The organism is Paenarthrobacter sp. PPS72, from assembly GCF_048537125.1.
In the GTDB taxonomy this organism is placed as follows: domain Bacteria; phylum Actinomycetota; class Actinomycetes; order Actinomycetales; family Micrococcaceae; genus Arthrobacter; species Arthrobacter nitroguajacolicus_E.
In genome coordinates this window covers 1-42,962 of sequence record NZ_JBLYIE010000068.1, presented here as the reverse complement: position 1 = coordinate 42,962, position 42,962 = coordinate 1, and the positions used below count along the sequence as shown (strand labels likewise).

Below are 42,962 nucleotides of genomic sequence, written 5' to 3'. Positions count from 1 at the left end.
CCTAAGAAGCAAGAAGACCCCCCAGATCAGTATCAATGTCTCGTGGGCTCGGAGATGTGTATAAGAGACAGCTACCGGATGATCGGAAGGCCCGCCGTCGGGAAGACGCTGGGGAAGATCGACGGCGGTGGGACGGGCACGGTGTCCAGCGGCACCGTAACAGTGTCCGTTCCGACAGTGACGTCGTAGCCCCGCACATCGATCAGCAGCGGCTCGTCGCTGTAATCCTCACCTGGCACGAGGGTCAAAGCGATGGAACCCTGCGAGAGTTCCACGGCCAGCAGACGTCCCTGCACCTTGAGCCGGAAGGACAGCCCTTCCCACTCCGAGGGCAGCCGTGGATCAAAGCGCAGCACCTCGCCTTGGTCACGCATGCCTGCGAAACCGCATACCAAGGAGCTCCAGATACCACCGGTGGAGGCGATATGGACGCCGTCGATGGTGTTGCCGTGTGAGTTGTCGAGGTCGATGAAGAGCGCCTCGGTGAAGTGCTTCAGCGCGACGTCGCCGTACCCGACCTCGGCCGCCATGATGCCCTGCACGCACGCCGACAGGGTGGAGTCCCCGGTGGTGATGGGATCGTAGAAGTCGAAAGCGCGCTGCTTTTCCTCAGCTGTGAAGTCCTGCCACTGCAGGAACATCGCCAGCACGGTATCGGCCTGTTTGAGGACCTGGTGCCGGTAGATCACCAACGGGTGGAAGTTCAGCAGCAAGGGGTACTTGGACTTGGGCGTGTTCCAGTCCCACGGTTCCAGGGTCATGAAGTCGTTGTCCTGGCTGAAGACCTCCAAATGGGGATCGTACGGAAGCGACATCCGCTCGGCCGCCTGCCGCCACACCATACGCTCGGTTTCGGCAATGCCCTCATGCTCCAGCGCCGCTGCGGCCCGCAGGTTAAAGCGCGCCATGACGTTGGTGTAGAGGTTGTCATTGACCACGGCCGTGTACTCATCCGGGCCTGTGACGCCGTGGATGTGGAACATTCCGTCCTTGCCGAAGAAGCCCAGCGAGGCCCACATACGGGCTGTCTCGATCAGCAGGTCGGCACCCAGTTCGCCGCGGAAGGTGTCATCGCCGCTGGCCCACTGGTATCGGTTGGCTGCGAAGGCGATGGCAGCGGCGATGTGGAACTGGGCAGTACCGGCCGCGTAGTAGGCACTGGCTTCGAGGCCATTAATGGTCCGCCACGGGAACAGGGCCCCGTCAACGCTGAGCTCCTTGGCGCGGACGCGCGCATCCGGCAGCATCGCGTGCCGTGACTCCAGCACCTTCCTGGCACCGGAAGGGTTCGTGTAGGTCAGGTACGGAAGGAGGTAGACCTCCTGGTCCCAGAAGTAGTGGCCCTCGTAACCGGAACCGCTGACGCCCTTGGCCGGGATGCCCGCAACCCCTGCGCGGGCAGTGGCTTGCGCCAGCTGGAACAAGCCCCAACGCACAGCCTGTTGCATCTCCGGCTGACCGCCGATGGAGATGTCTGCGGTGGTCCAGTATTCGTCGTAGTGTGCTTTGCTCTGGGCGAAGATGTCGGAAACGGATACCAGGTTCGCTTCGGCTTCGGCCGCGAGGGTTTCGCCGCGATCCTCGGCGTCAGAGGAGCCGGCCACCACATAGCTGACCGACTTCTCCAAACGGAAAGTGTCGCCGTCGTGAATGGCCAAAACGTAGCGGACGGACGACTCGTCTTCCGCCACCAAAGTCTCGAACGGCTGGCCTTCGGCGGAGATCCAGTGGTCCACGGCCATGGCGACGCGCTGGCGTGACTCGGCGGTTTCCCATGCGAGACGAAGCGAACCGTCGGTACCTTGGAGGTGCAGCGGCAGCAGGACGCGGCCGGCGTGCCGGCCGGAGCGGCGCGGATCGTGGACCGAGTGGTCATCCACAGGCTGGTCCTGCCGGTTGACGACGCCGGAGGTGATGTCCGCGGATACGTCGCGGTCGGCTGTCAACGACAACTCCAGGCCAAGGCATCCGCGGGAATCGAACCCCACCGCACGGCGCTCCACCGTGGTGACGGTGGCGCCGGAACGGCAGGCCCACGTGATGCTTTCCTCGTAGACGCCTGTGGAAAAGTCCACGCTGCGGTGATAGTCCAGCACCGTGGATTCGGCCAGGCTCAGGGCCTCGCCATCAATGGAAACAGTGAAGTTATTGGCATCCGGCACATACACGATCCGCTGGCCTGTCCGGGCAAAACCGTAGGCATTTTCAGCGTGCTTGATGTCCCAAATCTCATGGAACCCGTTGACGAACGTGCCGGGAAGTTCACCGTCCCCGGCAGTCGAATGCGAGCCACGAATACCAAGGTGGCCGTTCCCAAGTGCGAACAGCGTTTCCAGCGTTCCCTCGTCACCGGGGACGTGGATATTCTCCACGAGCTTCCAGGGCTCGCAGGGGAAGCGAAGCCGATCGGAGCTGATGAGTGCCATGGGCTGTTGAAGTCCTTCGAAAAAAGTAGGGTCAGAGAAGATCGTTGAGGTCGTCGACCACCAGCGTGGCGCCGGCGTCGAGCAGGGTCTGCCGGCCTGCTCCGCGGTCCACGCCGATCACGGCGTAAAAATTGGCACCTGCACCGGCCTGAACACCGGACACTGCATCCTCAATCACGATGCATTCCTCCACAGGCACGCCCAGCAGGCTGGCCCCATAGACGTAGGTGGCCGGGTCCGGTTTACCGGGAAGTCCGACGCCGGCAGCAACCTGGCCGTCGACGACTACCTCAAAGTGGTGGTCGAGCCCGGCGGCCTTCAGTACCGCAGGCGCGTTGCGCGAGGAGGACACCACAGCCACCTTGAGACCCAGTTCCACTGCGGCGTTGATGAACTTGACCGAGCCTTCAAAAGGCTCAACGCCGCGGGAGTTCACGATCTCGTTGAAAATCGCGTTTTTGCGGTTGCCCAGGCCTTGCACGGTCTGGTTGTCCGGGTGGTCGTGGACCGGGCCTTCGGGCAGGGTGATGCCGCGGGACGTCAGGAAATCACGGACGCCGTCGAAACGGGGCTTGCCGTCGATGTGATCGAAGTAGTCGCTCTCCTGGTAGCCCTGCGGGTGGCCGGTAGTGGCCAGGTAGCCGTCGAAAAGTTCCTGCCACGCCTGCTCATGCACCACGGCAGTGGGCGTCAGCACGCCGTCGAGGTCGAACAACAGCGCCGAGGCGCCAGTCCAGGCATTACGAAGATCAGTCATGTGCATTGTTCCGTTCAGCGCTTGTGGCGCGTGGTCTTGCGTTCGATGAGCTTGGTATCGAGCAGGTGGTTGGAGGGTTGATGGGGGGATTCAGTATTCAGCAGGCGTTCACACAGCAGGTTTGCTGCGAAGGCGCCTTGGTCGGCAACGGGTTGCGCCACGGTGCTCAGGCCAAGGAACCAGCTCATGGGGTGATCGTCGATGCCGATCACGGACGCGTTCTTGGGCACGGAAAGACCATGTTCACGCAGCGCCATGAGGGCACCGAACGCGGCCTCGTCACAGTGGGCGAACACTGCAGTGGGCCTCCGGCCGCGGGCCATGAGTTCAGTCATTGCCCGCCTACCGTCGTCGATGCTTGGCCCGGCTCCCACCACAAAGTCCGGGTGGACTGTGAGGTGGTGATCATCCAGCGCACGCCTGAAGCCGCGGAACCGTGGAGTCTCAGTCACAACGGAGTGTTCATTGCTCGAGAGGACGGCCAAGTCCCAATGGCCCAGCCCCAGCAGGTGTTGGGTAGCCTGCCAGGCTGCGTGTTCGTCATCGATACCTACATTGTCCCACGGAACATTTCGCATGCCCACGCTGGGCTTTCTCAGAAACGTTGGGGAGATTCCTCAGGGCCCGCGACACCGTGCAAATGGACAACCCGGAGAGAACGGTCACGTCCTGGATTGTCACTCTGTGGGACCTAACCATGCAACACGGCCTCAACCCTTTCCATCCTCGTCCGACGCCTTGGCGTGAGTCCCGAAGCGGGACATCAGCCAAAAGTGTAAGCGCTTACAATTTTGTCATTCAATAGAGTGCGGTCGAATGCGATATTGTGACGCGAATCTCGCTGAAAGCTTGATTCCGAGGCCGTGATGCCGTCTAATCCGGTCTTCTAATCCTGGGCTTAACCCAGGACGTAGTACTTAAGGAAGGCGCTCACATCCACCAGTTCGGGCGGCTCGATCCGGTGTCCCATCCCCGGATACGTCCGCGCCGTCAAAGCGACGTTGGCGTTCAGCCACTCCTCGGTGTGGGCTATGGCGTCCTCGTTGATCACTGGATCGGCCTTGTCCCGGCCCCAAAAGAAGGGTGGCGGAGCGTCAAAGGATTCACTCAAGGCCAGGAGATCGTTGTCCAGGACGAATCCGGACAGACCCACCGTAGCTTTGAACGCATTCGGCCGCAGACGGAGGAGCGTGCTGGCCATGGCCATGCCCTGCGAATAGCCCAGCAGGCTGACGCTGCTGTGGTTGTCTTTGACGGAGTTTATCCAGTTGAACACGGAGTTGGTGGAAGCAATGACGTCCGCGAAGTCGTTGGTCAGGAAATAGTCCAGCAGGAACCAGCCGTAGTGGTCGCCGATGATCTTGGGGCCGCGGAGCGCCGCGCAGGTGAACTCGCCCGGAAGGTGCGGGAAGAGGTCAACCATGCGCTGCTCGCTGGTGCCATACCCGTGCATCATCACCAGCAACGGTGTGCCCTTGCGCTGGTTTTCGGGCTTCGACCACACCACTGATTCCATGGGCACGAGCCTAGTAGACCGTGACCCACCTAGTAGACTGTGCCCATGACTCCGCAGGAACTGGCCAACCTGGCCCTTCTGCGGCGCGCCCGCGACTTCATAGACCGCGAATATGCGCGTCCTTTGGACGTGCCCACCATGGCAGCCGGCGCTTTGATGTCCCCCGCGCATTTCTCCCGCCAGTTCAAGGCTGCGTACGGCGAATCACCGTACAACTACCTCATGACCAGGCGCATCGAGCGGGCCATGGCCCTGCTCCGCGCGGGCACCAGCGTGACCGATGCCTGCATGGAAGTCGGATGTACTTCGCTGGGATCTTTCAGCAGCCGCTTCACGGAGATCGTGGGCATCAACCCCAGCGAATACCGCGCCAGGGAGCACCATGCTGTGAAGGCCATGCCAAATTGCATCGCAAAACAGCACACGCGCCCTGACAGAACCGGCAATAAGAATCTGAGCACGATCGAAGAAGCGCCCGCGCCATAGCTGCAATAGCGTGTGATTCATGAACATTTCATTGAAGTACGCACATGTCACTGTCAACGATGTCGATGAGTCGCTCGCCTTTTATCGCGACGCCCTGGGTTTTGACGTCCGGAACGACGTCGGCTCCGACGGCCAGCGCTGGGTCACCATCGGCAGCGATGCCCAGCCCAATCTTGAGTTGGTCCTTTCTCCCCCGCACGCAGGCCGCTCGCAGGCCGATGGCGACGCCATCCAGGAACTCCTCACCAAGGGCGTCATGCCCATGCTCGTGTTCACCACGGATGATCTCGACGCCACGTTCGAAAAGCTCCGCGCCGCCGGCGCCGAGGTACTCCAGGAACCGATCGACCAACCGTGGGGCCCCCGCGACTGCGCCTTCCGCGACCCCTCGGGCAACATGATCCGCATCAACCAGGGCTAAGGTGAACGCCGCCGTCGTCGTACTGCTGTAACCGGGCGGTTTTTGCCGGGCGCTGGCCTCAGCGGCTAATGAGGTCGGCGTCCGACCGCTCGCCGTGGTTGTGGGTGGACGCGATGGCGGCTGTCACCACATCCGACAACTGCAGCCTCTTGCTGAAGGCCTGCCGCTGCAGCCGCTCGCCGGTTCCGCGCCGGAGGATGTTGGCCACCCCTGTCCGCGCCAGCGCGAGGTCCCCTGATTCCGTCAGTACCCGGTGGACGTGGCGGAGCAAGGCACCCGCCACGTCAGCGGCAGCATAAGGCGCCTGCTCCAGCGGATGCAGCAGTTGGTTGTTGACTCCGAAACGACTGGCCTTCCAGTTGGCCATGCGGATCACCGGGGTCGAGGTGCTCGACGGCGGTTCCCCCTTGCGCCATTGACGCGCCGACGTTTCCACAAGGGCGCGTGCGAGGACTGCAATGGTGAGTGCGTCTTCGGCATAGAGGCAGACGTCGGAAATCCGGAGTTCCACGGTTGGATGCCCCCTGGACAGCCGGGCGTCGAAGTAGATCATGCCCTCGTCCAGTGGAACTCCGGTGCCCAGAAGCTCCGCCAACACTGCCCGGTAGCCATCAGCCGAGCCGAAAACATCCATGGGACCCGCCGTGGGCCACCTGTTCCAAATCTGGGTCCGATAACTGGCGAACCCCGTGTCGGCGCCCATCCAGAACGGCGAGTTGGCGCTCAAGGCCAAGAGGACCGGCAGCCAGTGACGCATTCGGTCCAGTACAGCTACGCCTTCCTCCGGCGACTCGATGGACACATGAACGTGGAAGCCGCAGGTGAGTTGCTCGCGTGAAATCAGGCCAAATTCCGTGCCCATGGCGGCGTAGCGCTGGTTGCCCCTGGTGGGCGTGGCATGGAAAACCGGCGGGGTGGCCAAGGCGGCCACCCGGGCACCCACAGCCCGGGCGGCAGAGTCGGCCAGTGCCCGTCCGGCGCGGATCTCGGCCCTCAGTTCCTTGGCGGTCCGGCAGGGCAGCGAATTGACCTCAATCTGCTCCTGCTTGAACTCCGATTTCAGAGATGGTCCGTTCGCGTTGGAGTCCTCGCCTTTGGGGGAAGCCACGTCCAGAACCCCGGCGGCCAAGGCCAGGGGGATGCCGTCCACTGGATCGGCAATAAGCAGTTCCTCCTCGACACCAAACGTACGCATAGCCACCCCTCCCCACCATGAGTTATCTAGAGACGGCGATTATCCAATGTGGCGAGGAACCTCCATTTGGAAACCGCAGCGGCAATGGAGTACCTGCGTTTGCAGGTACACCTCAAGGAGGCTGGGACTGTCCGGATCGTCGGTGGTCCGGGGCGCCTCGATGACGCGTTCCGTGGGGCGTCCCAAGGTCATGGGATCTCCGCAGTGGGTGCAGCTGAACCAGAGTCCGGCGGCAGAAGTGGAAAGAAATTCTCTTTGGATCTCCGGAACCAGCGCATCCAGGCGGACGGCGTGGGCATAGAACGTATCGCACTCGCTGCAGGTGTAGCTGACCTCGACTATTTCGGACCTGTGTGGTTCTGCTTCTACTACCGTCTCCACAAAAATGTAGGAATCCGTCTCGCACAGCGTGCACCAGGGGCGTACTTCACCAGCGGTTGTTGCAGGTGCCGCCCCGCGTGCAGGTTTCGGGGCGGGAAGTGGGGATCCAAGCGTCATTGCCATTCTCCTTTTGCTACTACAAGGAGCCTGCATGGACGCACGCAGCGAGCCGGCCGATAGAGGCCACAGCTAAAAGGTGCAGTTCTTGGACCATCCCTGATGGTTCCACGTCATGAGGCTCCAAGGGCTATCTGCTTAACCCAAGTATGAATGTAGTTCACCAGTGGCGGCCGTCACAAGTGATGAAGCTGCTGCCTAGCCCTTGTGCGCGCGTTTCTAGGCTTCGAAATGGGCCACGGGAGCTTCCTTGGCCACACTCTTGACGAGGGTCTCCGCGACATCCCTCAGCTTTTGATTTCTGGTGCTCGACGCCTTCTTGAGGATCTGGAACGCCTGTTCCTGGGTACAGCGGTTTTGGCCCATGATGATTCCGCTGGCCAGGTCGATCACCGTCCGGGTCTGCATGGCGTCCTGGAGGTCGTCAGCGTGCTGTTGCTTCACGCCAATCCGTACGGCCAGCCGCAATGACCGCTCGGCCTGGCTTGCGTAGAGTTCGCAATTGCGGATGGTGGCATCGTCGTAAGCGTTGGCTTGGGGGGCAAAGAAGTTGAGGGCTGCCGTGGCTCCCTCATCCAATTCCAGCGGCACGCAGAGCGCCGAAAGATGTCCCCGCTCGGCGATGACCGTGCAGTACTCGGACCATCTGTCCTCAGTCGATGTGTCCGGAACATGCTGGGTGGCGTGGCTGCGCATGGCCTCCAGGCACGGGCCATCCCCGTACGCCTGCTGAACCTCATCGATCAGCCTGGCTTCATGGGTGCTTCCGGCTACCGTGGCGGTGCGTCGGCGCCTGCTAAGAGTGATGCCGCAGAGCACATCCATGCCAACGGCCTGCGACACGGCCGAAGCCGAAAAGACCGCGAGCTCATGGAGAAATCCGCCCACATCTTCGCTGTCTATCACCAGGTCCTGCAGCTGCTCAGGCACCGAAACATCGTCGGGCGCAGAGACAGCATCAGGCGCCGCAAAATCAACGTTCATTTCGTCCATGCCTCATTTTACGGTCGCCCGACGCTAACTCGTCACCCGATCAGCGGTGGAATCGAAATCCTTGCATCTGAAGTGCACCTATGTGCACAATCGACCTATAGTCCACATCACAGGACCCAGGCTTTCAGCTCATGCAGACGGGCATCCCGCATTTTTTCTGATGCAGAGGTACAGACCCATGCCGGCTCAGCCAGCGTCCAGAGTCCCGGACGAAGCACATCAACCACCCGATGAACCGCTTTGGTGCTCGCGCTGCAATACAGACCAGCACCTCCTGGTGAACTCCATTCAGTCGCACTATCCGCCCGCGCCAAACATGGTGGAGGTGGCGTACGAGTGCCATGTTTGCAGGTACTCCTACGAACATGTCGCCTCCGTGCGGCGCGTGGCCGCAGTCCTGAACCGCCCCGGCGTCCCCCAAGGCGTGCTGCAGTTCGGCGGCCAGTACCTGCACTGCGGTGAACCGATGAAGACCAAAAGCTGCGAGCTTCGCAGGGTGCAGGCTCCCTTGGTACTGACGCCGGGCGCCCAGCTGCGGATGTACGAGGTACTCATCAATACACGCATCCTCGGGTGTCATTGTGGCTTCCACATGGAAATCCCGGATTGAGATTGGGAAGCCATGAAGATCGACGACACGAGGAGCCACACCAACAGTTCCGGGATTACTGGAAGGGATAGCATGCACACCGAACCGCAACGAAAAGAACCTTCGGCCACAGGTGGAAAGCCGGGGCAAGCCAGCAAGCGCAGCCTTCCGGATCCGCCGGACCCGGACAACCTGCCCATCGACTATCCCGGCGCGGGGTGGGACTCCGGCAGGTATCCGTCCACTGTTCCCGGAAGCCTACGGCCGCAACACTCCTCCCATCGACGGAGCGCCTGATCATGAGTGAATTCCCGCCGGACCCCTCGCATCCTGACCCCACCCGCGAACCAGGCCCCACGCCTGAGCCCGTTCCGTTGCCGGAACCAGGACCGCCACCGGTGCCGGAGCCCACACCCGGACCTACAGTGCCCTCCCCGCCAACGCCGGGGCCACCGACGCCGGGAGAACCACCCGGGCTTCTGACATAGGGAAATAGTAGGCCCACTCCATGGACCGGATCCCAGATATCCCCCAGTTGGGATCCGAACGAGGGCATGTCGCGCTACAGGGAGCGCGGCATGCCCTTTTCGTGTGCTTGGGTCCTCCTCCGAGCTCCCACCCTGCCCAGTCCACATCTTTGTTTATGTTGCTTTCTATTGACTTACCAACATAAACAAAGATAGAGTCAAGCAATTCCACATCGTTGTGACAGCAGTCACTGATGTGGCTGCACTGAGAAGCAGCTTGACCAATGGAGGGTAAGTGTTCGCCGAAGAACGCCAGCAACTGATCTCCGCACTCGTCGCAGAGCGCGGACGGGTGAGCGTCACTGACCTCGCCGACCGTTTCAGCATCACCACTGAGACGGTCCGCCGCGACCTCGCGGCTCTTGAGGTCTCCGGAAACCTGAGGCGTGTTCATGGCGGTGCCGTCCCCTCGGACCGCCTGAGCACCCGCGAAGAGAGCATCCTTGAGCGGGCCGTCCAGCGTCAGGTGGAAAAACTTCGCATCGCCAACGCAGCACTTGCCCTCATCCCCCAACTCACCACGGGCAGCGTCCTGCTGGACGCGGGTTCCACCACGGAAACGCTCGCCGATCTGCTGGCCCAGCGGACGCCATCGGCCAACGGCAATGATGAGCTCGTGGTTATCACCCACGCCATCCCCATCGCCGGCAAGCTCTCCTCCACGCAGGGAATAGCTCTCCAGATCCTGGGCGGCCGTGTCCGCGGACTGACGCAGGCCGCCGTCGGACAGTCCACGGTGGAAGCGGCCTACAGGCTTCGCCCTGACATCGCCTTCGTTGGCGCCAACGGCGTCCACGCAACCTTCGGGCTCAGCACCCCGGATCCCGAAGAAGCCGCAGTCAAGGCCGCCTTCGTCACGTCAGCCCGCCGCGTTGTGGCATTGGCCGACTCTTCCAAGCTGGACGCCGAGACACTGGTCCAGTTCGCCACCCTGAAGGATGTTGACACTTTGATCACAGACAGCGAACCGTCCGCGGAACTCGCAGCAGCCTTGGCCGATGCCGGCGTCGACGTGGTGATCGCATGATTGTCACCTTGACCGCCAATCCCAGCCTGGACCGCACTGTCGAGCTTCCTGGCGCCTTGGCCCGCGGCGAAGTTCAGCGTGCAGTGGCCGTCCACCAGGAATCCGGCGGAAAGGGCGTCAACGTTTCACGGGCGCTGGTGGCCTCCGGCCTGGACACGCTTGCAGTCCTTCCGGGCGCCGATTCGGATCCTGTACTTTCAGGGCTGCACGACGGCGGTGTACCGTTCGCTGCGCTGCCCATCGGTCAAGCGTTGCGCAGCAATGTCACGCTCACCGAACCGGACGGCGTCACCACCAAGATCAACGAACCCGGCCCGGAGCTGAGCGGTGAACAGCAGGAAGCCCTGATCGGGCTGCTGCTGGACCGCTCCCGTGGGGCCAGCTGGGTGGTTCTCGCAGGATCACTCCCACCAGGAGTGCCCTCGGATTTCTACGCCACCATCGCTCGTCGACTCCGGTCGAACGCGGACGGAACGGCCGCCCCAAGCATCGCCATTGACTCCTCCGGGGCGCCCCTCGCGGCCGCCTTGGTGGGTGATGCCGCAGGAAAGCCGGACCTCCTCAAGCCGAACGCGGAAGAGCTCGCAGAGCTCGCCGCCGCCGCCGGTTTCACCAACGTCTCCACTGCTGACGAACTGGAAGCGGACCCGGCCAAAGCCGCTGAAGCCGCTGCCGCCGTCGTCGCCAGCGGTGTAGGTGCCGTTCTCGCAACACTCGGGTCCAAAGGAGCAGTCCTGGTGACGGCGGACGGAGCATGGTTCGCCACGCATCCGCCCATTAAAGCCGTCAGCACGGTGGGCGCCGGGGACTCTTCATTGGCCGGCTACTTGCTGGCTGCAACCCAAGGTGGCTCTACGCAGGACTGCCTTCGTCAAGCCGTGGCACATGGTGCCGCTGCTGCTTCGCTGCCGGGCTCCACTGTCCCGGCAGTCCACCAGACAACCCCCAATGCCGTAACCATCACGGCCCTCCAGAAGGACTCACAGTGACCCAGCTGATCACACCCCAATTGGTCACCCTCGACCAAAACCTGGGCGACTCCCCTGCCGACGTCATCCGCGTCCTGGCCGGCAAAGTTGCCGCCTCCGGCCGTGCTTCCGAGGTTGAAGGCCTCTTCGCCGACGCCTTCGCCCGCGAGCAGAAAACCGCCACCGGCGTCCCCGGCGGAATCGCAATTCCGCACTGCCGCTCGGCCGCGGTCCAGGAGCCTGCCCTGGCCATGGCACGGCTGTCACACAAGGTGGACTTTGGCGCCAAGGACGGCCCCGCTGACCTCATCTTCTTCATCGCAGCCCCGGATGGCGCGGACCAGGAGCACCTGAAGTTGCTCTCCAAGCTGGCCCGTTCACTGATCAAGAAGGACTTCACGGCAGCGCTGCGTGCGGCTGCCACCGAACAGGACATCGTGGATCTGGTGGACGGCGCACTGGCCGACAAGCCTGCAGCTGCCACTGCTGCTGAACCCGCCGCCCCAAGCACGACGGCGACTGCCGCACCCAAGCGCATTGTGGCCGTGACCGCTTGCCCCACCGGTATTGCGCACACGTACATGGCCGCCGACTCGCTGGTAGCCGCCGCCAAGGAGATGGGCGTGGACCTCAAGGTCGAGACCCAGGGTTCCTCCGGCGCCAAACCCCTTGACCCCGCAGTGATCGCAGCAGCTGACGCAGTGATCTTCGCCGTGGATGTGGACGTTCGCGGTAAGGAGCGCTTCGCCGGTAAGCCGGTCATCAACGCTCCGGTCAAGCGTGGCATCGATGAGCCGGACAAGATGGTGCGGGAAGCCCTTGCGGCTGCCGACGACCCCCGGGCTCGCCGCGTACCCCATGCCGGTGCTGAAGAGCAGGCCGAGCGCGATGAGGAGGAGAAGGGCGAGCACATCGGCCAGAAGCTGAAGCGAGCACTCCTCACTGGCGTGAGTTACATGATCCCGTTCGTGGCCGGTGGCGGGCTGCTGATTGCCCTTGGCTTCCTGTTGGGCGGTTATGACATCACTGAGGTGGCGGACAAGGTGGTGCTGGAGAATAACTTCGGCAACCTGCCCGAAGGTGGCCTTGCCACCTACCTGGGTGCAGTGGCGTTCAAGATCGGAGCCCTGTCCATGGGCTTCCTCGTCCCGGCACTGGCCGGTTACATCGCCTACGCAATCGCCGACCGGCCAGGTATTGCGCCCGGCTTCGTGGCGGGCGCCGTAGCCAGCTTCATGGACGCAGGATTCCTGGGCGGCATCATCGGCGGTCTGCTGGCAGGTTACATCGCTTACCTGATCGGCACGTGGCAGGTACCGCGCTGGCTCCGTGGCTTGATGCCCGTTGTCATCATCCCGCTGCTTGCCTCAATTGTTGCTTCAGGTGCAATGTTCCTTGTTCTCGGTGGCCCCATTGCCGGCCTTACCGCAGCTTTGAACGGCTGGCTCACAGGCATGAGTGGCGCGTCCGCCGTGGTTCTCGGCATCATCCTTGGCCTCATGATGTGCTTTGACCTTGGTGGTCCCGTCAACAAGGTTGCCTATGCCTTCGCGGTGGCCGGTTTGAGTGCGGGCAGCGCTGACAACCAGGCTCCTTGGCTGATCATGGGCACCGTAATGGCCGCGGGCATGGTTCCGCCGCTGGCCATGGCCCTCGCCACAGCCCTGAACAAGAAGCTCTTCACACTCAACGAACGCGAGAACGGCAAGGCAGCCTGGCTGCTCGGCGCATCCTTCATCTCTGAAGGTGCCATCCCCTTCGCCGCAGCAGACCCCCTGCGCGTCATCCCGGCCAGCATGCTGGGCGGGGCCCTGACAGGCGCGCTCTGCATGGCTACAGGGGTCACCTCCCAGGCTCCCCACGGAGGGCTCTTCGTCTTCTTTGCCATTGGCAACCTGCCAATGTTCATCATCGCCATCGTGGCCGGAATGGTAGTCAGCGCGCTGGCGGTCATCGCCCTCAAGCGCTTTGCGGTCAAGAAGCCGGTAGAAGCGGAAGCCGCTCCGGCAACCGTAAGCGTCTAGGCACCCCCCGGTCTAGACTTCCCACAAAGCCACCACACACCACAGCCACCCTTCACAAAGAGGAGCACCAATGCCAGAACGTACAGCCACCATCGCGAGCCGCGTCGGCCTCCACGCCCGCCCGGCAGCCATTTTCGCCGAAGCAGCCGGCGACCTGGACATCGATGTGACCATTGCACGTCAAGGAGAGCCCGCAGACGACGCCTTGGACGCCGCCAGCATCCTGTCCCTCATGAGCCTGGGCGCTTCCCATGGGGACGTTGTAGTGCTGCGGGCCGAAGGGGACGGCGCGGATGCCGCGCTGGACAGCCTGGTGAAGATCCTCGAAACGGACCACGACGCCTAAAGCAGGGATAACCCCTCGGCCCCACGGATAGAGCCTGCCAACGCCCGGATAAGGGAGTCGGCAGGCTCTCTCCGTGTCTGCGGGCGTCCTTCAGCGGCTAGGTGTTCCCGCCATTCAAGAAGGCCGCAACCGACGCCTCCGTGGGTTTCACTTCCTTGAGTTTGCCCGAGAGGTAGGCCTCGATGATCCTCGGATCGACGTAGGAAGAGCGCGCCACGGAAGGGGTGTTGCCCAGCAACTCCGAGGCTTCTTTGATGGCCCGCACTATCGCCTGGCGCGGTGTGCCCTTGTGGCCTGACTTGATCAGGCATAGCGCCGCAGCCGCAGTGCCCTTCCACGTCCGGAAATCCTTGGACATGTAAGCCTCGCCGGCGATGCCGCGCAAATATTCATTGATCATGGACCCATCCACCGAAACCCAGGAACCGTTCGCTTGGTAGGCCAACAGCCGCTCTTTGCCGGGTCGCTGAGCGAGGGGATCCAGGAAGGCTGCCAGGCCGGGGTCGTGAATGGAGGTGTCCCATAGCTGCCCACTCTTACCGGGGAACTTCAGGAAGACACCCTGCCCTTCCACCCGTGCATGCCGGCAGCGGAGCGTGGTGAGTCCGTAGGAGCCGTTCTGCTTCATGTAAATTTCGGACCCAACGCGAAGCGCACCAAGATCCATCAGCCGTACTGCAGCGGCAAGAGTCTGCTGCTTGGGGTCATCGGTGTTCTGCAAGTGGACGGTGACGTTGCGTCGAATTGCCGGCAGAACCAAGCCCAGTTTTGCGGCCCGAAGGAACTTCTCAGTGTCCTTTCGTTCCCGCCATCGGGGATGGTAGACGTACTGGCTGCGTCCTGCACCGTCCACTCCCGTGGCGAGGATGTGGCCATGCTCATAGGGGCTGATCCACACATCGGTCCACGCAGGCGGGATCGCCAGCGCATTGATGCGCTGGCGATCTTCCTTGCTGACCAGGGTTCCGTCAGGATGCCGGTAGCTGAACCCTTTTCCTACCTTGCGGCGGACGATGCCGGGCTTGGACAGGTCACTGCGCTTAAGCCTGGGCATGGTTCTTACGCCCTACTCATGATCCAGCCGGTCCGGTGAAGTCTAGGCCTCGTCCGGATCCGTGACGGCAGCACCGGCATTCATGATTTCGGCATTGATCATCCACACCAGCTGCTCAAGGCGGGAGATAAACGCGTGGAGCAGGTCCGCCGTCGTGGGGTCTTCCTCGTCAACCTCGTCGTGGACATCGCGCATGGTCTGGACCGCACGCTCCACACGGTCGGTGACCAGCTTGACGGCGTTCTTGGTGTTGACCAGGCCAGCCGGGAACTCCTCCAGGCGGGTGCCCTTTGCGATGGTGGCGCTGCGACCGTCGGGCAGGGCGTGGAGCGCACGCATACGCTCGGCTGTGTCGTCAGCGAACTGCCGCGTGGCGAGGACCAGCTCGTCCAGCTGGAGATGGAGGTCCCGGAAGTTCGGACCCACAATGTTCCAGTGCGCCTGCTTCCCCTGGAGCTGCAGCTCGATGAGGTCGGTCAGGACGATTTGAAGGTTGTCTGCAAGCTGCTGTGACGCTTTCATTGTGTTCCTCTCATGGACGTTCATGTGAGCCAAAAACGTGCCGCAAATATCTGCGGCAACTGCCCAATCATCGGATGACGACTGCAATAAGCCTTTCATAAGGTTGCTTAGTAGTACAATGAGGAGTGTTACTGTTCACAGCTGGCGAACTCGCCTCACCACGACGGCCGGCATGTGACGCATGAAAAGGCACTTTGAGGCCGTGGAACGCCTCCAAGTACCGGCATAACTCAATCGAAGTAAATCGGAATGCATAGTTGGGGATCGGCGATTCATCAAAGATTCCCCCAGAAAGGAAGGTGCTGACCATGAATACGCTTCTGATCATTGCTGGTGTAGTAGCAATTGTTCTTCTGTTGGTGGGCGGCTTCACCGAAGCCCTGAGCTGGTTGCTGTGGGTAGGCGTTATCCTCCTCGTCATTGCTGCGATCGGCTGGTTGCTGAGCTTCATGTCGGGTCGCAGGGGCCACACGGTATAAGCGGGGGCTTACGCTCCGGACGACACGAGGGCTGTCCCCCCGCCGCAGCTCGGCTGCAAACCGGGGACGGCCCTCAGCCCTTTCAGGCCCCTTCGGTACCGTTACCGGTTGAAGGTGGCGGAGCCGCATCAGGGTCCTGAGGTGTGGGGAACTCGTCGCCCGGGACGTCGGGTACTCCCTGGGCCGGCCGTTCCGGCGTCTCGCGTTCATCACCCTGACCAGGCATTTCCTGTTCGGGGGTGGGTGTGCCGTAGCCGCCGGGCTCACTCTCCGGGTCCACGCGGTGTTCGTCCTGGCTCATTGCTTCCTCCTTGGAAATTGCGATGAGGCCCCGATAGAAAAGATCGAGGAAAGCTGACAGTTCGACCGTAGTCCCGTGTATGGTCGTCGTCCACCAAAACCACCATGGAGGTGCAGAGATGGTAGAGCCGGAGCAGGCTCCCAGAATTGGTCGCAATGAATCCCTCGAGGAGCGCATGGACCGCAACTGGATGGAACTGATCCAGGAATTGCGGGTGCTCCAGACCGGAGTCCAAATTCTGGGCGGCTTCCTGCTGACGCTGCCCTTCCAGGAACGTTTTGAAGAGCTGGATGATTGGCAACGCAGCCTCTACCTCTTCAACGTGATGGTGGCAGCGTTGACCACCGTCCTCATTGTCCTTCCCGTCAGCGTTCATCGTCGCTTGTTCCGCAGGGGGCTCAAAGCCACGCTGGTATCGAGCGCCGACATCGTCACCAAGTGGGCGTTGGGCGGGGTAGCGCTCCTGATCGTTGGCTCTGCCACTTTGGTATTCGACTTCACCGCCGGACGGACCGCAGGAATTGTGGCGGGTGGTTTTATCATCCTGGTCCTCCTGTTGCTCGTAGTAGGTGCTCCGCTGTGGTTGCATCGCCGTGCCGTCCGGAACGGCAATGGAAACGGCAATGGCAACGGCAACGGCGGAGATGCAAGAGAGGTGTGAACAAGATGCTGCGACCTGCTCAACACCACCAGACACCCGGCAAGGACAAAAAGCCGGCCCGCCAGTGGGTCAAGGACCATGGCTTGCTGCTGGTCAATGCTGGCCTGTTCGTCCTGTTTCTCGGCGGCATGATCATGTCAGGCGCCGCCAGTTACAGCGAAGAACAGCAGGCGCACGGGCAGCCGGCAACGGGCCTTTCTGATTTCCTGACCTCGGGCAACTTCTGGGAAGCTGTGTTCGAGAACTGGGAGTCGGAATTCCTCCAGATGGCCATGTACGTGGTCCTGACGGTCTTCCTGTTCCAGAGGGGATCCTCGGAGTCAAAGCCCGTGGACAAGGACGCTCCCCAGGACGAGGATCCGCGCGATGCCAAGATGACAGCCAAGACCCCTTGGCCGGTCCGGCGAGGTGGCTGGGTCCTGAAGGTCTATGAACACTCACTTTCCGGCCTCCTTGGCCTGCTCTTCCTGCTCTCGTTCACCTTGCACGCATTCGGCGGTACAGCCGCTTACAACGACCAACAGCGCAGCCACGGCCTCCCGGAGGTCTCCACGTGGGAGTACATCGGTTCCAGCCAGTTCTGGTTCGAGTCCTTCCAGAACTGGCAAAGCGAGTTCCTGGCCGTAGCCGTCCTGGTAGGGGCATCCGTGTACCTCCGCGAGCGTGGTTCGCCCGAGTCCAAACCCGTGGCTGAACCCCACTACGAAACAGGCGCTTAGCCAAGCCAGAGAAAGGAACGCATCATGCCCGGAAAGAAGAACTCCAGCTTGAAGGACCCCGAACTTTATGAAGAACTTCGTGAAGATGGTGCGTCCAAGGAGAAAGCTGCCCGCGTTTCCAACGCTGCCGCAGCCAAGGGCCGGAAAGAAGTGGGCAGTAAGGGCGGAAAGTCCGGTGATTACGATGACTGGACCGTGGACAAATTGAAGTCCCGCGCCAAAGAACTCGGCCTGAAAGGATATTCGGATAAGAAAAAATCCGAGCTCATCTCCATGCTGAGAAATCATTAATAACGAGTGAAAGCAGCGGCCGCTCGGGCGGCGGCCGCTGCTTTCTTGGAATTGGCAGGTAAATTACGACGCCGGTTCAGGCCTTTTTCTTGGCCCGCGCCTTCGGTTTGCCGGCAGTTTTGCTGGCGGCAGCAGCGTCGTCGTCCGCTTTTTCCTTGCCGCGTTTCTTGTCCAAGCTGCGTTTGAGCGCTTCCATGAGGTCGATGACATCGCCGCCCTCGCCTTCGCCTTCCGTCGCGCCGAAGGTGGCCTCGGTATCCAGGGCCTCGCCCTTTTCCAGTTTCGCCTCAATCAGCGTTCGGAGCTGCGCTTGATAGTCATCGGTGTATTCATCGGGGTCAAAGTCGTGCGCCATGGACTCCACCAGGGCCGAGGACATTTCCAATTCCTTATCGGAGATCCTGATGTCGGTCTCCAGGGACGGGAACTTGGCCTCCCGGACCTCGTCGCCCCACAGCAGTGCTTGGAGCAACAGCACATCCCCACGCACCCGCAGCGCACCCAAACGGGTCTTCTGCCGCAGCGCGTACTGGACAATGGCGATCCTGTCCGTGTCCTCGAGCGTCTGGCGGAGCAACATGTACGCCTTGGGCGATTTGGAGTCGGGCTCCAGGAAATAGCTGCGCTCGTACATGATCGGATCCAACTGCTCGGCGGGGATGAACTCCACCACCTCAATTTCGCGGCTGTTCTCTTCCGGCAACGATTTCAATTCGGCCGACGTCAGGACCACCGTGCGGCCCTCTTCTTCGTAGGCTTTATCAATATCCTCGTACGCCACAACTTCGCCGCAAATTTCACATTTCCGCTGGTACCGAATACGCCCGCCGTCCTTATTGTGGACTTGATGCAGGCCGATATCGTGATCCTCCGTGGCACTGTAGAGCTTCACTGGTACGTTGACCAGACCGAACGCGATAGATCCCTTCCATATGGCCCTCATGCACCCAGTCAACAGCACAACACAGCAGAGGAGAAGAGGTGGCAGGCAAGCAGCAGGAGCGCGTGAACGTGGAAGGCCACGAACTCACCCTCACCAACCTGGGCAAAATCATCTACCCCGAAACCGGAACCACCAAGGCGGAAGTGTTGGAGTATTACGCCGCCGTGGCGCCTTTCCTGATCCCCGCCGCAGCCAATCGGCCGGTCACGCGTAAGCGCTGGGTCAACGGGGTGGGCACTGCCGAAAACCCCGGGCAAGTGTTCTTCCAAAAGAACCTTGAGGACTCGGCGCCCAGGTGGATTCCCCGTGCCGCCATCCAGCATTCGGACCACACCAACGTTTATCCCATGGTGAACAACCTGGCGACGCTCACGTGGATGGCCCAAATCGCGTCGCTCGAGATCCACGTTCCGCAGTGGCAAGTGGACCCCTCGGGGAAGCCGCTCCGCCCCGACCGCTTCGTCCTGGACCTTGACCCGGGGTCCGGCGCCGGACTTCCCGAGTGCGTTGAAGTGGCCAAGCTGGCCCGTTCCATCCTGCAGGACATGGGCATGGAGCCCGTGCCTGTCACCAGCGGCAGCAAAGGGATCCACCTCTATACCGGCCTGGACGGGACCCTGAAGTCCGAGCAAGTGTCCGCGTTCGCCAAAGAACTCGCCCGCGCCTTGGAATCGGACCACCCCGAGCTGGTGGTCAGCGACATGAAGAAGTCGCTCCGCCACGGCAAAGTGTTGGTGGACTGGAGCCAGAACAGCGGGAACAAGACCACCATCGTCCCCTATTCGCTGCGTGGAAAGGCCCACCCCACAGTCGCCGCGCCCCGCACGTGGCGCGAGCTCGCCTCCCCTTCGCTGGACCACCTCGACTACTTGGCCGTCATGAAGCGCGTTGCTACCGGTAAAGACCACTTCGCGCCGATTTCCGAGCGGCACCTTCCGCCTCACGGCGAGGATGAGAATGACGACGACGGCGCTGCTGCTTCGGGTGCTTCTGCCTCCCGCGAGCGGGTGGTGACGGTGGAGAACCGTCTCGCCAAATATGTCGGGATGCGCGATCCGCAGAAGACCCCGGAGCCGTTTCCGTCGTCGTCGGCTGCTGCTTCCGCGGCGACCGGTGACTCTTCCTCGGAGCAACCGAAGCCCGGCGATCCTCCGCCGCCGGGCGGCATCTTCGTCATCCAGGAGCACCACGCCCGCCGTTACCACCTGGACCTGCGCCTGGAGCACCACGGCGTCCTGGCGTCGTGGGCGCTGCCGCGTGGCATCCCGGAAACCCCCGACCGCAACAACCTCGCCGTCCATACCGAAGACCACCCCATGGAATACGCGAACTTCGCAGGAATCATTCCCAAAGGTGAGTACGGGGCAGGGACCATGACCATTTGGGATCGCGGCGAGTACACCTGCGAGAAATGGCGCGACGGCAAGGAAGTGATCGCGACCCTGACGGGCGAGCCCGGCGGCGGCCTTGGTGGCACCAAACGGTTTGCGCTCATCAACACCGGCCAGAACTGGCTTATCCACCTCATGAAAGAGCAGCCCGGGGGCCGGAGGGTTTCGTCGGGCAGTTCGCCGAAGTCCACCTCGCGACCGCCTGTAAGCGCGCCCACTGCTCCCCAACCAATGCCGAATTACACCCCCATGCTCGCCACCTCCGGAACCACTGCCGATCTCCGCGGCGACGATTGGCTGTATGAACTGAAGTGGGACGGAATCCGGGCGATCATCACGGGAACCGAAGGAAAGATCCGGCTCATGAGCCGCAACGGGAACGATCTAACCGCCGCCTATCCTGAGCTGACGGACCGCGCGTGCTGGCCCGACGGCGACTTCGTGGCTGATGGCGAAATTGTGGCGCTCGGCAAGGGCTCCCGGCCCGATTTCGGGCGGCTGCAGCTCCGAATGAACCTGGTCAAAGCAGCGGACATTGAACGTGCCCGTACTACGGTTCCGGTGCAACTGATGCTGTTCGATCTTCTTTACGACGACGGCACGGACCTGAGCGGGCTACCGTTCCGCGAGCGCCGGGAGAAGCTTTCCGGGTTTGCGGAGCGCGTGCGCAAAGGCTGTCCGCTGCATCTTTCAGCAGTGTTGGACCACGATGTTGAGGACCTCATGACCAGCGCCGCCGAGCTGGGTTTGGAAGGTGTCATGGCCAAGAAGGCCGACAGCCGTTACGTGATGGGCCGCCGCAGCAGGTCCTGGATCAAGCTCAAGCTGGAGCAAAGCCAGGAAGTCGTGGTGGGAGGTTGGCGTCCGGGCGCCGGTGCCAGGAGCGGGACGTTCGGCGCGCTGCTGCTGGGCATCCCCGACGGCAACAAGCTGCACTACGTGGGGAGGGTAGGCACCGGCTTCAAGGACTGGCAACTCCGCGAAGTCATGGAGCAATTGGAGCCACGGTTGGTGAGTGAATCCCCTTTCGCGGACATTCCCAGGGAGGACGCAGCGGGTGCCACGTGGGTGCGCCCTGAGTTGGTGGCCGAGGTGACTTTCGTTGAATGGACGGGCCCTGGCCGGCTGCGCCATCCGGTGTGGCGTGGGTGGCGTCCAGACAAGTCCCCTGACGACGTAAGCCAGCCCAACTGAGTCGCATTTGAAGCCGTTCTGAGTGCTGAGAACGGCCTGATCTGCGACCCAGTTGGGCTGGCTACGCGGGTGGTTCGGGTGGGTTCGGGTAGTTACGGTGTTGCTAGGAGGAGTGCGGCATCTGCGGGCGGCTGGTCCTGTGGATCGCCGTCACAGCTGCTCCCTGGCCCATCCGGCCGTGGGCTTGGTCACGTTCCTTCGGGTGGCGGCGTTTGCCGTTGCCGTCCGGCCATTGCTTGCTCTGGTCAGCGCCCAGTGCGACGGCGATGGTTGTGGGCTCGGGCATCGGGGCCATGCCCATGGACTCCACCAAGTGGCTTGCAACCTCAGGATTGATGCGCTCAGACTCGTGATTCGCAGTCATGGTTCTTCCTTTCCAGTGTGCCTGTATTTCCAATGTGCCTGTATTTCCAACGTGCCTGGCTGCAGGTTTTACCAGCGGACCTTCTTCTCGGCCTTGGCCTGCTTGCCGCTGGCGGAAGTGGGCTTGTGCCCCTTGCCGGTGCTCTGCCAGCCAGCTGGCGCGCCGCCGCCGGATTTGCTGGCCAGCATGGCTTTCTGGGCCTCGGTCAGTTTGGACTTGATACCGCCGGAAGCCGGGGTCTTTTTGTTTTCGGAAGGGTTGGCAGTCATGTGTGGACTCCTAAAAGTGTGAGTCCTGAAGAGACACGTATCCCTGTCGTCGCGGTTCGGGAAAAGGCATCGAGAACGGGAACGGCATGGAGGCAGGGCCTCAACAGGCGTGGATTTTTGTCAGGTGAAACTCGGCTGTGCCGCTCAGGCAGAGACCGGTCTACTCAAAAATCAGTGTTCCCATGTCTCATACCCTAACCAAAAACTGAGAACTTTGGGAACCCTTTGGCTAGCATGGCCTTCATGACCCGGGGATCCGACGTTGTGGCCGCCCTACGCGCCGCCGGCTGTGTTTTCGCGGAGGACGAAGCGCAACTGCTGATCGGCGCCTCCAACCATCCGGAACAGCTCAACCGCATGGTGGACCAACGGCTCAGCGGACTGCCCCTGGAACACATCGTCGGTTGGGCGGAGTTCTGCGGGACGCGGATGTCCGTGGAACCCGGCGTGTTCGTGCCGCGGCGTCGGACGGAGTTCCTGGTGCGGGTGGCGGCGATGATTGCCAAGCCTGGAGCCGTCGTCGTGGACCTCTGCTGCGGTTCCGGGGCGATCGGTGCCGCGCTGAACGATCGCCTGGAAAGCTGCGATCTGCACGCGGCGGACATCGACCCCGTCGCTGTCCAGTGCGCGCGCCGCAACGTTGAGCCCCGTGGCGGCGCTGTTTACCAGGGGGACCTCTACGCGGCACTCCCCCATGGACTACGCGGGAAAGTGGACGTGCTGCTCGCGAATGCGCCGTATGTTCCCACAAAGTCCATCGCGATGATGCCGCAGGAGGCACGGCTCCATGAGCCGCGGGCAGCGCTCGACGGCGGTGCTGACGGTTTGGAGGTACAGCGTCGCGTAGTGCTGGGGGCGCCTCGGTGGCTGGCGCCGGGCGGGTCGTTGGTGATTGAAACTTCAGGGCAGCAAGCGCCTGAGACCGCCCGGCTCTTGGACGGGGCGGGTTTGCTCGGGGACGTGGCCTCGGATGAAAGCTTGGGTGCAACGGTGGTGACCGGGTCCCCAAGGAGCCGTTGAACCGTCAGCTTTTAGGCCCTGATCCTGCCCGTTAAGTGGGCTTAGCTAAACAATTTGGTAACAACGTGCTCCGGAGGGCAAAAGCGGGGCAAAATCCGCATGGTTACAGGGCAAGAGCGGGCAATGAGATGCAACAGACCTAGGCAATTTGCACCCTCAGACGGCCCAAAAATCGGATCTCAACTCGGGTTTTTGGCCCGAAACCCGTAAAATTGAAACCCTGCCCAGAGCGGGGCAGCAGAAGTCGCAAGCAAATGACCTCCCTAGGAGAAGCCCAAATGCCCACAGACCAAAGCAACACCGTCTCTCCGGATGGCGCAAGGAACGCCACCGGGAACCAGGTATTGGCAGGCCCCACCCCGGCCGCCACAAACGCAGCAAGTTCAGCAAGTTCAGTAACCACAGCAAAGAAAACGAAGCTTCGCCCGAAGCGCCGGCTCAAAGAATCCGACGTCAACGTGGTGAACAAGCCGATGCTGCGCAAAGCACTCGGCGGCACGATCGTCGGCAACACCATGGAATGGTATGACGTGGGCGTGTTCGGCTACCTCATCACCACCATGGGCCCTGTCTTCCTGCCGGAAGCAGACAAGTCCGTCCAGACACTCTTCCTTCTGGGCACCTTCGCCGCAACCTTCATCGCGCGCCCCCTCGGTGGCGTTGTCTTCGGTTGGCTGGGCGACAAGGTGGGCCGCCAGAAGGTGCTCGCAGCAACACTGATGCTCATGGCGGCAAGTACGTTCGCCGTCGGCCTCCTTCCCGGCTACGCGCAGATCGGCATCTGGGCCGCCGCGTTGCTGGTGATTCTCAAGCTCATTCAGGGCTTCTCCACCGGCGGCGAGTACGCCGGTGCCACCACCTTCGTCAGCGAGTACGCCCCGGACAAACGCCGCGGCTACTTTGCCAGCTTCCTGGATATGGGCAGCTACATCGGCTTTGCCCTCGGTGCCGCCCTGGTTTCGGTCCTGCAGCTCACGCTCGGACAGGCAGCCATGGAGGAATGGGGTTGGAGGATTCCGTTCCTGATCGCTGGTCCGCTGGGTCTCATCGCCGTGTACTTCCGTAGCAAGATCGAGGAATCCCCCCAGTTCCAGGCAACCCTGGACGCCCAGGAAGCCTCCGCCAAGGACGCAGCATCGCAGGATGCCGCCGTGGCCAAGGGACCTATTGGCATCATCAAGGCCTACTGGCGGCAAATCGTGCTGGCCATGATCCTCGCAGCCGCCGCCAACACTGTTGGTTACGCCCTGACGTCGTACATGCCCACGTACCTCACGGATTCCAAGGGCTACGACCCCGTCCACGGCACTTTGCTGACCATCCCGGTCCTGGTGATCATGGCTGTCTGCATCCCGCTGACCGGTAAGCTTTCGGACCGAATCGGACGCCGTCCCGTGCTGTGGATCGGTGCAGGCAGCACCATTGTCTTCGCCATCCCTGCCTTCCTGCTGATCGGCATTGGCGACGTCTGGTCCACGCTGGCCGGCCTTGCCCTGATCGCCTTCCCGGTGACGTTCTACATTGCCAACCTGGCCTCGGCCCTGCCGGCCCTGTTCCCGACGTCCAGCCGTTACGGCGGAATGGGCATCGCCTACAACTTCTCGGTTGCGATCTTCGGCGGAACCACGCCGTTCATCGTCCAGGGCCTGATCGAAGGCACGGGCGACGACATGATGCCGGCGTACTACCTGATGGCTACGTCCATCATTGGTGCGATTGCCATCTACTTCCTGCGTGAATCCGCCCAGCGCCCCCTGCCCGGTTCCATGCCGAGCGTGGACACCCAGGCCGAAGCGCGCGAGCTCGTGGCAACCCAGGACACCAACCCGCTGATCAATCTGGATGAAATGCCGTTCGACGGCCGTCCGATCGATGACGCCGTGTTCGGCAAGAGCGACAAGGACCTGACCCCCGCTTAGGAACTCTTTGCCTGCAACTTCTGCGCAGCCATTCAGATAGTTCGCGGCCATCTTGCCGCCCAACGTAGCCACCAGCCCCAAGGCGCTCTCCTTGAGGTTGGTGGCTACGGCTGTTAAAGCCCCGATTGGGCCCGCACTGCCTCACCGATAATTCGCGCGCCTTCCGGGAAGCCGCCCGGATTGGGGCCAGCGTAATTGAGCCGGATATACGGCCCTTCCGGTTCCGCGGGGAACCACTCAGTGCCCGCCGCGATCAACACCCCGGCCGCCTCGCAATCCTTGGTGAGCTGATCGACGTCGAACCCGTCCGGCATGCGCAGCCACAAGTTCAGGCCGCCCTTTGGCAGGTGGCTGAGATGTGCTTGCGGGACATGTTCGCGAAGGCTCGTGACCAGCAAATCGCGCCTCGACTGCAGTTGATGGCTGATCCCGCGAAGGTGCGTTTGCCACCCTGGCTGCGTGACGACGTCGAGCGCTGCTGCCTGAAGCAGGCCGCTGACGTACATCGACTCGGCGGCCTGCGCACCCATGATGCGTTCGCGCGCCGGCCCGCGGGCGATGATCGCAGCGATACGGACGGACGGCGAGACGCTCTTGGTCAGGGAGCGAATGTAGACCACGTGCCCGGAGTCGTCCTTGGCAGCGAGCGGGACTGACGGAGCGGTGATGCCGAAGTCGTGCGCCCAGTCGTCCTCCACAAGGAAAGCTCCGTGCCTCTGGACGATCCGCAGGACCTCTTCCCCACGTTCGGCCGACCATTGGGCCCCCGTCGGATTGGCAAAGTTGGGCTGGGCGTAGAACAGCCGCGCACCCGATTCCTCGAAAGCCCGGTCCAGTTCTTCCGGATCCGGACCTTCCGGGCCGCTGGGGACGGGAATCACGTTGACGCCCGCCTGGCCCGCCGCGAGCAGCGCACCCCAGTAACTGGGCGACTCCACCAGCAGCGGCTGGCCGTACCCCACAAGACCGCGGAAAACCGAGCTGAGTCCACTTTGGCTACCCGGAAGAACGACGACGTCGCTCGGCTGGGGCGGGGTGACGCCCACCGGCGTTGAGGTACTGAGTTCCTGCGCGAACCAGGTCTGGAGTTCAGGAAGTCCTTGGGCCGGCGGCCGGGAGAGCGCGGCGTCTCCCCGTGCTGCGCGGGTGAGTGCGGCGCGGACGAGTCTTTCGGGGAGGAGTTCGCGGTCCGGATACCCGGAGTGGAACGCGATGACGTCGTTGGAAGCGCTCCGCATGGCAGCCAGGTTCAGTGGCCGCGCGGTTTGGGCTGCGCGCAACGCCGCTGTTTGCCAGCCGTAGTCCGACGGCCTGGCCGTCCGGTAGGCCCGGACGAAAGTCCCCACGCCGGGACGGCTCTCTATCAGGCCTTGTGCCGTGAGTGTCCGCAGGGCCTTCTGGACCGTGACGGGGCTGGCTTGGTACTCGGCCACCAGCTGACGCGTGGAGGGCAGCTTGGCTCCTGGCGCAGCCCCTGCGATCCATTCTTTTACTCGCAAGACGATTCGCGAACTGCTATCGTGATTCATGAGTCCTAATAGTAGCGCTACTACCCTTTCGCGACCAGTGGTATCCGCCCGAACGTCAACCGGTGTTTGGTGGGGCCTCCTTGGCGTCGTCGCTTTCTCCTTCACGGTTCCATTGACGCGGGTGGCGGTAGAGGGCTTTTCGCCGCTCTTCATCGGAGCGGGACGTGCGGTGGTTGCCGCCATCCTTGCAGCGCTTGCCCTGGGCCTGACGCGGCAGCGGTTTCCCCAGGGCAAGCAGTGGTTCAGGCTGGCCGTGGTGGCCGGTGGAATCGTCGCCGGCTTCCCGTTGCTCACCACCTTCGCCCTCACCAGCACCTCTGCGAGCCACGGGGCTGTAGTCATTGCCATACTGCCCGCAGCTACGGCGACGGCAGCGGTGATCAGGGGACGCGAACGCCCGCGCTTGTTGTTCTGGGTCCTCACGGCTGTGGGCGTGATCGCCGCTGTGGTGTTTGCACTGGTTCAGTCCGGTGGTTTCGGTTCGCTGCACTGGTTTGACTCACTGACCTGGGCTGACCTTTTGCTGCTGGGTGCCGTGATTGCCGCGGCCATTGGCTATGCAGAAGGTGGGCTGCTGGCGCGCGAACTCGGCGCTTGACAGACCATCTCCTGGGCCTTGGTGGTCGCTGCCCCTGTGATGATCCTGCTGACGGTGGTCTCGCTGGGCTCAGGCACCCCCTCGGCCACGCCGATCCAGTGGTTGTCCTTCGCTTACCTCGGCGTGGTGAGCATGTTCCTCGGGTTCTTCGCTTGGTACCGGGGCCTGGCCATCGGCCCCATGGCGCAGGTCAGCCAGATCCAGCTCGTCCAACCCGTCATGAGCATCGCTTGGGCAGGGCTCCTGCTCGGCGAATCGATGACGTGGACTACCGTGATCGGAGGCCTCGCGGTGATCCTTTGTGCCGGTGCCGCCGTCCGTGTCAGGCTCAGGAAGTAGGAATCCATGTACACCCCAGCTCACTTTGCAGCCTCCGATGACGCCGTCGCCTCCCTGCTTCATCACGCCGGGGCAGCCAACTTGGTCACCATGACGGAGGACGGCTTGCTGGCCACCCTGTTGCCGTTCGTCTACGAGTCTTCGGTTGGTGGGCACGGCGCCTTGCACGCGCACATGGCCCGCAACAACACTCAGTGGTCTTTGCCGGTGACCGGAGAAGCCCTCATGATCGTCCAGGGCAACGATGCCTACATCTCCCCGTCCTGGTACGCGTCCAAAGCCGAACACGGACGGGTGGTTCCAACATGGAACTACTCCACAGCCCACGTTTACGGTGAGTTGGTGATCCACGACGACGCCCAGTGGCTGGCCAACCACGTCCGGCGCCTCTCTGACCACCACGAGGCCGGAATGCCCCGCCCCTGGAGCGTGGACGAAGCACCCGAGCGGTTCATCGCCGGGCAGTTACGGGCGATTGTCGGCGTCGAACTTTTGATCCACCGAGTGGAAGCGAAGAACAAGCTCAGCCAGAACCGCGCTCCGGCCGATGTTGATGGAGTCATCGCGGGACTCCGCGCCCGTGGCGACTCGGCGAGCGCGGCCGATGTGGAACGGGCGCGGACCTCGTAGAATCGGCGCATGCCTGACGTTGCTTCGGAATCCCCGAGACCCACTGGGTCCATCCACCATCTTGAAATCTGGGTGCCGTTCCTTGACCGGGCAAGGGAAGAATGGGGCTGGCTCCTGGGCGAGCTCGGTTACGAACCCTTCCAGGAGTGGCCCACGGGGTGCAGTTGGAAGCTCGATGGAACGTACGTGGTGGTGGAGCAGACGGATGCCACCACCGCCACAACCCACCGGCGCACTGATCCCGGGGTCAACCACATAGCCTTCCATGCCGGAACCCGGGAGAACGTGGACCGGATCCGGGCTCTCGGCGCGGAGCACTACGCGGCGTACCTGCTTAATACGGACAGTTACGAGGTTGAGTTGGTGGCGGACTAGCTACTTGGGCGGGACCGCCGGGCGCCACATGGCTACGCGGGGCCACCGGGTCAGGCCCAACTCGGCCTCGTGATCCATGAGGCGGGTCAGCTCCGGACCCCAACTGCCGGCGTCGAGCACCGCGAAGCCGAGACGACGATAGTACGGGGCGTTCCATGGCACATCCCGGAACGTGCTAAGGGTTTGCCGCTGCATCCCGTGACCTCGGGTCCAGACGCGCGCGGCATGCAGGAGCTCGCGGCCCAGGCCTTGGTGCGCTTGATCCGGATGGACGCTGACCTGCTCTACGTGGCCTTCGCCGTCAACGACGTCCGCCAACAGGTATGCCACCGGGTAGTCGAGCCCGTCGACTGACACCCAGGCGCGCCCGGCTGTGGCGTAACTGTTCAGCTCATCGATGGAGAGGGGCTCGTCATCCGCGATGGAGTCCATTCCCAAGCCCCGGAAAGCCTCGCCCGCGGCACGCTCGATCTCCTGCAGGCTCAGCAGGTCGTCAGCATGCGCGAGCCTGATCATTGCCGGGAATCCAGGGCTGGCGGGGTTTGGGCTGCCAGATACGCGTTGCGTTTCTCGATCAGGTTCTGCAGGTAGCGGGCCAGGATCAGCTTCTCCACCAGCCTGCCCAGCGGACCGAACGGTGCGGCGAATTCCACGGTATCCACCATGAGGGTCCCGCTGCCGTCCGGCCGGAACTCGTGCGTGTGGCGGAGGTACTTGAAAGGGCCCTTCACCTGCTCATCAGAGAACGACGACGGCGCCTCCATCCGCGTAATGCGGCTGGTCATGCGGAACCGGACTCCGAGGTGCCGGGCCTGCCAAGTGACAGTCTCGCCTTCCGAGATCAGCCCGGTGGTGACGCCAGCCACCGCCTTCTCGCGGCTTTGGGTCATTGACCCCACGTGGGCATCGATGTTCCGGGAAAGATCGAACAGCTCCTGCGGGGACATACTGGAGCGGGTGCGGCATACGAAGGCAACGGGCATACCTCGATCTTCCCAGACGTTCCCGGCTGCGTGCGCCCCACCTCGCTACGGCTTGTGACCGGGCTAATGGCGGGTTGCGCAGCCATCCTTGATAATTTCATGGGAGTCCCTCGATGATTGGTGGTGTTTTCCGTGCCCGCAATCATCGCCCATGCCCGGGAACTGCACCGGCTGGGCCCTCCCAACAACGATCGCCTCTCAGCAGTACGCGTTGCCCTGAGCGTCGCAGTACCAGGGCTGTTCCTCATTCTCATAGGCCGCCCAGACCTCATGATGTACGCCGTCTTCGGTGCACTGACCGGGATGTACGGCCGCAACGAAACGCATCAGCTCCGGCTTAAGCACCAAGCCCAGGCTGCACTGTTCCTGGTGGGCGGGCTCACCATCGGCGTGTTCCTCTCCGTCAACCACATCCAGTCCTGGTGGTTGGTGCTGGTGGCAACCCTCTTTGCCGGCGCCGGCTCCCTCTACGCGGACGCGGTCCGCCTCAAACCCATAGGCCCGTTCTTCGGTATCCTCGCCCTGGGCGCCTGCGCTTCCGTACCAACCAACGTGCCGTTCACGACGGCGGTACTCATCGGGGCAGCCTCCGCCGCCTTTTCCCTGGTAGTCGGTTTTAGCGGCTGGTTCCGGCGACGCACATGGGTTCCCGGTGCCGGCCGCGATGTTCCGGTCCTTTGCGGCCCGCAGCGTCAGGCTGCCCTGGTTCAGGCTGCCTTGGTCCATGCGTCACGCTACTCGCTGGCAGTCGGTGTTGCCGGGGCCATCGGAGTGCTGACTGGCAGCGGCCATCCTCACTGGGCCATGGCCGCCGCAGCCGTTCCCCTCGCAGGGGCCGACCTCCCAAGTCGTGTCCACCGAGGTATCCACCGCATTGTGGGGACGTTCCTCGGCTTGGGGATAGTCGCCGTCGTGCTTTTCCCTGGTCCGCTATCGCCGCTTCAGTACTTCCCGGGCCAAACGGCCGTGGTGCTCGCTGTGCTGGTGGTTCTGTGCCAGTTCCCCACCGAACTGTTCATGGCACGCCACTACGGGTGGGCCATGGTGTTCTTCACGCCAGTGATCCTGCTGATTGCGCAACTTGCCGCTCCCATGGACCCCGGGGTGCTGGTCATGGAGCGTGCCATTGAGACGTTCGTGGGTGCCGTGGTTGGCATTGCAGTGGCGGTGCTCGTGCGCGCGCCGAGGGGCAGCGTCAGCTCTTAGCCTAGTCAGCTGGTGACTACCAGGATGTTCGGGTGGATCTTCGTCAGCCCGCTCTGCTCAAGCTCCTTGGTGTCATAGTCGTCGGAAACCAGGACAGTAGTTTTCTGGTCCGGACCACTGACCCTCACCAGCTCTCCTTGGATGGAATCACTGCATCCGCTGTGGGAGAAGGCCGGTTCCGCAGCTTCTACGATCACGCAGGACGGGCTGCCCTGTTTGCCTTGTCCCAGGAAGTACTTCTTCCCGTTTGCCTCGGCAACCAGAAGCACCTTTTCCAGGTCGAATTGGTCGAGGTTCGGGACCTTCGGCGGAGTGTCCGCCTCCGTCGCCTCACGTTCCAACGCCTTGAAACCCGTGTAACCGGTAGCGGAGCACCCGCTCAGCAACACGCCGCTTACAACCACGGCCGTTATGAATGCCAAGGATTTATTCGTCATGGCGCTGCCCCCTCAGGCTCGAATGAAGTGTCATAGTAACCCGCTCCTCGCTGTCTCCCCTGGTCATGTGCCTCCTGGGCCCCGGACGTGACTCTAGAAAGTGTTGGAGAAGGTGACTTTCTCAATACCTGTGCCGCTGAATGAATAGTCCAGCGTGGTAACTTTCGCTTCGTCCTGCTTGGAGACTCCGAGCAGGAACGTCAGGTTGGCCGCGTCCACAGCGGTGCTGGTGCAGCGGAATTGCCTGGTGGGAGCAGCGTCGTCTGTTACACAGGTCCAGCCGGCCGGTTCAATCAGCTTGCCCGGGATCATGTCCGCGTCGGCAGAAATCGCGAAGACCACCTCAGCGGCGGCCGGGGCCGCTTGATCCTGAAGCTGGAAGGTGACAGTGACATCGGTATCCGACGCCGTTGTTCCCGCCTCGGCGGTGAACGTCGCCGTCACTGCCGGGACAGGAGCCGACGTCGCGCTCGAGGTGGGGCTCGAGGTGGGGCTCGGGGAAGGGCTCGGAGCAGGCGTCGGCGATGGGGTGGTGATCGGCGGCACCGCTGGAAGCGTGGGACGGCTCGCGGGCTCGGTGGGCGCGATGGTGGGCAACGGCTGGAGGACCGGCGGCGGCGGCTTCCCGGGGGTTGGCAACGGTTTGGGCAAGAGGCCGGGTCCTGGTTGCGTAATGGGCGGGAACGGAAAGAGCAACGACTCTTCATCGGTGTCTTTCGGGGGTTTGCTGAGGTCCGGGAATAGCGGGAATTCATCCTCGGGCGCTCCCGGCTCCGTTAGCGGCGGCGCGGTGACCTGCGGCGCCGTCGGCTGCCTTACGGTGGATGATGCTTCGTCCACCGGAGGCCCCAAGGGGTCTGATCCTCCAAACGCCACGGCCGCAGTCACTGCAACGGCTGTTACGGCCAAGACACTTGCGCCGACCTTCCATAGGAGGGCGACCCCTTTGGGACCCGCGCCGTGAACCGCGGTGCTGCCGGCGCTGGCTCCTGTGCCGGCCCCTGCCCCCGCCGCAGCCCCGGCGAGCGCGGGAAAGGCGGAGCTGAACGCTACTCCTGCCACCAGCGGGAAGATCACTGCACGCATGGCGGATTGGACGTCATTGAGGTCCAGCAGCAGGGCGGTGCATTTGCTACAGCCCTCCAAATGCTCCTGCACCCGGTCTTGGCTGCGCCGACTCAGCCCCTCCCGGGAGTAAGCACCCAGTTGGGTTGAGTATTTCTCGCAGTCTTTCCCTGCGGACGAGCTGATGTGGTTTTGGAGGTAGGCCTGGCGGAGACGTTCCCGGGCCCTGAGGGCCAGGGAGGACACACCGTTGGGAGTCAGACCCAGCAGCGGCGCAGCGGCGGCGGGCTTTAAGCCCTCGATGTCCACGTACCAGAGGACTTCCTGCCAACGTTCCGGAAGGGAGCGGAAGGCCTGCGCCACCGCTGTCGATTCAAATTTTGCGACGACCGGATCATCCTGGGCATCTACGGTATCCAGCATGTAAGACTCAGCTGTTGGGCTGGTACGGGTTCCCGCCCTGTTCATGCGATGCGCAATTCGCCGCACGGCCGTCAGCAAGTAGGCGCGGAAAAAGGATTCGGGCCCCTTACCTGCGGCCAAAGCCTGGTAGACGGAGGTAAAAGCGTCAGCCACCACGTCGTCAACGTCCGCGAAGTTGTCCAGTTGCGCGGCGGCCACGGTTCGAGCCATGGAATGATGCCGCGCAAAGAGCGTCTCGAACGCAGCTTTGTTTCCTTCCCGGACCCGCAGCACCAGTTCCGCGTCGCTGTCCTCCACGGCGACGGAACCGCCGTCGTGCGTTGCGTGCCGTCCGTTGCCCTCCAATGGAGCTGTTTCGCTCATGCCCGTACCCGCTTTGGACACGGCATCGTTCGCGGGAAAACGAGACCCTCGTAGGGCCCTGTTTACGGGACCACGCTGCTGTAGCCCCCGTGGGACAGCCATGCCGGTGCCACACTCCAGCCTCAGCCTAAGACCTACGACGCTTCAGGAGAACACCAAGGGGTCGTTTTGTGGTTTATCGTTCAATTCGGTCGCCGAGGCGGGCCTGATGTGAGCTTGGCGGGCAGGACGCGTCTTGACGTCGGGGGCACGGTGGAGGAACAACTGACTGGAGAGGCCGCGCGGCCCCGGACTTCGAAGACTCTCAGAATCGCGGTCTGTGGCACTCATGCCCGCGACCCATGGCACCATTACTCTCTCAAGAAAGCTTTAGCGTATTGACACAAACATTGCCAGGAGAAAGCATTAGCGTATGGAACGAAGCAATGGACTCTCAACGGCAGAGGTAGCAGAACGTCTGGGCATAACCCAGGTATCGGTACGCCAGCTCGTGGAATCAGGACAGCTCACTGTCGTTGGACGAGTCGGCCGCTCCATTCTCCTCGACAGGTCCTCCGTCGAACGGCTTTCCGCAGCCGGCACCCGCCGAGGCCGAGCCTGGACAGCCAAGACGGCTTGGGCGGCGCTGGCACTGTTGTCCGGGCAGAACCCCACGTGGATCTCATCGTCGGAGAAGTCACGGCTCAAAAGCAGACTGCGGCATCTCGATGCAGCAGCTGTCTGCATCCTCGCAAGGCATAAGGATCGGACGTCCCGGTACAGGGCGACGAGGGATGCCTTGGATCACCTCAGCCATTACCTGATCGCCAGCGGGGCCACCGCCATGCGCGACGAATCCACTGCCGAGACGTTCGGCATGACCGGCGGGAGCGGGATCGCCGAAGGCTACGTCATGGCCGGGGACGCTAAGCCGTTGGCTGATTCATTGGGCCTCGTCGAGGACCCGTCGGGTAACGCCATCATCCATGAGGTCGAGCTGGAAGAGCCATTCGCCGAGGGCCGGGTGCCAGTCGCCGCCATCGCCGTGGACCTGATGGGGTCACTGGCAACCCGGGAACGCAGCGCCGGCCAGCGCGTCATCGAGGAGCTGCTGCATGTCTGAGATGGACCTGGCCGAGGTGGCCACGGCCGATGGCCGGGAAATCTGGGACGTCCCTGCACCACCGGGAGGCTGGGGTACGCCTTGGCCGCAGTGTGTCGAGCTGGCCAAGGCGCTGCCCTCCACCCAGTGGACGCTCGTGGGCGGTCTCATGGTCCAGCTGCACTCCGCAGCCGCTGGCCTGCCGGTCTCTCGGCCAACCGCTGATGTGGACATCGTTCTGCACATCGAGACCGGCGCGGCCACGACGTCGTCCGTGTCAGCAGTGCTCACCGGACTTGGCTACGCCCTGCAGAAGTCCATCGACCACGACGCCCCGGCGCACCGGTTCGTCCGCGGCAAGCAGCAGATCGACGTCATGATCGCCGACCAGATGCCTGAGGCGAAAATTCCCACCATTGGTGGCCGCAAGCCCTTCCAAGTCTCCGGCGGCACGCAAGCGCTGAAGCGGACCGTCAACTGTCGGGTTGTCGGCGACGACGACGAGCCTGTCCTCATCAGCATCCCCAACGCGCTTGGTGCCTTGGTCCTGAAAGGCGCGGCGTACCGGGAGGACTCCCGCGACCGGGACCGGCACCTCGACGACGCCGTGGTCTTGTGCGCCACCATCAAGACGCCTCTGGCCACCGCCAAAGAGATGGGCGGCAGCGACCGGTCCCGCATCCTGACACTTCACGGCGTGCTTGAGAATCCAGACCACCGTTCCTGGCAACTCCTGGACGAGGCTGACCGGACACCGGCGATGGACGCGCTCCGCATCCTGGCAAGCAACCCGCAGCAGCTCCTGCCTGTGAACAGGCTTAAGAAGGGATAGACAGCAGGGCCAGGGCGGGAACCATCACCACCGTCACGGCGACGATCGTGCCATCCACGACGGGGCCGGTTGTCGTTCTTGTCCGGGGCCGGGTGGACCTGCCGGTCGACGAATAGTCCAACTTCGGCTGTCATCGACGGACTTCTATTCAGAGGCCGGTCGCCGAGGCGGGCCCGATGTGAGCTTGGCCGGCAGGATGCGTGCGAAGAAGCTGACCACCTTGTACCGCCGGGTGGGGATGGAGACACCCTTGCCCTTGGCGTTGTCCTCCAGCCCCTCGCGCACCACACGCTCGGCGGTGAGCCACAAGAACCGGGGAGCAACGGTTTTATCCATGCCCATGCGGTCATGGAATTCCGTGTGCGTGAATCCCGGGCAAACGGCGGTGACCTGCACTCCGGATTTCGCGTAGGTGATGTTGGCCCATCGGCTGAACGTCACCTGCCAGGCTTTGGCAGCGGAGTAGGTGCCCCTGTTGGCGAACGCTGCCACGCTGGCGACGTTGATGATCCGCCCCTTCCCGCGGGCCAGCATGACTTCCAGCGCCGCATGGCTCAGTTCCATGGGCGTCTGGACATGAAGCCTCAAGTGGCGGCGTTCTTCGTCCAGGTCATTCCGTTCGAACGACTTCAGCAAACCGATGCCCGCATTGTTGACCAGTACATCCACAGGCCGTGCAGCGTCCCGCAAGCGGTCGGCAACTGCTGAAACGCCGACGTCGGTGGTCAAGTCCGCCGAAAGGACCTCCGCCGAGATACTGAAGTCGCGCTCAAACTCTTCGGCCTTCTCTTTCAGGCGCTGTTCATCGCGGGCCACCAGGACCAGGTGGTGGCCCGCCTCGGCGAGTTGACGGGCGAATTCCGCACCGAGCCCGGCGGTGGCCCCGGTTACCAAGGCAGTGAGTTCGTTGGCTCGAGTCGTCATGCGCCTAGACTAGCCCCTCCCACTCCGCGCCGAGTTGCCAGTTAATACCCATGTCTGCGAACAGGATTGGTATTAAGTGCCAACTCGGCGGAGGGGATCAGGCGAACTTGGCCAGGGGGTTCGCCAGGCGGCCGGCCATCTGGAGGCCACCGGAGGGGTCCGAGATGTCAAGCATCTGTTGGTTGTTCCGGAGTTGCAGGCGGTTGAGGCAGGAGAGCTCGAAGTCCGGCGCGAACAGATCGTGCATGGCGAACTGGTCCGCCAGCTCCGGATGGCGCTGCTGGTATTCCCGCAGCACGGCGGCCGCAGTCCCCCAGAACTCGTCCTCGCGTAGCGTCCCATCCTCCACAAGAATTGCACCGAGGAAACGGAAGATGCAGTCAAAGACATCCGTGAAGACGGCAAGGACCATTTCCTCGGCCGGGATCTCGGCCTTGATGCGGGAGACTTCCTCGGGAAGATCCAGCCGGTCCCCCATCACCACGATTTCTTCGGCGATGTCCTTCATGATCGCGCGGACGGGCACGCCGTCTTCGAGGATCAGGATGACGTTTTCGCCATGTGGCATGAAAGCGAGCTCGTACTCGTAGAGGCAGTGGACCAGCGGTACGAGGTACGCCTCGAAGTAGCGGCGCAGCCACTCGGTAGGTGCCAGGCCGGAACGGTGAATCAGTGCCGAAACCACCGCTTCCCCGGAAGTGTCCACGTGGAGCAACGACGCCATGGTTGCCAGCTGCTGCCCGTCCTTGAGCAACGGCAGCGGGCTTTCCCTCCACAGGGCAGAGAGCATCTTCCGGTAGGGGGAACCCTTGGCCGAAGCAGCCTCGTAGTAGTGGTTGTGATAGCCGATGGCCGCGGTTTCACGGATCATGGCCAGGCCCCGGTTCTGGAGCTCCTGGTCATTGCCGATCAGATCCTGCAGCCAGTCATTGATGGCTGGCGTTGCCTTCATATACTGCGGGGACAGGCCGCGCATGAAGCCCATGTTCAGTACGGACATAGCCGTCTTGACGTAGGCCTTTTCAGGGAAATCGGTGTTGAAGAACGTACGAATGGACTGCTGCGCCTGGTACGAATCTTCGCCGGTACCCAGGTTCACGATGTGGCGCTGGGCGATTTCTGCCGCGAACGTCACCGTGAGCTTGTTGTCCCACTGCCACGGGTGGACCGGCATGAGGAGGTAGTCCTCGGGGTCCAAGCCGGAGGCGGAGAGTTCAGCGTTGAACCACGCAAGGGTGGCCGGCCCAAGTTCGGCCTCGAAGTGCGTCCGGTAATCCAGCCCCGCACTGGAGGTGAAGACGGCCTTGCTGCGGTGCACGGCGATCCACTGCAGCTTCACGGTTGCGCCGGTTTCCGGTGCGAATGCATGGTAGTCGGCGATTCCGAATCCCAGCCGGCCGTTGTTGGCCACGAAGCACGGGTGGCCCTCGGTCATGCTGTGCTCAATCGCTTGGAAGTCGGCGGCCCGGTCTGCGCCACCGGTGACGCCGGCAGCCAACTGGGCGGAGCTGAACGGCTTGCCCTGCTTGTAGGCGTGGCTGGCCAGCGTGCTGCTGATTTCCTCGAGGTACACAGGCAGCATTTCCTGGCGGATGGCCAGTGCCTCATGAAACTCCGCGATGAAGTCCAAGGCGTCTACCGGGAGCTCCTGGCCCTCCCGCAACCGAAGGATGGATTCCGCGGACACGGACCAGTGCTCCAACTGCAGGAGGCGGGCCCGGAAGCGGTATTCCGTAGCGGCGTCATCGCTCACTACCTTGTACAGCCCCACGCCGTCACCCTCCTCCCGCATCAGCTCCGGCACCAGGATGCGCTCGTGCGAGAACTCGGCGATTGCTTTGCGGACCAAGTGCCTGTTGGCGATGGCCCAGCGCTCGGGGGTCAGGTGGGACACAGGAGCCGCGACCTCTTTAGGGTTGGTTTCGGCCTGTTCGGTGGTGCTGATGGTGGTCACAGGGATTCTCCTCTGGTCGCCGCGGCAGGCGCGGCCAGAATCGGGGTCAGGGTGGCGAGGAAATCCTCGCGGGTGCAGAAGCTCAGGAGCCCCTGCTTATGCTCTTCGGCGGGGTCGACGGCGGGAAGGGTCACCACGCCGTGCGGGCGGAAGCCCACCTTCTCGTTGAGCACATGGATCTTCTGGTTGCGGGCATCAGGCTCGACGACCACCCGCCGCGTTGCGGGGTCTGCGAACAGTTCGGCCATCACGTGCTGCATGACGGACGTGGTGAAACCAGGCTTCGGGTCACCGCTGGGCGGGGCCACGAGCAGGTGCATGCCGATATCCCCTTCCTGGACCTCGTAGACATCTGCCAACGGCGAGGACCCGGGACGGTACCGCTCCATCAGGAAGGCGGGAACGCCGTCGTCGAGCCCCAGGAACGCCTGGTGATGGCCGGACTCAGCAATCCGCGAGTACTCCTCCACTACGTCCTGCTCAGTGGCCGAAACCATGCCCCAAAAGCGTGCATACTCCTGACTGACCCAACTGTGCAGGACAGGTGCGTCCACCACGGGGTCCACCGGCCGGAACGTGAAGCTCATACTGTGGCTCCAGCGGTTTCGGGGAGACCGGCGGCCACCGGAGCAGCCACCGGGACGGGCGCGCCGAACTGCTGGAACGCGATGCTTCGCTCGATCGGATAAACCTCGCGGCCAGTGATTTCCCGCAGGATGCAGGAGTTTCGGTAGGCGGACATGCCGAGGTCCGGCGTGACGAATCCATGCGTGTGCAGTTCGGCGTTCTGGACGAAGATTTCGCCGGGTTCGACGCCGATACCGTAGTTGCGCTCGACGTCGAAGCGGCCTTTGGAGTCGCGGCGGATCCGGTCCTGGATGCCCGCCAGGAAGGCGGGCTCCTTGTAGGTGTAGCCGGTGGCGAGGACCACGGCCTCGGACTCCAGGCTGTAATCGCGGCCGTGTTCCTCGTGGTGCAACTGAAGGGTGTGGGTACCGGCGTCTGCGTCCCACCCGGCAGCGGTGAGCGAGGAGTGCGTGTGCAGCTGGGTGTCCACCATGCCGGAGAGGCTCTTGGTGTAGAGGAGATCGTAAATGTCGTCGATCAGGTCCGAGTTGATGCCCTTATACAGGTTCTTCTGGCTCTTGATCAGCGAATCGCGCTGCTCGCCCGGGAGCGAGTGGAAGTAGTCAACGTACTCCGGCGAGGTCATCTCAAGGGTGAGCTTGGTGTACTCCAGCGGGAAGAAGCGGCCCGAGCGGGTGACCCAGTTGAGCTGGTAACCGTAAACATCAATTTCCTGAAGGAGTTCGTAGTAGAGCTCGGCGGCGCTCTGCCCGCTGCCCACGATGGTGATGCTGCGCTTGGACTGCAGTTCACTCTTCCTCGACAGGTAGTCGGCGTTGTGGAGGACAAGTCCACCGGCCTCCACAATTCCTGCACAGGAATCCGGAACGTAGGGCGACGTGCCGGTGCCCAGCACCAGCTTCCGGGCGCGAAGCACCTCAGCACCCTCCGGCCCCTGCACCGAGAGGCGGTACACGCCGTCGTCGTACGTCACATCCAGCACATCCGTGCTAAAACGAACGGACTCAAGCTGGCCGGCCACCCACTGGCAGTACTGGTTGTACTCGGCGCGCAACGGGTAGAAGTTCTCGCGGATATAGAAGCGGTACAGGCGGCCCGTTTGCTTCAGGAAGTTCAGAAAGGAAAACGGCGACGTCGGGTCGGCAAGCGTCACCAGGTCCGCCATGAACGGAACCTGCAGGTGCGCGGGCTCCAGCATCATGCCGGGGTGCCAATCGAAGGACTCACGACGGTCCAGGAAGACGCACTCGAGGTTCTCCACGGGCTCGCTCAGCGCGGCCAAGCCCAGGTTGAAAGGCCCGACGCCGATACCTGCCACGTCATGGATCTTGCCGTTGTCTTGGGTGCTCACGCTGCAGCCTCCGTGGTGTTCGCCAACAGGCTGCTGCCCGTCCGGCGGATAAGTTCGATGATTTCCTGGATGTCCCTCAGGCTTGCCTCGGCGTTGAGGAGGGTGAATTTGAGGTAGTGGCGGCCAGCCACCTTGGTGCCGGCAACAACAGCTTCGCCGGAAGCGAAGATCGCGGCCCGGATAGCGGGGTTCAGTGCGTCCGCAGCGTCCTCGTCCAACTGAACGCCGTCGGTCATGGGGCGGTAGCGGAACACCAGGGTGCTCAGCTGTGGAGCGGCGGCCAGCTCGAAGTCGGCGTCGTCAGCCAGCAGTGTCCCCACCCGGGCTGCGAGGTCGATCGCCTCATCGAACAGGGCACCGATGGCATCGGCGCCCATGATGCGGAGGGTCAGCCACAGCTTCAGGGCATCGAAACGGCGGGTGGTCTGGATGCTCTTGTCCACCTGGTTGGGAATCTCGGCCTTGGCCGCACTCTCCGGGTTCAGGTAGTCCGCGTAGTAAGTGACGTGGCCCATCATGGAGCCGTTGCGGACCAGGACTGCGCTGGAACTGACAGGCTGGAAGAAGGTCTTGTGGAAGTCCACGGTGACGGAGTCCGCAAGGTGGATCCCGTCCAGGAGGTGACGGTGCCGTCCGGAAACGATAAGCCCGCCGCCGTAGGCACCATCCACGTGCAACCACGAATCGTAGGCGCGAACCAAAGCAGCCATCTCGGACAGCGGGTCAACCGAACCGAAGTCCGTGGTCCCCGCAGTGGCTACGACTGCCATCGGCACCAGCCCGGCGTCGTGCGCTTCCGCCAAAGCAGCCGCCAGGGCGGCTGGGTCCATGCGGTGGTCTTCGGTGGTTGGCACAGCAATGACAGCGTCGAAGCCCAGGCCCAGCATGGACGCGGATTTCCGGATGCTGAAGTGACTGTCCACGGAGGTGAAAATCCGGAGCCGGTCAAGCAGGAGCGGCAGGCGAGCGTCCCCCTTCGCGGCCCGCAGCTTGGCGACGGCATGATTGCGGGCAATCAGCAGCGCCTGGAAGTTGGACTGGCTGCCCCCGGAGGTGAACACGCCATCGGCGTCTTCCGTGAAGCCGATGCGCTCCGCCGTCCAATCGATGAGACGGCGCTCGATCATGGTGGCACCGGCGCTCTGGTCCCAGGTGTCCATGGAGGAGTTCACGGCCGAGAGCACGGCTTCACCCACCAGCGCCGGAATGACTACCGGGCAGTTCAGGTGCGCTGCGTAGCGGGAATCGTGGAAGTAGATGGCGTCCTTGAGGTAGAGCTCGTCAAGCTCTTCCAAGGCTGCGGCCGTATCCGGCAGTGGACGTTCAAGATCTACAGCGCCAACCTTTGCCTTCAGTTCAGCATGTCCGACGCCGGTGAACGGCTGGGCGGTCCGCTGGACTTTGGTGGAGACAGCGTTGACCCCCTGGAGAACCTGAGCGACGTAACTGGGCGAATTTCGTGCGTTGAACAGCTGGCTTGTGGCAGCGAGGGCCAGTTCCACTTTGGAGCCAAAATCCTGCTCCTGAGCGATCCGCTCTTCGACACTAGGTGACGTCACGTCAGCTTCCTTCCATTGCGTTGGGGGCGCTTGTTAGCAAGGTAAGCCTTACTTAGGTAAGCCTTTCCGTCAAACTTTTGTGACCTATTTCGCTCAGAAGGCGGTTTCACGTGGTTGTGGGGCACGGCAGGGCGTCATTGACTTTCCTTCAAGCCGCTTTGCGTGCAGAATATGGCACTCAGCGTGGGAGTAGAGTGCAAGGACTATCAGCTACGGCGGTTGGGGAACCCATGAAAGACCACGTGCACGAGCGCCTCGGTTTCCGCGAAATCGATGAGCACGGCAACACTGCGCCTGCGGTCAGCCCTCATGCGCCTGAACCGGCGGATCCCGAGCGAAAACGGCTGTCCATCAATCCGTTCATTGTTGCGCTGTGGGTGCTGGACGTGGGCCTGGCATGGTTTGGATTGTGGGCTCTGGCCACCGCGGCCGGTGCCATGATGGGACCTGCGCCCGGGGAATCAGCCCAGGTCAACTTCATGATCCTTTCCAACGCACCCTATGCACTGTTGGCTGCGTTGCTGATCACTGCCGCCCTACTCTTTTGGCACGCCGTGCAATGGCAAAAGAAGCGGCCCACCAGGTAGTAATCCCTGATCGACCGCTTCTTCAGCTTGTTACTGGTACCGCTTAGAGCACCGTGGCGCCCAGGACGCACTTGATATCGGCGGCCGGCTTGGTCACCTCAGCGTTGGCTTCCCAGTCAAGGGGCTCGCCTCCTTCAGCGTCCTTGAAGCTTTGCTCTCCGCGGGCGAGGACTGCCGAGGTCTTCGGGTCCACCCAACTGACGGTGATTTTGACCGTGCCCTTGCTTCCCTCGGGAGGTGTCACGGTCCCCTTGGCTGTCACCTTTCCGGGCGCAGTATCGCACGAGGTCATTTTTGTGGCCTCGATGATACCGGTCCCGGGGTTGGCAGGTTTTGCCTCACCCGTAGTAGCTGCCTGGGTTGTGGTTGACGACGGCGACGTGCCCGCCCCGGTGCTCTGGGAAGACGAGCAACCGGCCAGTGCGGCTGCCGAAACAAGCACCCCCACCATGCACGCGACTGACTTTTTCATGTGATGCCTAACTGGTTCTTTCTGTTTGCTCATTGGCGCCTACCTCCTATGCCTCGGAGCGCTTGCGACGCCCTACGAGGAACAGGAACAGGCCTGCGCCCACCACGAGGAGGCTGATCGGCAACACAGTGAGAACAACTCCCGTGTTGGCCAAGGGCCCTTCGGACTGGCTGGGAACAACCGGTGGGAAGGTCACAACAGCACTCGCCGGCGGCGTGATGACTACCGGCCCCAGTGGAGGCGTACCGGTTGCCGTGGCCGTATTGACCACTTCACCGGCATTGATATCCGCCTGGGTGATGGCGTACGTTGCCGTTGCGATCATGGTCTCGCCGGGCAGCAGGGTTCCTGCGGCAGCGGGCCAGGTGTAAACCAACGCCGACAGTCCTGGCATCAGGTCATTGACCGCAACATCCGTCAACGGGACATTTCCAGTGTTCTTCACCGTGAAGGTGTAGGTGATCATGTCGCCCACCTTGGTGGGGTCCCCCACTGCGGATGCATCGGCAGTCTTGGTGAACTCCATGCCTGAACTGGGTGTCAACGGGGTGTCCGTCTCGCCGGGGGGAGGCGTTACCGGGGTACCCGTGGGAGGCGTACCGGTGGTGGTTGCACTGTTGGCAACGTGCCCGGCATTGATATCCGCCTGGGTAATCGCATACGTAGCCGTAGCGCTCACGGTCTCACCAGGCAGCAGTGTTCCTGCAGCACCCGGCCAGGTGTAGGTCAACGCGGACAAACCAGCCAGCGGATCCTCGATGGAGAC

The 42,962-nt window shown here is 62.8% G+C and carries 46 protein-coding genes and 1 pseudogene; 21 read left to right on the top strand and 26 right to left on the bottom strand.

The window, feature by feature from the left end; genetic code table 11:
• Window positions 1-71 precede the first annotated feature (71 nt).
• From ACLRGI_RS22285 to ACLRGI_RS22265, 5 genes are all read right to left on the bottom strand, one after another.
• Window positions 72-2,426: a glycoside hydrolase family 65 protein gene (locus tag ACLRGI_RS22285; protein WP_419203628.1), complete on the bottom strand. Its 2,355-nt coding sequence runs from the start codon at window positions 2,424-2,426 to the stop codon at window positions 72-74.
• A 31-nt stretch (window positions 2,427-2,457) separates the two neighbouring features.
• The gene (locus tag ACLRGI_RS22280; protein ID WP_419203627.1) at window positions 2,458-3,189 is read right to left on the bottom strand and encodes an HAD family hydrolase; all 732 of its coding nucleotides are present in this window, start codon (window positions 3,187-3,189) and stop codon (window positions 2,458-2,460) included.
• A gap of 8 nt (window positions 3,190-3,197) precedes the next feature.
• On the bottom strand, window positions 3,198-3,761 hold the full coding sequence (locus ACLRGI_RS22275) for a LacI family DNA-binding transcriptional regulator (protein WP_419203630.1): 564 nt from the start codon (window positions 3,759-3,761) through the stop codon (window positions 3,198-3,200).
• Window positions 3,724-3,882 carry a LacI family DNA-binding transcriptional regulator gene (locus ACLRGI_RS22270; protein ID WP_419203626.1) on the bottom strand — a complete coding sequence of 53 codons (159 nt, stop codon included), beginning with the start codon at window positions 3,880-3,882 and terminating at the stop codon, window positions 3,724-3,726. Before ACLRGI_RS22270 ends, ACLRGI_RS22275 begins: the two co-directional genes overlap by 38 nt.
• Window positions 3,883-4,081: 199 nt before the next feature.
• Window positions 4,082-4,699, bottom strand: a complete 618-nt coding sequence (locus ACLRGI_RS22265; protein ID WP_419203625.1) for an alpha/beta hydrolase — start codon at window positions 4,697-4,699, stop codon at window positions 4,082-4,084.
• Window positions 4,700-4,744: 45 nt separating this feature from the next.
• Between ACLRGI_RS22265 and ACLRGI_RS22260 the strand changes: the two genes are divergently transcribed.
• Complete coding sequence (locus tag ACLRGI_RS22260; RefSeq protein WP_419203624.1) at window positions 4,745-5,185, top strand: helix-turn-helix transcriptional regulator; 441 nt, start codon at window positions 4,745-4,747, stop codon at window positions 5,183-5,185.
• A gap of 19 nt (window positions 5,186-5,204) precedes the next feature.
• Window positions 5,205-5,606: a VOC family protein gene (locus tag ACLRGI_RS22255; protein ID WP_419203623.1), complete on the top strand. Its 402-nt coding sequence runs from the start codon at window positions 5,205-5,207 to the stop codon at window positions 5,604-5,606.
• A 58-nt stretch (window positions 5,607-5,664) separates the two neighbouring features.
• Here the strand turns inward: ACLRGI_RS22255 and ACLRGI_RS22250 are convergent, their stop codons facing one another.
• The 3 genes from ACLRGI_RS22250 to ACLRGI_RS22240 all read right to left on the bottom strand — a co-directional run bounded on the left by ACLRGI_RS22250 (window position 5,665) and on the right by ACLRGI_RS22240 (window position 8,292).
• Window positions 5,665-6,801 (bottom strand): glutamate--cysteine ligase 2, encoded by a 1,137-nt coding sequence (locus tag ACLRGI_RS22250; RefSeq protein ID WP_419203622.1) that lies wholly within the window; start codon window positions 6,799-6,801, stop codon window positions 5,665-5,667.
• A gap of 39 nt (window positions 6,802-6,840) precedes the next feature.
• Window positions 6,841-7,299 (bottom strand): hypothetical protein, encoded by a 459-nt coding sequence (locus ACLRGI_RS22245; RefSeq protein WP_419203621.1) that lies wholly within the window; start codon window positions 7,297-7,299, stop codon window positions 6,841-6,843.
• Window positions 7,300-7,518: 219 nt separating this feature from the next.
• On the bottom strand, window positions 7,519-8,292 hold the full coding sequence (locus ACLRGI_RS22240) for a GAF and ANTAR domain-containing protein (RefSeq protein WP_419203620.1): 774 nt from the start codon (window positions 8,290-8,292) through the stop codon (window positions 7,519-7,521).
• A 277-nt stretch (window positions 8,293-8,569) separates the two neighbouring features.
• Here ACLRGI_RS22240 and ACLRGI_RS22235 point away from each other — a divergent pair, with 277 nt between their 5' ends.
• The 5 genes from ACLRGI_RS22235 to ACLRGI_RS22215 all read left to right on the top strand — a co-directional run bounded on the left by ACLRGI_RS22235 (window position 8,570) and on the right by ACLRGI_RS22215 (window position 13,773).
• Window positions 8,570-8,902 (top strand): hypothetical protein, encoded by a 333-nt coding sequence (locus tag ACLRGI_RS22235; protein WP_419203619.1) that lies wholly within the window; start codon window positions 8,570-8,572, stop codon window positions 8,900-8,902.
• A gap of 741 nt (window positions 8,903-9,643) precedes the next feature.
• Window positions 9,644-10,435, top strand: a complete 792-nt coding sequence (locus ACLRGI_RS22230) for a DeoR/GlpR family DNA-binding transcription regulator (RefSeq protein WP_419203618.1) — start codon at window positions 9,644-9,646, stop codon at window positions 10,433-10,435.
• On the top strand, window positions 10,432-11,424 hold the full coding sequence (locus ACLRGI_RS22225; protein WP_419203617.1) for a 1-phosphofructokinase family hexose kinase: 993 nt from the start codon (window positions 10,432-10,434) through the stop codon (window positions 11,422-11,424). Before ACLRGI_RS22230 ends, ACLRGI_RS22225 begins: the two co-directional genes overlap by 4 nt.
• Window positions 11,421-13,427, top strand: coding sequence for a PTS fructose transporter subunit IIABC (locus tag ACLRGI_RS22220; RefSeq protein ID WP_419203616.1), 2,007 nt, complete (start codon window positions 11,421-11,423; stop codon window positions 13,425-13,427). Before ACLRGI_RS22225 ends, ACLRGI_RS22220 begins: the two co-directional genes overlap by 4 nt.
• 70 nt (window positions 13,428-13,497) lie before the next feature.
• Window positions 13,498-13,773, top strand: coding sequence for an HPr family phosphocarrier protein (locus ACLRGI_RS22215; RefSeq protein WP_419203615.1), 276 nt, complete (start codon window positions 13,498-13,500; stop codon window positions 13,771-13,773).
• 97 nt (window positions 13,774-13,870) lie between these two features.
• Here ACLRGI_RS22215 and ACLRGI_RS22210 read toward each other — a convergent pair whose 3' ends face one another.
• Window positions 13,871-14,827, bottom strand: a complete 957-nt coding sequence (locus ACLRGI_RS22210) for a DNA topoisomerase IB (RefSeq protein WP_419203614.1) — start codon at window positions 14,825-14,827, stop codon at window positions 13,871-13,873.
• 42 nt (window positions 14,828-14,869) lie between these two features.
• Window positions 14,870-15,349, bottom strand: coding sequence for a Dps family protein (locus ACLRGI_RS22205; protein ID WP_141283449.1), 480 nt, complete (start codon window positions 15,347-15,349; stop codon window positions 14,870-14,872).
• Between the two features lie 308 nt (window positions 15,350-15,657).
• On the opposite strand from ACLRGI_RS22205, the gene ACLRGI_RS22200 reads away from it, so the two are divergent.
• Complete coding sequence (locus ACLRGI_RS22200; protein WP_017197102.1) at window positions 15,658-15,828, top strand: hypothetical protein; 171 nt, start codon at window positions 15,658-15,660, stop codon at window positions 15,826-15,828.
• Between the two features lie 82 nt (window positions 15,829-15,910).
• Here ACLRGI_RS22200 and ACLRGI_RS22195 read toward each other — a convergent pair whose 3' ends face one another.
• On the bottom strand, window positions 15,911-16,129 hold the full coding sequence (locus tag ACLRGI_RS22195) for a hypothetical protein (protein WP_419203613.1): 219 nt from the start codon (window positions 16,127-16,129) through the stop codon (window positions 15,911-15,913).
• A 118-nt stretch (window positions 16,130-16,247) separates the two neighbouring features.
• Here ACLRGI_RS22195 and ACLRGI_RS22190 point away from each other — a divergent pair, with 118 nt between their 5' ends.
• From ACLRGI_RS22190 to ACLRGI_RS22180, 3 genes are read left to right on the top strand one after another with little or no spacing between them, the layout of a single operon-like run.
• The gene (locus ACLRGI_RS22190) at window positions 16,248-16,790 is read left to right on the top strand and encodes a DUF6328 family protein (RefSeq protein WP_419203612.1); all 543 of its coding nucleotides are present in this window, start codon (window positions 16,248-16,250) and stop codon (window positions 16,788-16,790) included.
• 5 nt (window positions 16,791-16,795) lie between these two features.
• Window positions 16,796-17,509: a DUF6766 family protein gene (locus tag ACLRGI_RS22185; RefSeq protein ID WP_419203611.1), complete on the top strand. Its 714-nt coding sequence runs from the start codon at window positions 16,796-16,798 to the stop codon at window positions 17,507-17,509.
• A gap of 24 nt (window positions 17,510-17,533) precedes the next feature.
• Window positions 17,534-17,800 carry a DUF7218 family protein gene (locus tag ACLRGI_RS22180; RefSeq protein ID WP_026541766.1) on the top strand — a complete coding sequence of 89 codons (267 nt, stop codon included), beginning with the start codon at window positions 17,534-17,536 and terminating at the stop codon, window positions 17,798-17,800.
• Window positions 17,801-17,876: 76 nt separating this feature from the next.
• On the opposite strand, the gene ku is transcribed toward ACLRGI_RS22180, so the two are convergent.
• Window positions 17,877-18,743, bottom strand: a complete 867-nt coding sequence (gene ku, locus ACLRGI_RS22175; RefSeq protein ID WP_419203610.1) for a non-homologous end joining protein Ku — start codon at window positions 18,741-18,743, stop codon at window positions 17,877-17,879.
• A gap of 38 nt (window positions 18,744-18,781) precedes the next feature.
• Between ku and ACLRGI_RS22170 the strand changes: the two genes are divergently transcribed.
• Window positions 18,782-21,328, top strand: coding sequence for an ATP-dependent DNA ligase (locus ACLRGI_RS22170; protein WP_419203609.1), 2,547 nt, complete (start codon window positions 18,782-18,784; stop codon window positions 21,326-21,328).
• Window positions 21,329-21,431: 103 nt separating this feature from the next.
• Here ACLRGI_RS22170 and ACLRGI_RS22165 read toward each other — a convergent pair whose 3' ends face one another.
• Together ACLRGI_RS22165 and ACLRGI_RS22160 are read right to left on the bottom strand one after the other, a co-directional pair.
• Window positions 21,432-21,692, bottom strand: a complete 261-nt coding sequence (locus ACLRGI_RS22165) for a hypothetical protein (protein ID WP_419203608.1) — start codon at window positions 21,690-21,692, stop codon at window positions 21,432-21,434.
• 68 nt (window positions 21,693-21,760) lie between these two features.
• A complete protein-coding gene (locus tag ACLRGI_RS22160; protein WP_419203607.1) occupies window positions 21,761-21,961 on the bottom strand; it encodes a hypothetical protein in 201 nt (66 codons plus the stop codon).
• 234 nt (window positions 21,962-22,195) lie between these two features.
• Between ACLRGI_RS22160 and ACLRGI_RS22155 the strand changes: the two genes are divergently transcribed.
• Both ACLRGI_RS22155 and ACLRGI_RS22150 read left to right on the top strand, forming a co-directional pair.
• Complete coding sequence (locus tag ACLRGI_RS22155; RefSeq protein WP_419203606.1) at window positions 22,196-22,981, top strand: putative protein N(5)-glutamine methyltransferase; 786 nt, start codon at window positions 22,196-22,198, stop codon at window positions 22,979-22,981.
• Window positions 22,982-23,259: 278 nt separating this feature from the next.
• Window positions 23,260-24,900: an MFS transporter gene (locus ACLRGI_RS22150; protein WP_419203605.1), complete on the top strand. Its 1,641-nt coding sequence runs from the start codon at window positions 23,260-23,262 to the stop codon at window positions 24,898-24,900.
• A 113-nt stretch (window positions 24,901-25,013) separates the two neighbouring features.
• On the opposite strand, the gene ACLRGI_RS22145 is transcribed toward ACLRGI_RS22150, so the two are convergent.
• Window positions 25,014-26,429 carry an aminotransferase-like domain-containing protein gene (locus ACLRGI_RS22145; protein ID WP_419203604.1) on the bottom strand — a complete coding sequence of 472 codons (1,416 nt, stop codon included), beginning with the start codon at window positions 26,427-26,429 and terminating at the stop codon, window positions 25,014-25,016.
• Here ACLRGI_RS22145 and ACLRGI_RS22140 point away from each other — a divergent pair.
• From ACLRGI_RS22140 to ACLRGI_RS22130, 3 genes and pseudogenes are all read left to right on the top strand, one after another.
• Window positions 26,428-27,366 (top strand): annotated as a pseudogene (locus tag ACLRGI_RS22140) (DMT family transporter). The gene ACLRGI_RS22145 and the pseudogene ACLRGI_RS22140 sit on opposite strands and share 2 nt — an antisense overlap.
• Window positions 27,367-27,372: 6 nt before the next feature.
• A complete protein-coding gene (locus tag ACLRGI_RS22135) occupies window positions 27,373-27,996 on the top strand; it encodes an FMN-binding negative transcriptional regulator (protein WP_419203603.1) in 624 nt (207 codons plus the stop codon).
• Window positions 27,997-28,005: 9 nt separating this feature from the next.
• A complete protein-coding gene (locus tag ACLRGI_RS22130; protein ID WP_419203602.1) occupies window positions 28,006-28,371 on the top strand; it encodes a VOC family protein in 366 nt (121 codons plus the stop codon).
• Here the strand turns inward: ACLRGI_RS22130 and ACLRGI_RS22125 are convergent, their stop codons facing one another.
• Window positions 28,372-28,887 carry a GNAT family N-acetyltransferase gene (locus ACLRGI_RS22125; RefSeq protein ID WP_419203601.1) on the bottom strand — a complete coding sequence of 172 codons (516 nt, stop codon included), beginning with the start codon at window positions 28,885-28,887 and terminating at the stop codon, window positions 28,372-28,374.
• Entirely contained in the window at window positions 28,884-29,354 is a 471-nt protein-coding gene (locus tag ACLRGI_RS22120) for an SRPBCC family protein (protein WP_419203600.1), read from the bottom strand. The genes ACLRGI_RS22125 and ACLRGI_RS22120 overlap by 4 nt, the downstream gene beginning before the upstream one ends.
• 132 nt (window positions 29,355-29,486) lie before the next feature.
• Between ACLRGI_RS22120 and ACLRGI_RS22115 the strand changes: the two genes are divergently transcribed.
• Window positions 29,487-30,560 (top strand): FUSC family protein, encoded by a 1,074-nt coding sequence (locus ACLRGI_RS22115; protein WP_419203599.1) that lies wholly within the window; start codon window positions 29,487-29,489, stop codon window positions 30,558-30,560.
• 5 nt (window positions 30,561-30,565) lie between these two features.
• Here the strand turns inward: ACLRGI_RS22115 and ACLRGI_RS22110 are convergent, their stop codons facing one another.
• Window positions 30,566-30,997: a hypothetical protein gene (locus ACLRGI_RS22110; RefSeq protein ID WP_419203598.1), complete on the bottom strand. Its 432-nt coding sequence runs from the start codon at window positions 30,995-30,997 to the stop codon at window positions 30,566-30,568.
• 93 nt (window positions 30,998-31,090) lie between these two features.
• Window positions 31,091-32,848, bottom strand: a complete 1,758-nt coding sequence (locus ACLRGI_RS22105) for a sigma-70 family RNA polymerase sigma factor (protein ID WP_419203597.1) — start codon at window positions 32,846-32,848, stop codon at window positions 31,091-31,093.
• Window positions 32,849-33,260: 412 nt separating this feature from the next.
• Between ACLRGI_RS22105 and ACLRGI_RS22100 the strand changes: the two genes are divergently transcribed.
• Both ACLRGI_RS22100 and ACLRGI_RS22095 read left to right on the top strand, forming a co-directional pair.
• Window positions 33,261-33,950, top strand: coding sequence for a helix-turn-helix domain-containing protein (locus tag ACLRGI_RS22100; protein WP_419203596.1), 690 nt, complete (start codon window positions 33,261-33,263; stop codon window positions 33,948-33,950).
• On the top strand, window positions 33,943-34,761 hold the full coding sequence (locus tag ACLRGI_RS22095) for a hypothetical protein (protein ID WP_419203595.1): 819 nt from the start codon (window positions 33,943-33,945) through the stop codon (window positions 34,759-34,761). The genes ACLRGI_RS22100 and ACLRGI_RS22095 overlap by 8 nt, the downstream gene beginning before the upstream one ends.
• Window positions 34,762-34,905: 144 nt before the next feature.
• Here ACLRGI_RS22095 and ACLRGI_RS22090 read toward each other — a convergent pair whose 3' ends face one another.
• From ACLRGI_RS22090 to ACLRGI_RS22070, 5 genes are all read right to left on the bottom strand, one after another.
• Complete coding sequence (locus ACLRGI_RS22090) at window positions 34,906-35,685, bottom strand: SDR family NAD(P)-dependent oxidoreductase (protein ID WP_419203594.1); 780 nt, start codon at window positions 35,683-35,685, stop codon at window positions 34,906-34,908.
• Between the two features lie 97 nt (window positions 35,686-35,782).
• Window positions 35,783-37,630, bottom strand: a complete 1,848-nt coding sequence (locus ACLRGI_RS22085; RefSeq protein ID WP_419203629.1) for an IucA/IucC family protein — start codon at window positions 37,628-37,630, stop codon at window positions 35,783-35,785.
• A gap of 5 nt (window positions 37,631-37,635) precedes the next feature.
• Window positions 37,636-38,226, bottom strand: coding sequence for a GNAT family N-acetyltransferase (locus tag ACLRGI_RS22080; RefSeq protein ID WP_419203593.1), 591 nt, complete (start codon window positions 38,224-38,226; stop codon window positions 37,636-37,638).
• Window positions 38,223-39,578 (bottom strand): lysine N(6)-hydroxylase/L-ornithine N(5)-oxygenase family protein, encoded by a 1,356-nt coding sequence (locus ACLRGI_RS22075; RefSeq protein WP_419203592.1) that lies wholly within the window; start codon window positions 39,576-39,578, stop codon window positions 38,223-38,225. Before ACLRGI_RS22075 ends, ACLRGI_RS22080 begins: the two co-directional genes overlap by 4 nt.
• Window positions 39,575-41,137 (bottom strand): pyridoxal phosphate-dependent decarboxylase family protein, encoded by a 1,563-nt coding sequence (locus tag ACLRGI_RS22070; RefSeq protein WP_419203591.1) that lies wholly within the window; start codon window positions 41,135-41,137, stop codon window positions 39,575-39,577. Before ACLRGI_RS22070 ends, ACLRGI_RS22075 begins: the two co-directional genes overlap by 4 nt.
• 230 nt (window positions 41,138-41,367) lie before the next feature.
• Between ACLRGI_RS22070 and ACLRGI_RS22065 the strand changes: the two genes are divergently transcribed.
• A complete protein-coding gene (locus ACLRGI_RS22065; protein ID WP_419203590.1) occupies window positions 41,368-41,724 on the top strand; it encodes a hypothetical protein in 357 nt (118 codons plus the stop codon).
• A gap of 43 nt (window positions 41,725-41,767) precedes the next feature.
• Here the strand turns inward: ACLRGI_RS22065 and ACLRGI_RS22060 are convergent, their stop codons facing one another.
• Entirely contained in the window at window positions 41,768-42,196 is a 429-nt protein-coding gene (locus tag ACLRGI_RS22060) for a hypothetical protein (RefSeq protein ID WP_419203589.1), read from the bottom strand.
• Window positions 42,197-42,242: 46 nt separating this feature from the next.
• On the bottom strand, window positions 42,243-42,962 hold a 720-nt coding region (locus tag ACLRGI_RS22055; RefSeq protein WP_419203588.1), incomplete at its 5' end, for a CLIPPER-2 domain-containing protein.

Coding starts and splice junctions, on each gene's coding strand:
- ACLRGI_RS22285 (WP_419203628.1), bottom strand. CDS start 2,426: ATGGCACTCATCAGCTCCGATCGGCTTCGCTTCCCCTGCGAGCCCTGG.
- ACLRGI_RS22280 (WP_419203627.1), bottom strand. CDS start 3,189: ATGCACATGACTGATCTTCGTAATGCCTGGACTGGCGCCTCGGCGCTG.
- ACLRGI_RS22275 (WP_419203630.1), bottom strand. CDS start 3,761: ATGCGAAATGTTCCGTGGGACAATGTAGGTATCGATGACGAACACGCA.
- ACLRGI_RS22270 (WP_419203626.1), bottom strand. CDS start 3,882: ATGGTTAGGTCCCACAGAGTGACAATCCAGGACGTGACCGTTCTCTCC.
- ACLRGI_RS22265 (WP_419203625.1), bottom strand. CDS start 4,699: ATGGAATCAGTGGTGTGGTCGAAGCCCGAAAACCAGCGCAAGGGCACA.
- ACLRGI_RS22260 (WP_419203624.1), top strand. CDS start 4,745: ATGACTCCGCAGGAACTGGCCAACCTGGCCCTTCTGCGGCGCGCCCGC.
- ACLRGI_RS22255 (WP_419203623.1), top strand. CDS start 5,205: ATGAACATTTCATTGAAGTACGCACATGTCACTGTCAACGATGTCGAT.
- ACLRGI_RS22250 (WP_419203622.1), bottom strand. CDS start 6,801: ATGCGTACGTTTGGTGTCGAGGAGGAACTGCTTATTGCCGATCCAGTG.
- ACLRGI_RS22245 (WP_419203621.1), bottom strand. CDS start 7,299: ATGACGCTTGGATCCCCACTTCCCGCCCCGAAACCTGCACGCGGGGCG.
- ACLRGI_RS22240 (WP_419203620.1), bottom strand. CDS start 8,292: ATGGACGAAATGAACGTTGATTTTGCGGCGCCTGATGCTGTCTCTGCG.
- ACLRGI_RS22225 (WP_419203617.1), top strand. CDS start 10,432: ATGATTGTCACCTTGACCGCCAATCCCAGCCTGGACCGCACTGTCGAG.
- ACLRGI_RS22215 (WP_419203615.1), top strand. CDS start 13,498: ATGCCAGAACGTACAGCCACCATCGCGAGCCGCGTCGGCCTCCACGCC.
- ACLRGI_RS22210 (WP_419203614.1), bottom strand. CDS start 14,827: ATGCCCAGGCTTAAGCGCAGTGACCTGTCCAAGCCCGGCATCGTCCGC.
- ACLRGI_RS22205 (WP_141283449.1), bottom strand. CDS start 15,349: ATGAAAGCGTCACAGCAGCTTGCAGACAACCTTCAAATCGTCCTGACC.
- ACLRGI_RS22200 (WP_017197102.1), top strand. CDS start 15,658: ATGAATACGCTTCTGATCATTGCTGGTGTAGTAGCAATTGTTCTTCTG.
- ACLRGI_RS22195 (WP_419203613.1), bottom strand. CDS start 16,129: ATGAGCCAGGACGAACACCGCGTGGACCCGGAGAGTGAGCCCGGCGGC.
- ACLRGI_RS22190 (WP_419203612.1), top strand. CDS start 16,248: ATGGTAGAGCCGGAGCAGGCTCCCAGAATTGGTCGCAATGAATCCCTC.
- ACLRGI_RS22185 (WP_419203611.1), top strand. CDS start 16,796: ATGCTGCGACCTGCTCAACACCACCAGACACCCGGCAAGGACAAAAAG.
- ACLRGI_RS22180 (WP_026541766.1), top strand. CDS start 17,534: ATGCCCGGAAAGAAGAACTCCAGCTTGAAGGACCCCGAACTTTATGAA.
- ku (WP_419203610.1), bottom strand. CDS start 18,743: ATGAGGGCCATATGGAAGGGATCTATCGCGTTCGGTCTGGTCAACGTA.
- ACLRGI_RS22165 (WP_419203608.1), bottom strand. CDS start 21,692: ATGACTGCGAATCACGAGTCTGAGCGCATCAATCCTGAGGTTGCAAGC.
- ACLRGI_RS22160 (WP_419203607.1), bottom strand. CDS start 21,961: ATGACTGCCAACCCTTCCGAAAACAAAAAGACCCCGGCTTCCGGCGGT.
- ACLRGI_RS22155 (WP_419203606.1), top strand. CDS start 22,196: ATGGCCTTCATGACCCGGGGATCCGACGTTGTGGCCGCCCTACGCGCC.
- ACLRGI_RS22150 (WP_419203605.1), top strand. CDS start 23,260: ATGCCCACAGACCAAAGCAACACCGTCTCTCCGGATGGCGCAAGGAAC.
- ACLRGI_RS22145 (WP_419203604.1), bottom strand. CDS start 26,429: ATGAATCACGATAGCAGTTCGCGAATCGTCTTGCGAGTAAAAGAATGG.
- ACLRGI_RS22135 (WP_419203603.1), top strand. CDS start 27,373: ATGTACACCCCAGCTCACTTTGCAGCCTCCGATGACGCCGTCGCCTCC.
- ACLRGI_RS22130 (WP_419203602.1), top strand. CDS start 28,006: ATGCCTGACGTTGCTTCGGAATCCCCGAGACCCACTGGGTCCATCCAC.
- ACLRGI_RS22125 (WP_419203601.1), bottom strand. CDS start 28,887: ATGATCAGGCTCGCGCATGCTGACGACCTGCTGAGCCTGCAGGAGATC.
- ACLRGI_RS22120 (WP_419203600.1), bottom strand. CDS start 29,354: ATGCCCGTTGCCTTCGTATGCCGCACCCGCTCCAGTATGTCCCCGCAG.
- ACLRGI_RS22110 (WP_419203598.1), bottom strand. CDS start 30,997: ATGACGAATAAATCCTTGGCATTCATAACGGCCGTGGTTGTAAGCGGC.
- ACLRGI_RS22105 (WP_419203597.1), bottom strand. CDS start 32,848: ATGAGCGAAACAGCTCCATTGGAGGGCAACGGACGGCACGCAACGCAC.
- ACLRGI_RS22100 (WP_419203596.1), top strand. CDS start 33,261: ATGGAACGAAGCAATGGACTCTCAACGGCAGAGGTAGCAGAACGTCTG.
- ACLRGI_RS22095 (WP_419203595.1), top strand. CDS start 33,943: ATGTCTGAGATGGACCTGGCCGAGGTGGCCACGGCCGATGGCCGGGAA.
- ACLRGI_RS22090 (WP_419203594.1), bottom strand. CDS start 35,685: ATGACGACTCGAGCCAACGAACTCACTGCCTTGGTAACCGGGGCCACC.
- ACLRGI_RS22080 (WP_419203593.1), bottom strand. CDS start 38,226: ATGAGCTTCACGTTCCGGCCGGTGGACCCCGTGGTGGACGCACCTGTC.
- ACLRGI_RS22065 (WP_419203590.1), top strand. CDS start 41,368: ATGAAAGACCACGTGCACGAGCGCCTCGGTTTCCGCGAAATCGATGAG.
- ACLRGI_RS22060 (WP_419203589.1), bottom strand. CDS start 42,196: ATGAAAAAGTCAGTCGCGTGCATGGTGGGGGTGCTTGTTTCGGCAGCC.